This is a genomic window from Anoxybacillus sp. EFIL (genome assembly GCF_013096955.1).
In the GTDB taxonomy this organism is placed as follows: domain Bacteria; phylum Bacillota; class Bacilli; order Bacillales; family Anoxybacillaceae; genus Anoxybacillus; species Anoxybacillus ayderensis.
The window spans coordinates 1-50,025 of the sequence record NZ_SDLH01000013.1; the positions used below are offsets into that span (position 1 = coordinate 1).

The 50,025-nt window shown below is 40.1% G+C and carries 50 protein-coding genes, 2 tRNA genes, 3 rRNA genes and 1 pseudogene; 55 read left to right on the plus strand and 1 reads right to left on the minus strand.

All coding sequences use genetic code 11. The features are described from left to right. The 10 genes from ES017_RS14270 to rsmI form a co-directional block, all read left to right on the plus strand. Positions 1 to 234: ribosomal RNA gene (locus tag ES017_RS14270) — 23S ribosomal RNA — on the plus strand; the annotation flags it as partial. Between the two features lie 96 nt (positions 235 to 330). Continuing rightward, positions 331 to 447, plus strand: a 5S ribosomal RNA gene (gene rrf, locus ES017_RS14275). A 132-nt stretch (positions 448 to 579) separates the two neighbouring features. Then, the gene (locus ES017_RS14280; protein ID WP_035063639.1) at positions 580 to 762 is read left to right on the plus strand and encodes a sigma factor G inhibitor Gin; all 183 of its coding nucleotides are present in this window, start codon (positions 580 to 582) and stop codon (positions 760 to 762) included. Positions 763 to 842: 80 nt separating this feature from the next. Then, complete coding sequence (locus ES017_RS14285; protein ID WP_021095958.1) at positions 843 to 2,267, plus strand: aminotransferase class I/II-fold pyridoxal phosphate-dependent enzyme; 1,425 nt, start codon at positions 843 to 845, stop codon at positions 2,265 to 2,267. Between the two features lies 1 nt (position 2,268). Continuing rightward, complete coding sequence (gene tmk, locus ES017_RS14290) at positions 2,269 to 2,898, plus strand: dTMP kinase (protein WP_021095959.1); 630 nt, start codon at positions 2,269 to 2,271, stop codon at positions 2,896 to 2,898. A gap of 10 nt (positions 2,899 to 2,908) precedes the next feature. After that, a complete protein-coding gene (holB, locus tag ES017_RS14295) occupies positions 2,909 to 3,907 on the plus strand; it encodes a DNA polymerase III subunit delta' (RefSeq protein WP_021095960.1) in 999 nt (332 codons plus the stop codon). Then, complete coding sequence (locus tag ES017_RS14300) at positions 3,900 to 4,727, plus strand: PSP1 domain-containing protein (RefSeq protein WP_021095961.1); 828 nt, start codon at positions 3,900 to 3,902, stop codon at positions 4,725 to 4,727. The genes holB and ES017_RS14300 overlap by 8 nt, the downstream gene beginning before the upstream one ends. 15 nt (positions 4,728 to 4,742) lie before the next feature. Continuing rightward, the gene (gene yabA, locus ES017_RS14305) at positions 4,743 to 5,090 is read left to right on the plus strand and encodes a DNA replication initiation control protein YabA (RefSeq protein WP_021095962.1); all 348 of its coding nucleotides are present in this window, start codon (positions 4,743 to 4,745) and stop codon (positions 5,088 to 5,090) included. Positions 5,091 to 5,145: 55 nt separating this feature from the next. Further along, entirely contained in the window at positions 5,146 to 5,880 is a 735-nt protein-coding gene (locus ES017_RS14310; RefSeq protein ID WP_021095963.1) for a tRNA1(Val) (adenine(37)-N6)-methyltransferase, read from the plus strand. A 6-nt stretch (positions 5,881 to 5,886) separates the two neighbouring features. After that, positions 5,887 to 6,753, plus strand: coding sequence for a 16S rRNA (cytidine(1402)-2'-O)-methyltransferase (gene rsmI / locus ES017_RS14315; protein WP_021095964.1), 867 nt, complete (start codon positions 5,887 to 5,889; stop codon positions 6,751 to 6,753). Positions 6,754 to 6,787: 34 nt separating this feature from the next. Here the strand turns inward: rsmI and ES017_RS14320 are convergent, their stop codons facing one another. Further along, positions 6,788 to 7,078, minus strand: coding sequence for a transition state genes transcriptional regulator AbrB (locus tag ES017_RS14320; RefSeq protein ID WP_171335231.1), 291 nt, complete (start codon positions 7,076 to 7,078; stop codon positions 6,788 to 6,790). A gap of 480 nt (positions 7,079 to 7,558) precedes the next feature. Between ES017_RS14320 and metG the strand changes: the two genes are divergently transcribed. The 45 genes and pseudogenes from metG to ES017_RS14545 all read left to right on the plus strand — a co-directional run. Then, positions 7,559 to 9,508, plus strand: coding sequence for a methionine--tRNA ligase (metG, locus tag ES017_RS14325; RefSeq protein ID WP_042535908.1), 1,950 nt, complete (start codon positions 7,559 to 7,561; stop codon positions 9,506 to 9,508). 116 nt (positions 9,509 to 9,624) lie between these two features. After that, on the plus strand, positions 9,625 to 10,392 hold the full coding sequence (locus tag ES017_RS14330) for a TatD family hydrolase (RefSeq protein ID WP_021095764.1): 768 nt from the start codon (positions 9,625 to 9,627) through the stop codon (positions 10,390 to 10,392). Between the two features lie 204 nt (positions 10,393 to 10,596). Continuing rightward, a complete protein-coding gene (locus tag ES017_RS14335; protein WP_021095765.1) occupies positions 10,597 to 11,790 on the plus strand; it encodes a resuscitation-promoting factor in 1,194 nt (397 codons plus the stop codon). Positions 11,791 to 11,851: 61 nt separating this feature from the next. Further along, a complete protein-coding gene (rnmV, locus tag ES017_RS14340) occupies positions 11,852 to 12,424 on the plus strand; it encodes a ribonuclease M5 (protein WP_035063570.1) in 573 nt (190 codons plus the stop codon). Further along, entirely contained in the window at positions 12,417 to 13,304 is an 888-nt protein-coding gene (rsmA, locus tag ES017_RS14345) for a 16S rRNA (adenine(1518)-N(6)/adenine(1519)-N(6))-dimethyltransferase RsmA (protein ID WP_021095767.1), read from the plus strand. The genes rnmV and rsmA overlap by 8 nt, the downstream gene beginning before the upstream one ends. Positions 13,305 to 13,377: 73 nt before the next feature. After that, a complete protein-coding gene (gene yabG, locus ES017_RS14350; RefSeq protein ID WP_021095768.1) occupies positions 13,378 to 14,256 on the plus strand; it encodes a sporulation peptidase YabG in 879 nt (292 codons plus the stop codon). Positions 14,257 to 14,467: 211 nt separating this feature from the next. After that, positions 14,468 to 14,737, plus strand: coding sequence for a biofilm formation stimulator Veg (gene veg, locus ES017_RS14355; RefSeq protein ID WP_004888526.1), 270 nt, complete (start codon positions 14,468 to 14,470; stop codon positions 14,735 to 14,737). A gap of 127 nt (positions 14,738 to 14,864) precedes the next feature. Next, positions 14,865 to 15,731, plus strand: coding sequence for a 4-(cytidine 5'-diphospho)-2-C-methyl-D-erythritol kinase (gene ispE, locus ES017_RS14360; RefSeq protein ID WP_035063573.1), 867 nt, complete (start codon positions 14,865 to 14,867; stop codon positions 15,729 to 15,731). Between the two features lie 12 nt (positions 15,732 to 15,743). Then, complete coding sequence (purR, locus tag ES017_RS14365) at positions 15,744 to 16,568, plus strand: pur operon repressor (protein WP_021095770.1); 825 nt, start codon at positions 15,744 to 15,746, stop codon at positions 16,566 to 16,568. A 33-nt stretch (positions 16,569 to 16,601) separates the two neighbouring features. Continuing rightward, positions 16,602 to 16,982: a RidA family protein gene (locus ES017_RS14370; RefSeq protein WP_004888532.1), complete on the plus strand. Its 381-nt coding sequence runs from the start codon at positions 16,602 to 16,604 to the stop codon at positions 16,980 to 16,982. 89 nt (positions 16,983 to 17,071) lie between these two features. Continuing rightward, a complete protein-coding gene (gene spoVG, locus ES017_RS14375; RefSeq protein WP_003398210.1) occupies positions 17,072 to 17,362 on the plus strand; it encodes a septation regulator SpoVG in 291 nt (96 codons plus the stop codon). Positions 17,363 to 17,547: 185 nt separating this feature from the next. After that, positions 17,548 to 18,924, plus strand: coding sequence for a bifunctional UDP-N-acetylglucosamine diphosphorylase/glucosamine-1-phosphate N-acetyltransferase GlmU (gene glmU / locus ES017_RS14380; RefSeq protein WP_021095771.1), 1,377 nt, complete (start codon positions 17,548 to 17,550; stop codon positions 18,922 to 18,924). A gap of 17 nt (positions 18,925 to 18,941) precedes the next feature. After that, on the plus strand, positions 18,942 to 19,892 hold the full coding sequence (locus tag ES017_RS14385) for a ribose-phosphate diphosphokinase (protein WP_042535909.1): 951 nt from the start codon (positions 18,942 to 18,944) through the stop codon (positions 19,890 to 19,892). A 56-nt stretch (positions 19,893 to 19,948) separates the two neighbouring features. Next, positions 19,949 to 20,575 (plus strand): 50S ribosomal protein L25/general stress protein Ctc, encoded by a 627-nt coding sequence (locus tag ES017_RS14390; RefSeq protein ID WP_042535912.1) that lies wholly within the window; start codon positions 19,949 to 19,951, stop codon positions 20,573 to 20,575. 57 nt (positions 20,576 to 20,632) lie between these two features. Continuing rightward, positions 20,633 to 21,196 carry an aminoacyl-tRNA hydrolase gene (gene pth / locus ES017_RS14395; protein ID WP_042535914.1) on the plus strand — a complete coding sequence of 188 codons (564 nt, stop codon included), beginning with the start codon at positions 20,633 to 20,635 and terminating at the stop codon, positions 21,194 to 21,196. A gap of 69 nt (positions 21,197 to 21,265) precedes the next feature. Beyond that, complete coding sequence (fin, locus tag ES017_RS14400) at positions 21,266 to 21,496, plus strand: anti-sigma-F factor Fin (RefSeq protein ID WP_042535916.1); 231 nt, start codon at positions 21,266 to 21,268, stop codon at positions 21,494 to 21,496. Between the two features lie 56 nt (positions 21,497 to 21,552). After that, a complete protein-coding gene (gene mfd / locus ES017_RS14405; protein ID WP_042535918.1) occupies positions 21,553 to 25,065 on the plus strand; it encodes a transcription-repair coupling factor in 3,513 nt (1,170 codons plus the stop codon). 195 nt (positions 25,066 to 25,260) lie between these two features. After that, on the plus strand, positions 25,261 to 25,797 hold the full coding sequence (spoVT, locus tag ES017_RS14410; protein ID WP_009360768.1) for a stage V sporulation protein T: 537 nt from the start codon (positions 25,261 to 25,263) through the stop codon (positions 25,795 to 25,797). Positions 25,798 to 25,859: 62 nt separating this feature from the next. Beyond that, complete coding sequence (locus ES017_RS14415; RefSeq protein WP_042535920.1) at positions 25,860 to 27,416, plus strand: putative polysaccharide biosynthesis protein; 1,557 nt, start codon at positions 25,860 to 25,862, stop codon at positions 27,414 to 27,416. Positions 27,417 to 27,418: 2 nt separating this feature from the next. Further along, a complete protein-coding gene (gene yabN, locus ES017_RS14420) occupies positions 27,419 to 28,870 on the plus strand; it encodes a bifunctional methyltransferase/pyrophosphohydrolase YabN (protein ID WP_042535922.1) in 1,452 nt (483 codons plus the stop codon). A 1-nt stretch (position 28,871) separates the two neighbouring features. Next, complete coding sequence (locus ES017_RS14425; protein WP_042535924.1) at positions 28,872 to 29,129, plus strand: RNA-binding S4 domain-containing protein; 258 nt, start codon at positions 28,872 to 28,874, stop codon at positions 29,127 to 29,129. Between the two features lie 66 nt (positions 29,130 to 29,195). Next, a complete protein-coding gene (gene yabP, locus ES017_RS14430; protein WP_042535926.1) occupies positions 29,196 to 29,489 on the plus strand; it encodes a sporulation protein YabP in 294 nt (97 codons plus the stop codon). 8 nt (positions 29,490 to 29,497) lie between these two features. Then, entirely contained in the window at positions 29,498 to 30,094 is a 597-nt protein-coding gene (gene yabQ, locus ES017_RS14435; protein ID WP_235045459.1) for a spore cortex biosynthesis protein YabQ, read from the plus strand. Positions 30,095 to 30,116: 22 nt separating this feature from the next. After that, on the plus strand, positions 30,117 to 30,488 hold the full coding sequence (locus ES017_RS14440; RefSeq protein ID WP_021095781.1) for an FtsB family cell division protein: 372 nt from the start codon (positions 30,117 to 30,119) through the stop codon (positions 30,486 to 30,488). 94 nt (positions 30,489 to 30,582) lie between these two features. Continuing rightward, complete coding sequence (locus ES017_RS14445; protein ID WP_006323664.1) at positions 30,583 to 30,975, plus strand: S1 domain-containing RNA-binding protein; 393 nt, start codon at positions 30,583 to 30,585, stop codon at positions 30,973 to 30,975. 137 nt (positions 30,976 to 31,112) lie between these two features. After that, positions 31,113 to 31,189: transfer RNA gene (locus ES017_RS14450), tRNA-Met, on the plus strand. Positions 31,190 to 31,202: 13 nt separating this feature from the next. Beyond that, positions 31,203 to 31,274, plus strand: a tRNA-Glu gene (locus tag ES017_RS14455). Positions 31,275 to 31,453: 179 nt separating this feature from the next. Next, positions 31,454 to 33,919, plus strand: a complete 2,466-nt coding sequence (spoIIE, locus tag ES017_RS14460; RefSeq protein WP_021095782.1) for a stage II sporulation protein E — start codon at positions 31,454 to 31,456, stop codon at positions 33,917 to 33,919. Between the two features lie 54 nt (positions 33,920 to 33,973). Continuing rightward, positions 33,974 to 34,729, plus strand: a pseudogene (locus ES017_RS14465) (vWA domain-containing protein); the annotation flags it as partial. Continuing rightward, entirely contained in the window at positions 34,692 to 35,648 is a 957-nt protein-coding gene (locus ES017_RS14470; protein WP_021095784.1) for a serine/threonine protein kinase, read from the plus strand. The pseudogene ES017_RS14465 and the gene ES017_RS14470, both read left to right, overlap by 38 nt. Positions 35,649 to 35,726: 78 nt before the next feature. Next, positions 35,727 to 37,109, plus strand: a complete 1,383-nt coding sequence (gene tilS / locus ES017_RS14475) for a tRNA lysidine(34) synthetase TilS (RefSeq protein WP_021095785.1) — start codon at positions 35,727 to 35,729, stop codon at positions 37,107 to 37,109. Between the two features lie 21 nt (positions 37,110 to 37,130). Further along, positions 37,131 to 37,676: a hypoxanthine phosphoribosyltransferase gene (gene hpt, locus ES017_RS14480; RefSeq protein ID WP_021095786.1), complete on the plus strand. Its 546-nt coding sequence runs from the start codon at positions 37,131 to 37,133 to the stop codon at positions 37,674 to 37,676. Between the two features lie 86 nt (positions 37,677 to 37,762). Further along, positions 37,763 to 39,646 carry an ATP-dependent zinc metalloprotease FtsH gene (gene ftsH / locus ES017_RS14485; RefSeq protein ID WP_021095787.1) on the plus strand — a complete coding sequence of 628 codons (1,884 nt, stop codon included), beginning with the start codon at positions 37,763 to 37,765 and terminating at the stop codon, positions 39,644 to 39,646. A 99-nt stretch (positions 39,647 to 39,745) separates the two neighbouring features. Then, positions 39,746 to 40,519, plus strand: coding sequence for a type III pantothenate kinase (locus tag ES017_RS14490; RefSeq protein ID WP_021095788.1), 774 nt, complete (start codon positions 39,746 to 39,748; stop codon positions 40,517 to 40,519). A gap of 5 nt (positions 40,520 to 40,524) precedes the next feature. Next, a complete protein-coding gene (gene hslO, locus ES017_RS14495) occupies positions 40,525 to 41,412 on the plus strand; it encodes an Hsp33 family molecular chaperone HslO (RefSeq protein ID WP_021095789.1) in 888 nt (295 codons plus the stop codon). Positions 41,413 to 41,489: 77 nt separating this feature from the next. After that, on the plus strand, positions 41,490 to 42,416 hold the full coding sequence (gene cysK, locus ES017_RS14500) for a cysteine synthase A (RefSeq protein ID WP_021095790.1): 927 nt from the start codon (positions 41,490 to 41,492) through the stop codon (positions 42,414 to 42,416). A 120-nt stretch (positions 42,417 to 42,536) separates the two neighbouring features. Continuing rightward, positions 42,537 to 43,937, plus strand: coding sequence for an anthranilate synthase component I (trpE, locus tag ES017_RS14505; RefSeq protein WP_075039556.1), 1,401 nt, complete (start codon positions 42,537 to 42,539; stop codon positions 43,935 to 43,937). A 5-nt stretch (positions 43,938 to 43,942) separates the two neighbouring features. Further along, positions 43,943 to 44,518 (plus strand): aminodeoxychorismate/anthranilate synthase component II, encoded by a 576-nt coding sequence (pabA, locus tag ES017_RS14510; RefSeq protein ID WP_021095792.1) that lies wholly within the window; start codon positions 43,943 to 43,945, stop codon positions 44,516 to 44,518. 6 nt (positions 44,519 to 44,524) lie between these two features. After that, entirely contained in the window at positions 44,525 to 45,394 is an 870-nt protein-coding gene (gene pabC / locus ES017_RS14515) for an aminodeoxychorismate lyase (protein WP_021095793.1), read from the plus strand. Between the two features lie 56 nt (positions 45,395 to 45,450). Further along, entirely contained in the window at positions 45,451 to 46,212 is a 762-nt protein-coding gene (gene folP, locus ES017_RS14520; RefSeq protein ID WP_223249791.1) for a dihydropteroate synthase, read from the plus strand. A 4-nt stretch (positions 46,213 to 46,216) separates the two neighbouring features. After that, complete coding sequence (gene folB / locus ES017_RS14525; RefSeq protein ID WP_042535943.1) at positions 46,217 to 46,579, plus strand: dihydroneopterin aldolase; 363 nt, start codon at positions 46,217 to 46,219, stop codon at positions 46,577 to 46,579. A gap of 3 nt (positions 46,580 to 46,582) precedes the next feature. Next, positions 46,583 to 47,119: a 2-amino-4-hydroxy-6-hydroxymethyldihydropteridine diphosphokinase gene (gene folK / locus ES017_RS14530; RefSeq protein WP_021095796.1), complete on the plus strand. Its 537-nt coding sequence runs from the start codon at positions 46,583 to 46,585 to the stop codon at positions 47,117 to 47,119. Then, positions 47,119 to 48,120: a tRNA dihydrouridine synthase DusB gene (dusB, locus tag ES017_RS14535; protein ID WP_021095797.1), complete on the plus strand. Its 1,002-nt coding sequence runs from the start codon at positions 47,119 to 47,121 to the stop codon at positions 48,118 to 48,120. Before folK ends, dusB begins: the two co-directional genes overlap by 1 nt. Before the next feature lie 67 nt (positions 48,121 to 48,187). Continuing rightward, positions 48,188 to 49,672 (plus strand): lysine--tRNA ligase, encoded by a 1,485-nt coding sequence (gene lysS / locus ES017_RS14540; RefSeq protein ID WP_021095798.1) that lies wholly within the window; start codon positions 48,188 to 48,190, stop codon positions 49,670 to 49,672. A gap of 243 nt (positions 49,673 to 49,915) precedes the next feature. Then, a 16S ribosomal RNA gene (locus ES017_RS14545) occupies positions 49,916 to 50,025 on the plus strand; the annotation flags it as partial.

Genomic DNA, 50,025 nt, shown 5'->3' on the forward strand with positions numbered 1-50,025 from the left:
CGGGATGGACGCACCGCTGGTGTACCAGTTGTCCCGCCAGGGGCACAGCTGGGTAGCTATGTGCGGAAGGGATAAGCGCTGAAAGCATCTAAGCGTGAAGCCCCCCTCAAGATGAGATTTCCCATCGCGTCAAGCGAGTAAGATCCCTTGAAGATGACAAGGTAGATAGGTCCGAGGTGGAAGCGTGGCGACACGTGCAGCTGACGGATACTAATCGATCGAGGACTTAACTAAGCACATGAGAAAAGCGGAGAACGGTTCTTGACGTAGTCAAGAAAACATCTGAACTCCTGTTATCTAGTTTTGAAGGAATAATCCTTCATCATATTGCTCGGTGACGATGGCGGAGAGGTCACACCCGTTCCCATCCCGAACACGGAAGTTAAGCTCTCCAGCGCCGATGGTAGTTGGCGGGACACCGCCTGCGAGAGTAGGACGTTGCCGGGCAAAGAAAAGACCAAGACATTTAGTCTTGGTCTTTTTACTTTCGCTTTTGTTATACTCTCGCACCAAATGATCGTTTTCGAAGTATATTGTTATATGAAACTGGGAAAACTGTTAGCGGGAGGTGGAGAACAAATGTCTTATAAAGAAACTTGCATCGTATGTGATGGACAAAATAAAAAAGGGATTCATGTTTTTCAGCATTTTATATGCATGGATTGTCATAACGATCTCATTCAAACGGAAACAAATGATGAAAAATACAAATTTTACGTTGATCGGCTGAAAAAAATAAGAGAGAATAAAATATATTCATAACAAAAGGCCCCTACTATGATTAGGGCCTGTTTTATTTTAATATAAATATATAAAAAACGTGAGCGAGGAAACGAATAAAGATGGACCAAACGAAAACACCTCTATATACACTTTTATGTGAACATACCTCGAGACAACCGATTTCATTTCACGTACCAGGGCATAAATATGGAGCTGTTTTTTATGAAGAGGCTCTTTCTACTTTTGTACCGTTGTTACATTTAGATGTAACGGAACTTTCGCATTTAGATGACTTGCATCATCCAACGGGAGCGATTGAAGAGGCGCAACAATTAGCGGCAAAACTGTATGGGGTTAAACAGACATACTTTTTAGTTAACGGTTCTACTTCTGGTAATTTAGCAATGATTACAGCTGTATGTGAAAAAAATAAAAAAGTTATTGTACAACGTAATTGCCATAAATCCATTTTACATGCGCTACATCTTGTTGGGGCAACACCGATTTTTATTTCCCCGGAATTTGATGAAGATGTTCGAGTGATGTCTTTTGTATCGTTTGAAACAATCTATAATACATTGCGTGAGCATTCGGATGCCGCTGCGCTCATTTTAACAAATCCAAACTATTATGGGATGTCTATTGATTTAACAAAAATTATTCAATTGGCCCATTCTTATCGCATGCCTGTTTTAGTGGACGAGGCACATGGAGCTCATTTTGTGCTCGGGGAACCTTTTCCAAAATCGGCTGTTGAGTGTGGGGCAGACATTGTTGTACAATCAGCCCATAAAACACTTCCAGCTATGACAATGGGTTCTTTTTTGCACTTTAATAGTGATCTTATAGATGAACGTACGTTAAGATACTTTTTGCAAGTTTTTCAAACAAGCAGCCCATCTTATCCAATTATGGCTTCGCTTGATTTGGCTCGCGCTTATGTTGCGCAACAGACACGTGAAACGATTAATGAAATGGTTGAGCAAATTCAATTATTTAAGCAACAGTTGCGAGGAATTGAGGCAATTCATGTTGTAGAATCACAGCATCCACTCGTTCGAACAGACTTGTTAAAGATTACGCTACAAACACGCAGTGCACATTCAGGTTATGAGTTGCAACAGCTATTAGAAAGAAACGAAATTTTCACAGAAATGGCTGATCCATATAACGTATTACTTGTTTATCCGCTTGCGAAAATCAAACAATTTCAAATGATTACAGAGCGAATAAAACGCGCGCTACAATCTATCGGAAGCGAACGACAAAACGAACATGTACAAATTCAATTACCAAAGCATTGTCAAGCTGTAAGTTATGAATGGATTAAAGGTAAGCAAACAAAACAAGTGCAGCTTTATGATGCAGTCGGACGTGTTTGTGCTCAAATGGTTGTCCCTTATCCACCTGGGATTCCTATTTTACTTATTGGAGAAATTGTGACAAAGCAACATATTGAGCTTATTCAATATTTGAAGCAAATGGGGGCATATTTTCAAACAGATATAAATGGGGATTATATCGAAGTTTTTGAGGAGGCTTAAGATGAACTACTTATTTTTTTCATTTGAAGGTCCCGAGGGAGCAGGGAAAACAACGATCGTTCGCATGTTAACTGATTACTTAACGAAGCAACATGTTGACGTTATTGCGACGCGTGAGCCAGGGGGAATTGATATTGCCGAGCAAATTCGTTCCGTCATTTTGCATCCTAATAATAATCGAATGGATGCACGAACAGAAGCTTTACTTTATGCAGCCGCAAGACGACAACATTTAGTTGAAAAAGTGATTCCTGCGTTGGAGGAAGGAAAAATCGTTCTTTGTGATCGCTTTATTGACAGTTCTCTCGCTTACCAAGGGGTCGCGCGTGGTTTAGGAATAGATGAGATATTGGCTATTAATGCGTTTGCGATTGAAAATTGGATGCCGACATTAACGATTTACTTTGATATTGATCCAGCGCTTGGGTTAGCGCGTATTCGCGAAAATGGATTAAGAGAAGTGAATCGACTTGATTTAGAGGAACTAGCGTTTCATGAGCGAGTGCGTGATGGATATATGATGTTATTAGATCGTTTTCCAAATCGCATAAAAAAAGTAGACGCTACTCAGTCGATAATCAAAGTATTTGAAGACGTACGGGCATTGATTGAGCCTTTTTTAAGAAAGTGAGAGGATCGTTATGTCATGGAAAGCGCTCGAAACAAATCAACCACATGTAGCGAAAATGATTGTCAACAGTATAAGAAAAGGAAGAGTGGCTCATGCCTATTTATTTGAAGGACAAAAGGGGACAGGGAAAAAAGAAGCGGCTCTTTTATTCGCTAAGCGTTTGTTTTGTTTAACAAATGTACATGATGAACCTTGCGAAACATGTGTAAATTGTCGGCGGATTCAATCTGGTAATCACCCAGACGTTCATCTTGTTGTTCCTGATGGAAACTCAATTAAAAAACAACAAATTGAGCAGCTGCAAGAGGAGTTTACAAAAACGGCTGTTGAATCGAATCGCAAGCTATACATCATTGAGCATGCTGATCAGATGACCGTTCAAGCAGCGAATAGTTTATTAAAATTTTTAGAGGAACCGTCAGCAAAAACGGTGGCCATTTTATTAACAGAGCAATTACATCGCATACTCCCAACGATTGTTTCACGTTGTCAAGTTATTTCTTTCCATACATTACCGACGGAACAAATATACGCTTATTTACAACAACAAGGTGTACCACGGGAGCTAGCCATATTAGCTGCCAGATTAACAAATAATGTGCAAGAAGCTTTTCAGTTAAGTCAAGATGATTGGTTTGCACAAGCACGAAAAATAGTGATACAATTATATGAAGCATTAAACAAGCAATATGTCCAAGCGTTGCTCGTTATTCAACAACATTGGCTTAGTCATTTTACAAATAAAGAACAAATGAGCATGGGGTTAGACTTATTATTATATTTATATAAAGATTTGTTATATGTGTTACTAGGAGAAGAACAACAAATTGCATACGATGATTGCATAAATGAATTTCGGCGGTCGCGTTTTCTTTATTCTGAAAAGCAAATTGCTCAACATATGAAGGCCATTTTACAAGCAAAAGCGCGGTTGCATACGAATATGAATCCGCAGCTTTTAATGGAACAGTTAGTATTGCAGTTGCGGGAGGGATCTGCATTTGTATGAAGTTGTAGGCGTTCGTTTTAAGAAAGCAGGAAAGATTTATTATTTTGATCCTGGAGATTTACCGATTTCAAACGGTGATTATGTCATTGTTGAAACCGTTCGCGGCATTGAATTTGGAAAGGTTGTTGTCGCTAAAAAACAAGTTGATGAAAAAGATATTGTTTTGCCATTGAAAAAAGTGATTCGCATGGCTGATCAAAAAGATAAGCTTATTGTAGAGGAAAATAAAAAGGCAGCCGAAGAAGCATACGACATTTGCTTAAAAAAAGTAGAAGAACACGGGCTGGAAATGAAGCTTGTCGATGTCGAGTATACATTCGACCGCAATAAAATCATTTTTTATTTTACGGCTGATGGACGAGTCGATTTTCGCGAGCTTGTTAAAGATTTAGCAGCTATTTTTCGCACAAGAATTGAGTTGAGACAAATTGGTGTACGTGATGAAGCGAAAATGTTAGGTGGTATCGGACCATGCGGACGCATGCTTTGTTGTTCGACGTTTTTAGGTGACTTTGATCCTGTTTCTATAAAAATGGCGAAAGATCAAAATTTATCATTAAATCCGACAAAAATATCAGGATTATGTGGTCGATTAATGTGTTGTTTAAAATATGAAAACGACGAATACGAAACAGCGAAAGAACAGTTGCCGGATTTAGGGGAAATGATCGAAACGCCTCTTGGACTAGGGAAAGTTGTTGGTTTGAACATTTTAGAACGAGTGTTACAAGTGGAGTTAGTCGAAAAAGATCGGGTCGTTGAGTATACGATTGACGAATTATTAAAGGAAAAAGTTCTTCCTACTCAAGCCACAGAGTGATGGGGTGGATGGCGCGTGAATAAAAAAGAGATTTTCCAATCTGTAACGAGCATCGAGGAACAAATTGCTCATTTATATAAACAGCTAGGTGAGTTGAAAAGCTATCTTGGAGAGTTAATTGAAGAAAATCATCGCCTCCAAGTTGAAAATGATCATTTGCGCAGACGGCTCGAACAGTTGTCTGAGCGAAAAGTCGAACAAGGCAAAAAACAAACGAAAGAAAAATTAGTTGATATTGGTGAAGGATACGACAACTTAGCTCGTCTGTACCAAGAAGGCTTTCACATTTGCAATGTACATTACGGAAGTTTACGGACCGATGGGGATTGTTTATTTTGTTTGTCATTTTTAAATAAAAAATAGCCTTTCTGACGAATGGTCTGGAAAGGCTATTTTGTCGTAGAAAGAGGGATTGTATATGTTGCGTGAGGATGAAAGACTCGATTATTTGCTAGCAGAAGATATGAAAATTATTCAAAGTCCATCCGTATTTGCTTTTTCACTTGACGCGGTGTTGTTGGCCAATTTTGTATACGTTCCGATTCAAAAAGGAAATTTAGTTGACTTATGTACAGGGAATGGAGTCATTCCACTATTGTTAAGCAAACGAACGAAAGGGAAAATGATTGGGGTAGAAATTCAAGAAAAAATTTATGATATGGCGAAACGAAGCGTACAATACAACAAATTAGAGGAGCAAATTGAAATCATTCACGGTGACATTAAAGATATGCCTGCTCATCTTGGGTATAGTAAGTTTGATGTTGTGACGTGCAATCCTCCGTATTTCCCAACACCAAACGAAGAAGAAATGAATAAAAATGAACATTTCGCGATTGCGCGCCATGAAATTTACTGCACGTTAGAAGATGTCATTCGCGTAAGCAGTCAATTGCTCAAACAAGGTGGAAAGGCCGCTTTCGTTCACCGCCCTGAGCGGTTGTTAGATATCGTTACGTTTATGCGACAATATCGTTTAGAACCGAAACGGTTGCGTTTTGTTTATCCAAAACAGGGAAAGGAAGCGAACACCATTTTAATTGAAGGAACGAAAGACGGCAATAAAGGGTTGAAAATATTACCTCCTCTCTTTGTATACGAACAAAATGGAGAGTATACGAGCGAGTTAAAACATATTTTATACGGGGAATGAGATGAGATGAACGAACAAAAAAGTTTTATTGAAGAAGATGAAAAAGGAATTTTGTACATCGTCCCGACGCCGATCGGCAATTTAGAAGACATCACGTTGCGTGCGATTGAAACGTTACGAACAGTAGATTTCATTGCGGCTGAAGATACACGGCAAACGAAGAAATTGCTTAATCATTTCGATATTCATACGCCGCTTGTTAGTTACCATGAACATAATAAACAATCGCGAGGAGAGCATATTATTGCTTCTCTATTACAAGGGAAACATATCGCTTTAGTGAGTGATGCTGGAACGCCAACGATTTCCGACCCAGGCCATGAGCTTGTAGTTGAAGCGTTACGTGCACAATGTAAAGTTGTTCCTCTTCCTGGTGCGAATGCGGCCATTACCGCGTTAACAGCCTCTGGATTACCGACAAATCATTTTTATTTTTATGGTTTTTTATCGCGGCATAAGAAAGAAAAGAAAAAAGAGCTGGAGCAATTAAAACATATAAAAGATACGCTTATTTTTTACGAAGCGCCGCATCGTCTTCAAGAAACGTTAACGGTCATGTATCATATATTTGGCAATCGACAAATGGCTGTGGCGCGCGAGCTAACGAAAAAATTTGAACAGTTTATTCGCGGAACGATAGAAGAAGTGATGCATTGGGCAGAACATCATGAAGTTCGCGGAGAGTTTTGTCTTCTTGTTGAAGGAAATCACATATATGATGAAGAACCGATATGGTGGAATGATTTAACTATTGTTGAACATGTAAATTATTATATAGAAGCGAAGCAATATACATCGAAAGAAGCGATTAAACAAGTAGCAAAAGATCGCCAATTACCGAAGCGGGATGTGTATGAGGCGTATCATAAGTAAAAAAAGTTTCTCTAGAAAAGTCTAGAGAAACTTTTTATTTTGATTGTTGAAGAAGGTTTTGAATTTCTTGTAATAACGTTTCTGCGCCTTCTTTGCTTAAAATGATTTTTCCATCTGCAAGCTTAAAGTTGTCGTCAGATACTTCCCCAGTTACTACGCAAGTCATGTTTGGTTTGTATTTTTTCAAAATGATACGCTCATCATCTACATAAATTTCTAATGCATCTTTTTCTGCAATACCTAATGTGCGGCGCAATTCGATTGGAATAACTACACGACCTAACTCATCGACTTTACGAACAATACCTGTTGATTTCATCTTTATTCTCCTCTCCTTTTTTCGTCAATATTCGACAAAATCTCTATGGATTTATCATAACAACTTTTCCATTAAGCGTCAATCCTTTTATATGCAACAATAAAAAAAAATGTATGATTTACATGTAGCTGCATATAAAATTCGACAAAATTATAGTCGAAATGACAAAATCCAAGTCATTTGACAACAGATGCATACACAGTTTTTAACTGCTTTTCAAGACGATACAAAACTTATTATAAATATTATTCGACAAAATTCAACACAAATTCGACAATTTTTTCGTTATTTTTTCGACAAAATTCGACAAAAATATGCGATTTATCGACAATCCCATGTCGAATAGTTGACAGCGCTCTTTATTTTTATGTATATTTTGGTGAGATAAGAGGAATAGATGTACTGATCAAGAATAAGAAATATGCGATCGCTCTCGTCCTTTGGGCGAGAGCGTTTCTACTAAACGTGCAACAAGGAGGGGTACAAGTGACAAAAAAGACGTTTTATATTACCACACCCATTTATTATCCGAGCGATAAATTACATATCGGCCATGCTTATACGACGGTAGCTGGCGATGCGATGGCAAGATATAAGCGGATGCGCGGCTATGATGTGATGTACTTAACAGGAACAGATGAACACGGCCAAAAAATTCAGCGAAAAGCAGAGGAAAAAGGGGTTACTCCACAGCAATATGTGGATGACATTGTTGCTGGAATTAAAGAACTTTGGAAAAAACTCGACATTTCTTATAACGATTTTATTCGTACGACAGAACAGCGCCATAAGCAAGTTGTTGAAAAAATTTTCGCCCGTCTTTTAGAACAAGGGGATATTTATTTAGACGAATATGAAGGATGGTATTGTACTCCGTGTGAATCGTTTTATACTGAGCGACAACTAGTTGAAGGCAATTGTCCAGACTGTGGACGTTCTGTAGAAAAAGTAAAAGAACAATCATATTTTTTCCGCATGAGCAAATATGTCGATCGCTTATTAGCGTTTTATGAAGAAAATCCGCAATTTATTCAGCCGGAATCGCGCAAAAATGAGATGATTAATAACTTTATTAAGCCGGGCTTAGAGGACTTAGCTGTGTCACGGACAACGTTTGATTGGGGCATTCCTGTTCCAGGCGATCCAAAGCACATCATTTATGTATGGATTGATGCGCTGTCAAACTATATTACTGCGTTAGGGTATGGAACAGAAAATGATGAAAAATATAAAACGTATTGGCCGGCAGATGTTCATCTTGTTGGGAAGGAAATTGTACGTTTCCATACGATTTACTGGCCAATTATGTTAATGGCTTTAGATCTTCCGCTTCCGAAAAAAGTGTTTGCGCACGGCTGGTTGCTCATGAAAGACGGAAAAATGTCGAAGTCGAAAGGAAATGTCGTTGATCCAGTTACGTTAATTGATCGGTATGGCTTAGATGCGTTACGTTATTATTTACTTCGTGAAGTGCCGTTTGGTTCAGACGGTGTGTTTACACCAGAAGGTTTTGTTGAGCGTATAAACTATGATTTAGCGAACGATTTAGGTAATTTGCTTAACCGGACGGTAGCGATGATTGAAAAATATTTTGCAGGCCGTATTCCTGCGTATAGTGGCACGCACACCCCGTTTGATGAACAGCTTGTACAAACGGCGTATGATACCGTTAAACAATATGAAGAAGCGATGGAACAAATGCAATTTTCACAAGCTTTAACAGCTGTTTGGCAGCTTATTAGCCGCACGAACAAATATATTGATGAAACGCAACCATGGGTATTGGCGAAGGACGAAGGAGCGCGTGAACAGTTAGCTTCCGTCATGTCGCACTTAGCGGAGTCTCTTCGATATGTAGCTGTTTTATTGCAACCGTTTTTAACAGCAACGCCAAAACGAATGTTTGCTCAACTTGGCATTCAAGATGAGCAATTAATGGGCTGGGACAGCTTACAAACGTTTGGTTCTTCACAACATGAGCGAATGGTTGAAAAAGGGACCCCACTGTTCCCACGTTTAGACGTTCAAGAAGAAGTGCAATATATTCAAGCACAAATGAAAGGGACGTCAGCAAACGTAGAAGAAAAGCAGGAACAAAATGAAGAGAAAAGCGAAGAAATTACGATTGATGATTTTATGAAAGTGGACTTGCGCGTCGCACAAGTAATTCATGCTGAGCCAATTCCAAAAGCGGATCGCTTGCTTAAATTGCAACTTGATTTAGGCTATGAAAAGCGACAAGTCGTATCAGGTATTGCAAAACATTACAAACCGGAAGATTTAATTGGGAAAAAAGTCATTTGCGTGACGAATTTAAAGCCTGTGAAATTGCGCGGAGAGCTGTCGCAAGGGATGATTTTAGCTGGGGAAAAAGATGGGGTATTGTCATTGGCGACAGTGGACGAATCGCTTCCAAACGGAGCTAAAGTGAAGTAAAGAGGTGTTGCAAAAACACCTCTTTGTTTCTATTTTGTAATGTAATTGTTATATAGCTGTGATTTATGTAACGGGATTGTGTGGTAAACTGAACATCGGAAGAAAAGAGGGGTTATATGTTATTTGATACACATGCACATTTAAATGCGACACAATTTAACGAAGATGTTGAACAAGTAATTGAACGAGCGCGTGCAGAAAGTGTGTCACATATTGTTGTTGTCGGCTTTGATCGACCAACTATTCAACGGGCAATGGAGTTAGCAGAGCAATATTCTTTTATTTACGCAGCTGTCGGATGGCACCCTGTCGATGCGATTCATATGACTGATGAAGATCTCATCATGATTGAGCGTTTGGCTGCGCATCCGAAAGTTGTCGCGCTCGGTGAAATGGGGCTTGACTATTATTGGGATCAATCACCGAAAGACGTACAAAAGGAAGTATTTCGAAAACAAATTCGTTTAGCGAAAAAAGTAAAGTTGCCGATTATTATACATAATCGCGATGCGACAGCCGATATTGTTGATATTTTACGAGAAGAGCGCGCTGAGGAAGTCGGAGGCGTGATGCATTGTTTTAGCGGAAGCATAGAAGTGGCGCGTCAATGTATGGATATGAATTTTTATATTTCGTTTGGCGGTCCTGTGACGTTTAAAAATGCCAAAAAACCGAAAGAAGTGGCGAAAGAAATTCCGCTTGATCGGTTGCTTATTGAAACGGACTGTCCGTATTTAACGCCACATCCGTTTCGAGGAAAACGGAATGAACCGAGCTACGTCAAATATATTGCCGAAGCGATCGCCGAATTAAAAGGTTTATCTTTTGGAGAAGTCGCCCAAAAAACGTCCGACAATGCGAAGCGATTATTCGGCATCATTTGATAGAGAATCGTGTCGATAATTAGGAAGACTTGTCTAAAGAAAAGATGAAACGAGATTGTTCTACAACTTTTTTTGCAAGCATACAATAAGCTTGTCGACAAGTCTTCCTTCCCTTATGAAAGAATATTTTGAATAATAGATAATAAGCTTCATAGAAAGGGAGGGTCGTCGCGATCATCTATCGGAAAAGGAGGCGTTTTTATTTTGATTACGTATGTAAAAAAATTATTGCAATCAACATCAAAAAAGAAAATTGCGCTTGCTACAGGAGGGTTTTTAGCCTTATCTAGCATGACGGGATATGCCAGCTATGAATGGACAAAAGAGACGGTGACGTTGTATGCAAACGGAAAAGAACAAAAAGTACGTACGCATGCAAATACGGTTGCTGAGCTACTAAAAGAACAAAATATTCAGTTAAAACAAGAAGATTTTATCTCTCCTTCCCCACAAACTAAAATTGTTGATCATTTAACGGTGAAATGGGAAGAAAGTAAGCCGATTGTATTAGTCGTTGATGGGGTAGAAAAGAGATTAAGGACGACGGCGAAAACGGTGAAGGATGTATTGCATATTCAGCAAATCCAGCTTCGTGATTATGACGAAATATCACCAAACGTTGACGAAAAAGTAAAAGACAACATGAAAATAGTGATAAGTAAAGCGTTTCCGATTACGGTAAATGACGGCGGCAAACAGCAGCAAGTTTGGTCTACTTCGACTACGGTCGCTGACTTTTTAGCTAAACAACATATTACATTGCGAAAGCTGGATCGCGTTCAACCAAAATTGAATGACATGATTCAACCAAACACGAAAATAAACATTGTTCGAGTTGAAAAAGTCACCGATGTAGTGGAAGAACCAGTCAATTATACTGTTGTGAAAAAGAAAGATGCACGATTGGAAAAAGGGAAACAAAAAGTGATTAGCGAGGGAGAGAAAGGGCTTGTCGCGAAGCAATATGAAGTGATTTTAGAAAATGGAAAAGAAGTGTCGCGCAAGCTTATTAAAACAGAGACAATTAAGCCGAGCAAAAGTCGCATTGTTGCCATCGGCACAAAACAAGCTCCGAGAATATTAGCTTCCCGTGGAAGCGGTGAGGTAGCTGAAGAGCTTTATGTGATTGCCACAGCATATACAGCGTATTGTGGTGGCTGTTCTGGAACGACTGCAACAGGTGTGAATTTACGTTCAAACCCAAACGCCAAGGTGATCGCTGTCGATCCGCGTGTCATTCCACTTGGAACAAAAGTATACGTTGAGGGGTATGGATATGCTGTTGCTGCAGATACAGGCGCGAATGTGAGAGGGTATAAAATCGACGTATTTTTCCCCGATAAATCGACGGCATATCGTTGGGGAACGAAACGTGTGAAAATTAAAATTTTAAAATAACTGCAGAGGATTTCACGATCCTCTGTTTTTTTCGTTATAATGGGTGAAGAACAGTTAACAGATGGAGGTTTTTATGAAAATTAAGGAAATTATCGTTGTCGAAGGACGCGACGATACAGTGGCGATTCGCCGTGCGGTAGATGCAGATACGATTGAAACGAACGGAGCAGCGATTAATGAGGAAACGATTGAGCGCATTCGTTTAGCCCAGCAACAGCGAGGGGTGATTATTTTTACCGATCCTGATTACCCAGGGGAAAAAATTCGCAAAACAATTGCTGAGCGTGTACCGGGATGTAAACACGCATTTTTAACGCGTGAGGAAGCGAGAGGAAAACACGGAAAAGGTCTCGGTGTTGAGCATGCTTCCATTGAAGCGATTCGCACAGCGCTTTTAAGTGTGTACGAAGAAATGATCGATCCGCAAGAGGAGATTCCATTTCAGCAGCTTGTCGATGCAGGATTAATCGGAGGCCCGCTAGCGCGCGCCCGACGTGAAAAGTTAGGTAAATTATTAAAAATCGGATATACAAACGGAAAACAACTGCATAAGCGGTTACAAATGTTTCAAATTTCAAAAGAACAGTTTGTGGAAGCGATGAAGCAAGTGGTGCAGGAGGAAGAACATGTATAAAGATATTGCTACACCGACTCGTACGAAAGAAATTTTAGCGAAATACGGCTTTTCGTTTAAAAAAAGCCTTGGACAAAATTTTTTAATTGAACCGAATATTTTACATCGTATTGTTGATTTTGCTGAGCTTTCTGAACGGACAGGTGTCATCGAGATTGGACCGGGAATCGGTGCGCTTACAGAACAATTAGCGCGCCGAGCAAAAAAAGTGATTGCGTTTGAAATTGACCAGCGGCTTCTTCCTATTTTAGCGGATACGCTCTCCCCGTATTCAAACGTATCCGTTATTCACCAAGATATTTTAAAAGCTGACGTTCAACAAGTGATATCGGAACAGTTAGCGGATGTAGAAGATATTATGGTTGTTGCCAACTTACCATATTACGTCACGACACCGATCATTATGAAGTTGTTAACGGATCGTTTACCTATTCGTGGAATGGTCGTTATGTTGCAAAAAGAAGTAGCAGAGCGCATGGCGGCAAAGCCAGGAACGAAAGACTACGGTTCCTTAACGATTGCAGTTCAATATTATACACACGCGGAAACGGTCATGAATGTGCCACGAACGGTATTTGTACCGAAGCCGAATGTGGACTCTGCAGTCATTCGTTTATTGAAGCGAGAACAACCTGCTGTTGCTGTGTCGAATGAAGATTTTTTCTTTACTGTTGTTCGTGCGAGTTTTGGACAGCGGCGGAAAACGATTTTAAACAATTTAATGAGTCACTTGCCAAACGGCAAACAGAAAAAAGAACAAATTGAAAAGGCGCTTGAGGGTGCCCGTATTGATCCGAAACGAAGAGGAGAAACGCTTACTATCGCTGAATTTGCTATTTTGAGCGAGCGACTATACGACTTTTTTTCACAGGAGGCTTAAAGCCTCTTTTTTTACACGTTCGATCCTTTCGTTGCATATGTTACAAACAAAACAAACGAAAGGGCGGGCGTGTATGATTCAAATTGGGGATATTGTTGCACGGAAATCGTATGAATATGATATTTTGTTTCGAGTCATTGATATAAAAGAAAAAGAGGGGGAAAAAGAAGCGATTTTGTACGGAGAAGACGTTCGGCTCATCGCAGACGCTCCATTTTCTGATTTAGTTGTTATTGATGAGCGGGAAAAAAAGAAGCGAGAAGAAAAGGAGAAACAACATATTGAGCAATGTTATAAATTGCTGCGTCAAGATTATCGATTGTTGCGGGAAAAAAGCGAATATGAAGCGACCGGTGGATACGAAGTGAAAATGGATTTTTTCCAACTTCCAGGACGAGTGCTTCATATTGATGGAGACCCGCTTTATTTACGAAAATGTATGCAGTTGTATGAACGAATTGGGGTTCCGGTATATGGGGTTCATTGTCATGAAACAGATATGCCTGATCGTATTATTCCGCTGCTTGAACAAGTGCGTCCAGATATTTTAGTTGTCACTGGGCATGATGCATATTCAAAATCAAAAGGATCGATGGATGATTTAAAAGCGTATCGTCATTCGAAATATTTTGTGCAAACGGTGCGACAGGCACGCAAAAAAATTCCGAATCTCGATCAACTCGTCATTTTCGCTGGCGCTTGTCAATCTCATTTCGAATCGCTTATTCGGGCAGGTGCGAACTTTGCTAGCTCGCCTGCACGCGTCAATATTCATGCACTTGATCCTGTATATATCGTCTCGCGCATTAGTTTCACTCCTTTTATGGATCGTGTCAATGTATGGGATGTATTAAGAAATACGTTAACGGGGGAAAAAGGGCTTGGCGGTGTCGAGACGCGAGGTGTGTTGCGAACCGGAATGCCTTTTCGGACGATTGCTGAGCAAACATAAACAAATGCCTCTTGTCTTTTTGCCATTATGGTAAAAAGACAAGATGAGGCAATATCATTTTGTTTTTAACGCTTTTTATACATAATTTTTTTTATTATTGTCCATAATAAAGACAAAAGTATTGACATAAAATATTTTTTGTTGATATAATTCTTATTTTTTGACTTATTTATTTGTATTTGTTATACTACATAATAGTGAGGTGGATACGATGGGAAAAACATTGTCGGAAATTAAAAAAGTTCTGGATTCGAATCTAGGTAAAAGATTGACGTTAAAGGCGAACGGTGGGCGTCGAAAGACAATCGAGCGTTGCGGCGTGTTAGCCCAAACATATCCGTCCGTATTTGTCGTTGAACTTGATCAAGAAGAAAACGCTTTTGAACGTGTATCATATAGTTATGCAGACGTATTGACAGAGACGGTGCAACTTACATTTTTAGATGACGAACAAGTAGCGATGAGCAGCTCACATTCATAACGGTTAAGGAGGCGACCGATATCGGTAGTCTCTTTTTTTATGGCTATTGAAAAGGCACGTATTTGTTCACTATTTTTTGTGGTAAAATGTCGATAGAAGTTTGAAGTCGGAAAAGTAGGTGAACAAGTTGAGGTTGTTAGTGAAGGCACCAGCGAAAATTAATTTATCTCTCGATGTATTACATAAGCGTGCGGACGGTTACCATGAAGTCAAAATGGTGATGACGACAATTGACTTAGCTGACCGTGTAGAGTTAATGGATTTGTATTGTGATAAGATTCAAATTATCTCCCACAATCGTTTTGTGCCGGATGATGAACGAAATTTAGCGTATCAAGCCGCGAAATTGTTGAAAGAAAAGTTCGGCGTTCGTCGCGGTGTAGCCATTTCTATTACGAAATGTATCCCTGTTGCAGCAGGTCTTGCAGGTGGGAGTAGCGATGCGGCTGCAACGTTGCGTGGGTTAAATAAACTTTGGGGGTTAGGTTTAAGCTTAGATGAGCTTGCTGAAATTGGTGCAGAAATCGGTTCAGATGTTCCGTTTTGTGTATATGGAGGAACGGCAGTTGCCACAGGGCGAGGAGAAAAAATTGAACATATCCCTGCCCCTCCACCAAGTTGGGTCATTTTAGCGAAGCCAACAATCGGTGTATCAACGGCGGATGTGTATCGCAATTTGAATTTACAATCTGTTGATCATCCGAATGTAGACGGAATGGTTGCTGCCATTAAAGAAAAAGATTACGAAAAAATTTGTGCGCTCGCGGGGAACGTGCTAGAAAGTGTCACATTAAACATGCATCCCGAAGTAGCTCAAATTAAAGAACAAATGAAGCGTTTTGGAGCAGATGTATCGTTAATGAGTGGCAGTGGTCCAACCGTATTTGGCCTTGTTCAACACGATTCGCGTTTGCAACGTGTATATAACGGGTTGCGGGGCTTTTGTGAACACGTATATGCTGTTCGATTAATCGGGGAAAGGCACGAACAATAAGGAGGTTATCACATGAAATTAAGGCGAAGCAGTCGGCTTGTGGATATGACGCACTATTTGCTTTATCACCCACATCAACTTGTACCGCTGACTTTTTTTGCAGAGCGATATGGATCAGCAAAATCGTCCATTAGCGAAGATTTAGCTATTATTAAGCAAACGTTTGAGCAACAAGGAATCGGTTTGTTGCGCACGCTTCCTGGAGCTGCCGGAGGAGTGCAATATGTCCCGAAAATGTCAGAAGCAGAAGCAAAACAGTTTATTCAGCAATTATGTACAAGCTTAGCAGACCCTGATCGATTATTACCAGGGGGTTATTTGTACATGACGGATTTGCTCGGTGATACGCGCATCGTCAACCAAATTGGGCGTTTATATGCTTCTGCGTTTGCGCATGAACATATTGATTTTGTTGTAACGGTTGCTACAAAAGGAATTCCGCTAGCTTATGCGGTTGCAAGTTTTTTAAATGTACCTGTCGTCATTATTCGTCGTGATAGTAAAGTAACGGAAGGATCAATGGTCAGCATCAATTACGTGTCCGGTTCATCGAAACGCATTCAAACGATGGTTTTATCTAAGCGGAGTTTAAAAGAAGGAGCAAACGTCTTAATTGTTGATGATTTTATGAAAGCTGGCGGAACAATTAACGGCATGATTAGTTTGCTTTCAGAGTTTCGTGCAAACGTTGTTGGCATTGGTGTGCTCGTTGAGTCGGAAGAAGCAGAAGAGCGACTCGTTGATGAATATGTTTCCCTTGTGAAACTAACGTCTGTGAATGTCAAAGAAAAACAAATTACCGTAGAAGAAGGAAACTACTTTCATTTTGTCAAATAAAATAAATGATTTTTACATACAGGAGGAAGAGACATGAAAGTTGTGCACACAAATCAAGCTCCACAAGCGATTGGACCATACTCTCAAGGCATTATCGTTAACAATATGTTTTACAGCTCTGGGCAAATTGCTTTAACGCCGGAAGGAGAAATGGTACAAGGGGACATTCAAGCACAAACGCATCAAGTATTCAAAAACTTACAAGCCGTGCTTGAAGCGGCAGGGGCGTCTTTAGAAACAGTTGTAAAAACAACAGTATTTTTAAAAGATATGAATGATTTTGCAGCGATGAATGAAGTATACGGCCAATATTTTCGCGATCATAAACCAGCGCGTTCCGCTGTTGAAGTTGCCCGCTTGCCAAAAGATGCGTTAATTGAAATTGAAGTCGTTGCACTTGTCAAACAATCGTAAAAAAATTTTTTTCATGTTAGCAGGAAAATAAAAAACGACGTGGAATAAATTCACTTAAGTTCTTATATAGGGAAAAGGTGGTGAACAGAATGGAAGTGACTGACGTGAGATTACGCCGCGTGAATACCGAAGGACGTATGAGAGCGATTGCTTCGATTACGTTGGATCATGAATTTGTCGTTCATGATATCCGCGTGATTGAAGGCAATAACGGCTTGTTTGTCGCTATGCCAAGCAAGCGTACTCCTGACGGGGAATTCCGTGACATCGCTCATCCAATTAACTCAACAACCCGCGGGAAAATTCAAGAAGCTGTTTTAGCTGAATATCACCGTGCTGGTGAGTTGGAAAAAGAGCTTGAAGAAGCAGGTGCTTCGTAAATCATAAGAGAGGACCCTTTCGTTACAAGAGGGTCCTTTTCATATGCAAAATAATGTTCATCCTATTAATAAAGAACATATAGTGAAAATGATGAATTTTTTTGGTAGATGACAATGTTTCCTTGAAATACATACATAATTGATATATATTCAATATGGATAAAGAGAGGTATGGAGGCCTTACGATGAAACGATATGCGATCATTTTAGCGGCTGGACAGGGAACGCGTATGCGTTCAAAGCTGTATAAAGTGTTACACCCTGTCTGTGGGAAGCCGATGGTACAACATGTAGTGGATGCCATTTCTACGTTACATGTCGATCGATTAATTACAGTTGTTGGTTTTGGAGCAGAACGAGTGAAAGAACAACTTGGCAATCAAAGTGAGTACGTCATTCAAGAACAACAGCTTGGGACGGCGCATGCTGTCATGCAAGCAGCACCTCATTTAGCTGATAAAGATGGTGTAACTCTCGTCGTTTGTGGAGATACACCACTGATCACCTCAGAAACGATGGAAGCGCTTTTACAACATCATTTACAGACGAAAGCGAAAGCAACGATTTTAACCGCCCTTGCAGAAGATCCAACTGGATATGGTCGCATTGTCCGAAATCAAGATGGACATGTCGAAAAAATTGTAGAACATAAAGATGCAACAGAAGAAGAGCGAATGATTCGTGAAATTAATACAGGAACGTATTGTTTTGATAATCGTGCGCTATTTGAAGCGCTGACGAAAGTGTCGAACGATAATGCGCAAGGGGAATATTATTTACCAGATGTCATCGAAATTTTGAAAAAACAAGGCGAAATTATTTCAGCGTACGAAACACCAATGTTTGAAGAAACGTTAGGCGTGAATGACCGCATTGCACTTGCTCAAGCAGAAAAAATTATGCGTATGCGCATTCATCGTAAACATATGGCAAATGGCGTGACAATCATTGATCCTGAGCATACGTATATAGCACCTGATGTGCACATTGGACAGGATACGGTCATTTATCCTGGGACATGGATTGAAGGCGATACGGTAATTGGTGAAAATTGCATCATCGGACCGAATAGCGAAATTAAAAATAGTCGTATTGGTGACAATACATCGATTCGTCATTCTGTTGTACATGACAGCGAAGTAGGCAAAGATGTAACGATCGGTCCATTTGCCCACATTCGTCCGCTATCTAAAATTGGCGACGATGTGAGAATCGGAAACTTTGTCGAAATTAAAAAAGCGACGTTTGGAAATGGAAGTAAAGCATCGCACTTAAGCTATATCGGGGATGCTGAAGTAGGTGCTGATGTGAATATCGGTTGTGGTACGATTACGGTAAATTATGATGGGGTAAATAAATATGTGACAAAAATTGAAGATGGTGCGTTTATCGGCTGTAACTCAAACTTAATTGCCCCTGTCGTTGTAGGAAGCGGAGCATACGTAGCGGCCGGATCAACTATTACCGATGATGTACCTAACCGAGCTTTAGCTATTGCCCGTGCTCGGCAAACAAATAAAGAAAATTATGTTGAGCGTCTACAAGAAAAGAAAAAATCCTAATGGAGGTTTACTTACCCATGTCTCAGTATTTGAATTCTAATTTAAAGTTATTTTCGTTAAATTCGAATCCGATTTTAGCCCGAGAAATCGCAAAAGTCATTGGCGTTGAACTAGGAAAATGCTCCGTTTCTCGTTTTAGCGACGGGGAAATTCAAATTAACATTGAAGAAAGTATTCGTGGCTGCGATGTTTATGTTATTCAATCAACAAGCGCCCCTGTAAATGAACATTTGATGGAATTGCTTATTATGATTGACGCATTAAAGCGAGCGTCTGCCAAAACCATTAATATTGTTATACCGTACTACGGATATGCTCGCCAAGATCGGAAAGCCCGTTCTCGCGAGCCGATCACCGCAAAATTGGTTGCTAATTTATTAGAAACAGCGGGTGCCTCTCGCGTCATTACACTTGATTTGCACGCACCACAAATTCAAGGATTTTTTGATATTCCAATCGACCACTTAATGGGTGTGCCGATTTTAGCAGATTACTTTAAAGAAAAACAGCTTGATGACATTGTCATTGTTTCTCCAGACCACGGCGGTGTGACGCGCGCACGGAAAATGGCAGATCGCCTAAAAGCGCCTATTGCCATTATTGACAAACGCCGTCCAAGACCAAATGTGGCGGAAGTGATGAACATTATTGGTAATGTGCAAGGGAAAACGACAATTTTAGTGGACGATATTATTGATACAGCTGGAACAATTACTTTAGCAGCAAATGCGTTAGCTGAGCATGGGGCGAAAGAAGTGTATGCATGTTGTACGCACCCTGTTTTATCAGGTCCAGCGATTGAACGAATTCAAAACTCGAAAATTAAAGAGCTTGTTGTAACGAATACGATTGCTATTCCTGAAGAAAAGAAAACGAATAAAATTGTAGAGCTATCTGTTGCCCCGCTTATCGGTGAAGCAATTATTCGCGTACACGAAGAACAATCAATTAGCGCATTGTTCGATTAATGGCGTTTAGACCTTCCTATTTTAGGGGAAGCTATGAGCGATTCTAAAATAGGAAGGTGATTTCATTGTTACAACTTCAATTACGTACAGATCATCGACGCTCTTATGTTAAACAAATGCGAAAACATGGTCACATCCCAGCTGTTTTGTACGGAAAAAAAACGAATAGCCAATCGGTTTTTGTTGATGCGGCCGAGTTTTTGAAACAATGGCGGGCTGTTGGCGGGAGCGGTCTTTTAGACGCGAAACTAAATGGCGATCATATTCGCATCATCGTTCGTGATATGCAAAAGCATCCGATTCGCCACGATGTCATTCATATTGACTTTTTAGCGGTTGATGCAAAGACAGAAATTGATGTTCACGTTCCTATTCATTTGGTTGGTGAAGCAGCAGGTGTAAAAGACGGTGGTGTACTGCAGCAGGCGATGCATCAATTGTCCATTCGGGCGTTACCGTCAAATATTCCACCGTCCATCGATATAGACATAACAAATTTACAAGTAGGCGATGTTGTTACAGTTTCACATATTCAAACGAACGGTGTTTATGAAATCAATCATGATCCGACAGAAGTGATCGCGTCGATCTTGCCACCGAAGCAAGAAGAAGAAATTCATAGCGGTGAAGAACAAGAACCAGGGAAACCGGAATCGGAAGAAGGACGCGAAACAACGCCGTGACGGACGTAGCCATCATTGGTTACGTCTTTTGCAGTATGGAGAGAAGGAGCAGAAGAAATGGCAAAACTGTTTGTTGGTTTAGGCAACCCAGGAAAAGAGTACGAGCAAACGAGACATAATGTAGGTTTTATGGTCGTTGACGAGCTTGCTCATCGCTGGGGTTTTGCCCTTAATCAAACGAAGTTTCAAGGTATATTTGCAAGTGGTATCATTTCGGGGGAAAAAGTCATATTGTGCAAACCGCTTACATATATGAACTTATCGGGCGAATGTGTTCGTCCGTTGATGGATTATTATGACATTGATGTCGATGATGTGATTGTCATTTATGACGACTTAGACTTACCGACAGGGACGGTTCGCTTACGCCCGAAAGGAAGTGCAGGCGGGCATAATGGGATGAAATCACTTATTCATCATTTGAAGACAGAGCAATTTAAACGCATCCGTATCGGTATCGATCGCCCGAAAAATGGCATGAAAGTGAGCGACTACGTATTAGGTCGGTTTACAGCTGAAGAAAAAATAAATATCGATCAAGCGATTCAAAAGGCAGCTGATGCGTGCGAGCGATCGTTACACATTCCATTCGCTCAAGTGATGAATGAATTCAATAAATAATTGAATAATTTCCTCCTAAATGGTTCAAAATGTATTCGATTAAATCAACCATTTAGGAGGGGATGCGATATGGCATTACACTATTATTGCCGTCATTGCGGCATGAAAATGGGGACGCTTGATGTGCTCGATTTAGAAAGTGAGCAATTAGGTTTTCATCGCTTAACGGAAGAAGAAAAATTAGATATGATCCAGTATCTCCCTTCAGGAGAAATTTACGTAAAGTCCATTTGTGAACATTGCCAAGAAGCATTAGATCAGAATCCTGATCTTCATCAATATGAAAAGTTTATTCAATAATTGGCTTTGGGGATCCCAAAGCGTTTTTGTATTTATGTTGGAGAGGAGGGAATTTTTTGCGAGGTTTAAGACAATATTTTATGAATCATGCGGACATGCAATCGGTTGCAGAGGGCATTCGCAATGGGTTAAAAGAGCAGCTTGTGACAGGTTTATCTGGCTCGGCCCGTTCTGTTTTTATTTCTTCTTTGTATGAGGAGACAGAACGGCCTTTATGCATTGTAACGCACAATTTATTTCAAGCACAAAAAATATATGACGATCTGATTCAATTAGTGGATGAGGAGGAAGTATTTCTTTATCCCGTCAATGAATTAATTGCAGCTGAATTAGCTGTAGCTAGTCCGGAATTGAGAGCACAACGTTTAGAAGTATTAAACTATTGGTGTGAACGGAAAAAAGGAATCGTCATCGCTCCAATTGCCGCATTGCGACGACTACTTCCACCAAAAGATGTATGGGAACGTTATCAACTTCATTTTCGCGTTGGTGGGCAAGTGGACGTCGAACGTTGTTTAAAACAATTTGTTGCGATGGGATACGAGCGTGTATCAGTCGTTTCAACGCCAGGGGAGTTTAGCGTTCGAGGAGGCATTATTGATATTTATCCCCTTACTGCAGAGCTTCCTTATCGCATTGAGTTATTTGATATTGAAATTGAGTCGATTCGGACGTTTGCAGTTGACGATCAACGTTCGGTAGCTGAAATAGATGAGGTATTCATCGGTCCAGCGACGGAACTCATTATTGAACAACAACATATGGCTGAAGCTATTCAAAAGCTAGAAGTACAATTTCATGATACGTTGCAGCATATTCATGATGAAAAGACGAAAAATCGTTTATACGAACATATGTCGTTTGAATTGGAACAGCTGAAAAATGGAAAATCAATCGAAGAAATGTACAAGTATTTCTCGTTCTTTTACCCTTCGGCTGCGAGTTTGCTAGATTATATTCCAGACAACGGTGTAGTTGTCATTGATGAAATGAGTCGCATTCAAGAAGTAGCAGAAAAACTCGAGCAAGAAGAGGCAGAGTGGTATACGAACTTATTGGAAGAAGGAAAAATCGTACAAAACGTATCGATTTCTCATTCGTTTCCTGAAGTGTTACAAAAGCGGATGAGGCAAACGATTTATTTGTCTTTATTTTTACGTCATATCCCATATACACACCCGCAAAATATTGTCAATATATCTTGCAAGCAAATACAAGTGTTCTATAGTCAAATGCAATTGTTAAAGGTGGAAATTGAACGTTGGCAAAAGGGAAACTATGCGGTTGTGTTGCTAGCGGGGGACGAAGAACGAGCGAAAAAGCTGAAACGAACGTTGGAAGATTATGAGATTGATGCCATTCAAATCGGAAAAGACGATGCATTATTCCATGGGAAATGTCAAATCGTTCCGTCGGGGCTCGTCGCAGGATTTGAATTGTCAATGCAAAAGCTTGCCGTCATTACGGAAGAAGAGCTATTTAAAAAACGACTGAAACGTCCTATGCGACGTCAAAAATTGTCGAATGCGGAGCGTATTAAAAGTTATACGGACTTAAAAGTTGGTGACTATGTCGTTCACGTCAATCACGGAATCGGGAAATATTTAGGAATCGAAACGTTAGAAATTAACGGAATCCATAAAGATTACATTCATATTCAATATCAAGGGAATGATACGTTATACGTTCCTGTTGATCAAATGGATCTCGTCCAAAAATATGTTGGTTCAGAAGGAAAAGAACCGAAAATTTATAAACTAGGCGGAACAGAATGGAAGAAAGTAAAAAAGAAAGTAGAGTCTTCTGTTCAAGATATTGCCGAAGATTTAATGAAATTGTACGCGGAGCGAGAAGCGAGCAAAGGATATGCATTCTCACCTGATAATGAAATGCAACGGGAATTTGAAGCAGCGTTCCCATATCAAGAAACGGAAGATCAGCTTCGTTCGATTCGTGAAATTAAACGGGACATGGAAAGCGAGCGCCCGATGGATCGGCTATTATGTGGGGATGTTGGTTATGGGAAAACAGAAGTTGCGTTGCGTGCCGCATTTAAAGCAATTATGGACGGAAAACAAGTCGCATTTCTCGTTCCAACGACAATTTTAGCCCAGCAACATTATGAAACGGTCCGTGAACGTTTCCAAGGATATCCGATTAACGTCGGTTTATTAAGTCGTTTCCGTACAAAAAAACAACAAGCGGAAACGATCCAAGGCTTAAAAGACGGCACAATCGATATGGTGATTGGTACGCATCGGCTTTTATCAAAAGATGTATCGTTTAAAGATTTAGGTTTATTAATTATTGACGAGGAACAACGATTCGGTGTTGCTCATAAAGAAAAAATTAAACAATTAAAAACAAATATTGATGTATTAACATTAACCGCTACACCGATCCCGCGCACGTTGCATATGTCGCTTATCGGTGTCCGCGATTTATCTGTCATCGAAACACCTCCGGAAAATCGTTTCCCCGTACAAACGTATGTGATGGAATATAGTCCGATCATTGTGCGAGAAGCGATTGAGCGCGAAATGGCGCGCGGAGGACAAGTGTTTTTCCTTTATAATCGCATTGAAGATATCGATCGCAAAGCGGAAGAAATTTCGATGCTCGTGCCTGATGCGCGCGTCACGTATGCGCACGGAAGAATGTCCGAACATGAATTAGAGGCGGTCATGCTTGCGTTTTTAGAAGGACAGTACGATGTGTTAGTAAGTACGACGATTATCGAAACAGGCGTCGATATTCCAAATGTAAATACGTTAATTGTTTATGATGCCGACAAAATGGGTCTTTCCCAACTATATCAATTGCGTGGGCGAGTGGGGCGTTCCAATCGCATTGCGTATGCGTATTTTACGTATCGAAAAGATAAAGTGTTAAATGAAATAGCCGAAAAACGATTACAAGCGATTAAGGAGTTTACAGAGCTCGGATCTGGTTTTAAAATTGCGATGCGCGATTTGTCTATTCGAGGAGCTGGAAACTTATTAGGGGCACAGCAACACGGGTTTATTGATTCCGTCGGTTTTGAGCTTTATTCTCAAATGTTGAAAGAAGCTATTGAAGAACGACGAGGAATGAAGCAAGAAAAACCGTTTGAAGTAGAAATTGATGTAGAAGTTGATGCGTATATTCCGGAGCATTACATTTCAAATGAACAACAAAAAATCGAGATGTATAAACGATTCCGCGCACTTGACTCGTTAGAGGAACTCGAACAATTGCGAGAAGAAATGTTAGACCGTTTCGGTGAGTATCCAGATGAAGTGGCGTATTTATTCCAAATTGCAGAAATGAAAATATATGCAAAACAGCATCTCATTCAGTCCATTAAGCAAACGAAACAAGAAATTACGATTTTGTTCTCACAAGAAACGACAAAGCAAATCGATGTCAGCAAATTGTTTAAACTCGGTGAGCCGTATGGAAGAGACGTTGGGTTTGGCATGGACGGCGATCGATTTAAAATTGTCGTTCATACGAAAGGGATGAAACCACAACAATGGATGATGATCATTTATGAGTTGCTAAAAGGGTTAAAATATGCTAAAAAATAATTGAGTAATACATGTTTACTGTTTATAAATAAGTGGCAATGATGAAGATGGGGGATTTTCACTTTTTAAAAAAAATCCCCCTTCATTGTGTATATAACTTCGTTTGTTACGGATACTAATCACAACAATGGTGAATTATTCAACTGCTTCACCAGTGCCATTTTTAATAACTACATGAAAGTGAGGCATCGATAGATGAAAGCAACAGGTATTGTTCGACGAATTGATGATTTAGGACGAGTAGTCATTCCGAAAGAAATTCGCAGAACACTTCGCATTCGTGAAGGAGACCCGCTTGAAATATTTGTTGACCGTGATGGTGAGGTCATTTTGAAAAAGTATTCGCCGATTAGCGAACTAGGCGACTTTGCAAAAGAGTACGCTGAGGCTCTATTTGACAGCTTAGGACAACCTGTACTCATTTGTGATCGCGATGTATTTATCGCAGTAGCAGGTGGATCGAAAAAAGAGTATTTAAACAAAAGCGTAAGTGAACTTGTTGAAAAAGTGATGGAAGATCGCCAGTCCGTTTTGCATACGGAAGAAACAAACGTGTCATTTGCACAAGCCCATGAAGAGCATATGCAATCATACGTGATTGCACCGATTATTGCCGGAGGGGATCCAATCGGGGCAGTTATTATTTTCTCAAAAGATAAAACACTTGGTGAAGTGGAGCATAAAGCAGCAGAAACAGCCGCGAGCTTCCTCGCTCGTCAAATGGAACAATAAAGGTAGCATCTCGCTACCTTTTTTTGATGTATCATTATACGTGACTGAAAAGGTGAAAGGCTATGGGAAGAAAAGACTGGTTGCGCGGAGCGTTCATATTGACGCTTGCGGCCTTATTTACAAAAATATTGAGCGCTTTTTATCGCATTCCGTATCAAAATATTGCGGGTGATGTTGGATTTTATATTTACCAACAAGTTTATCCGTTTTATGGAATTTTCCTTGCTTTATCAACGTATGGATACCCTGTTGCGATTTCAAAACTGATTGCTCAAAATAAACAGCCAACATATGAGTTTGCGGTTGCGCGGCTTTCTTTTTATTTTTTATCATTCATCAGCGTTATCATGTTTTCCATTTTGTATTTTGGTGCCTCGTTTTTTGCGATCATGATGGGAGATGATCAATTAGCTCCCCTTATTCGTGTGATTTCGTTTGCCTTTTTGCTTCTCCCATTTACTTCTGTTTTGCGCGGATATTTTCAAGGGAGAGAGGAGATGATTCCGACAGCTGTTTCACAAGTCGTGGAGCAGTTCATACGTGTAGTAGCTATTTTGTTTCTATCTTTTCTTTTGCTTCATCGCGGATTTACCGTTTATGAAGCAGGGGCTGGTGCGATGTTTGGCTCGCTCATAGGAAGTTTTGCAGCGCTTTTCGTTCTCGTTGCGTATATGTTGCGAAGACGAATGAATGCCTATACGGGAATACAGTTGCCAAAACAGGAAAAAAGAAAAGTGCTGTCATTTTTAGCGATTCACGGAGTGACGATTTGCTTAGCAAACATGGTGCTCGTTTTAATGCAGCTCGTTGACTCATTTACTCTTTTACCTTTGCTGCGACAAGCAGGATTACATGAGCTAGCTAAAACGGCGAAAGGAATTTATGACCGTGGTCAACCGTTCATTCAACTTGGAACCGTAGCAGCTACTTCTTTTTCGTTAGCGCTTGTGCCGATGTTATCACGCAAACAAACACAACGTGAAGGGGTATATACAGCTGTTCGGGTAGCTTTTGTTATTGGGTTGGGGGCAGCAGTTGGTTTAGTTTGTATATTAAAACAAGCGAATATCATGTTGTTTAAAGATCATGCTGGTGCGATCGAGCTAACGATTTTGTCCATTTGTATTCTTTTTACTTCGTTAACGTTAACGTTTATTGCGATTTTACAAGGAATTGGGGATGTATTTCGCCCGCTTTCCATCGTATGTATAGGTATGGTAACGAAGTGGGTGTTAAATATATGGTTCGTTCCTTTATGGCATACGGTTGGGGCAGCAATGGCGACATTCTTTGCCTATGTTGTCATGTGTACAAGCGCTCTTTTTTATGTGCAAAAACAAATGTCTCGCCCGTTGCTTTCATTCGTTACAGTCATTCAGACGATGCAAGCGGCTACGGTGATGGCAATCATTTTAATTGGATACATCATGTTAACGAACGAGTTACCTGTTCATCAAGGAAGGCTATTTTCATCGCTTCAAGCAATTGTTGGCGTGTTTATAGGGGCGTTTGTTTATATTATAATGGTCGTTAAAAAGGGAGTTTTCGATGAGAAAGAATTACTTGCCATTCCACTTGGTCGTTATTTAACAAACATCAAACAAAGAAAGGCTGGATAGTCATGGGTACAATTACAATTGTCGGTCTTGGGGCAGGAGATATAGATCAACTGTCTTTAGGTGTGTACCGCACGTTAAAACAAGCGGAGCGCCTCTTTTTGCGGACAAAAGATCATCCTGTTGTTGCACAATTAGAAGCAGAAGGGATATACGCTCAATCATTTGACGATATATATGAAAAATATGATCAATTTGAACAAGTGTATGAACATATTGTTGCTTTTCTTTGTGAAGAAGTAAAAAAAGGGGATGTCGTATATGCTGTGCCAGGACATCCACTTGTTGCTGAGCGCACAGTAAAGTTATTGCTTGAAAAACGAGATCATATATCTGTTCGCATTGAAGGGGGGCAGAGCTTTCTTGATGCCCTATTTAACGCCGTTGGTCTCGATCCGATTGAGGGATTTCAATTGATTGATGCGACTTCATTTCAACCGGACGAAATTCAATTGAGAAATCATATCATTTTTTGTCAAGTATATGATTCGTTTATTGCATCCGATGTCAAACTAGCTCTATTAGAAAAATTACCGCACGATTATCCGGTTTTTATCGTTTATGCAGCAGGAAGTAAACAAGAGCGTATCGAAAAAGTTCCACTATACGAGCTTGATCGCGGGATGACGGTTAACAATTTAACGAGCGTTTATGTACCGAAAGTAGAAAATGATGAGCTTTTGTACCATGATTTCATTACTTTACGACGTGTCATTGCGACGTTGCGTGGGCCGAACGGTTGCCCTTGGGATCGGAAACAGACGCACGAGTCGCTGAAAAAATACTTGCTCGAAGAAGCATATGAGCTTCTTGATGCAATTGATCAGCAAGACGATGAAAACATGGTTGAAGAGCTCGGCGACGTATTATTACAAGTCATGCTTCATGCTCAAATTGGAGAAGATGAAGGAATGTTTTCGATTGATGACGTCATTCGCGCCGTTACAGAAAAAATGATTCGCCGTCATCCACACGTATTTGGGGATGTTCATGTCGAGCATGCTGAAGAGGTTGTACGTAACTGGCAAGCGATAAAGCAGGAGGAAAAAGCAAGGGAGTCTCTTTCATTGCTTGACGATGTGGCTAAGGCGTTACCAGGCACATCGCGAGCATATGAATATCAAAAAAAGGCAGCGGAAGTTGGATTTGATTGGTCTGAAGTAGAGTCGATGTGGCGTAAAGTGGAAGAAGAAATGAATGAAGTGAAACAAGAAGCCAATCGCATGGATGAACAAAAATTAAAAATGGAGTTTGGTGATTTATTGTTTGCGCTTATTAACGTATGTCGATACTATAAAGTCAATCCTGAAGAGGCATTAGCGATGGCGAACGAAAAGTTTTATCGTCGTTTTCAATACATCGAACAAAAAGTAAAACAAAGTAGAAAAGATTGGAGCTCATATTCGCTAGACCAACTAGATGAAATATGGGAAGAAGCAAAAAGGGAGGGGTTATAATATGCGACTCGATAAGTTTTTAAAAGTTTCTCGACTTATTAAAAGAAGAACGTTGGCGAAAGAAGTAGCTGAGCAAGGACGTGTATTTATTAACGGTCAACAAGCGAAAGCAAGTTCAACAGTAAAAATAGGCGATGAAATGATGATTCAATTTGGTCAAAAACATGTGACAGTAAAAGTGCTCGGATTGCAAGAGCATGCGAAAAAAGAAGAAGCGAGCGCCTTATACGAAATCGTAAAAGAAGAGCGAGTGGAATAGCTTGTTCTAAACCATTTCCCCCCCTCATACACTTGTACAAATGATCGTTGTGAGGGGGAGACAATGATGACACAAAATATCGGAAATAAAGGACCGATTCAAGAACACGACATTATGATGCGCGGTCGCCGCACGTTAGAAATTACAGGTGTGAAGCAAGTCGAAAGCTTTGATAATGAAGAATTTTTATTAGAAACGGTTATGGGTTTTTTGTCTATTAAAGGACAAAGTTTACAAATGAAAAACTTAGATGTAGATAAAGGAATTGTGTCAATTAAGGGAAAAATTTTCGAGATCGTTTATTTGGACGAACATCATACGGAGAAAGCTAAAGGATTCTTTAGCAAGTTGTTTAAATGAGTTTACATGTGCAATTTACGACTTTGCTTGCGATGATTGGAACAGGGATCGTCATCGGTGCATCTTTTGATACATACGCACATATATTCAATCGTTCCGAACGTCATCGGCTGATCGTATGGATTGCAGATATTCTTTTTTGGATTGTGCAAGCGTTATATGTATTTTACACGTTGTTGCTCGTGAATAATGGACAAATTCGTTTGTACATTTTTTTAGCTATTTTATGTGGGTACGCTGCTTATCAAGCGTTATTTCAAAATATGTATGTTCGCTTGTTGCAACACATCATTCGCATCGTTGTGACGTTATATCGTTTCCTTATGCGTTTATTTTATTACATCATCGTATTTCCACTCCGACTTCTTTACCGTTTTTTTGTTTTTTTATTGATCGCTACTTGTCATTTTGTTTTATCCATTGGTAAAATTTTATATAAAGTCGTATATGTATGTATACGCTTTTTATTGCAACCTTTTATATGGATTGGACGTTTCATTTGGCGAAAAACTCCGCTTCGCTTTCAAGCAGCAGTTGGACGTTTCTTTCATATTGGAAAAGGGTTTCTCGCCAAAATCACGAATATATTTAGGAAAAAAGGGTAATGAAGAAGGAGCGGTGAAAAACATGGGTGCCCCACAAAAAAGCAAAGTAAAAAAAATTCAAACGTCGTATGTTATTCAACAAGAAAAACAAGAACATAAAAAGGCGCGGCGTCGTAAAAAAATTGTTATTCGTTTTAGCTTTGTGGCAACGATAGCGTTAGCCGCTTCTTCGCTGTTTTTATATACGATGATGACACAATCTTCCGCAATCGATGAACAAATAAAAACGAAAGAGCAACTAGAGGAAAAGTTGCGCACGTTACAAAAAGATGAAAAAAGATTAAAAGAAGAGATCAAAAAATTAAATGATGATAAATATATTGCCGAATTGGCGCGAAAACAATATTTTTTGTCGAAAGAAGGAGAAATTATTTTCATCACTCCTGATGAGTAAAAGAGATAGGCAGAAGGCTTATTGACACTTGTTTTTTTCATTATGTATAATGAAAGAAACGATTTTTCAGATTTTAAGGAGGAGCACTTTTTTTATGTCAATTGAAGTAGGCAGCAAGTTACAGGGAAAAGTAACGGGCATTACAAAATTCGGAGCGTTTGTTGAGTTACCAGAAGGCGCGACAGGCTTAGTGCACATTAGTGAAGTAGCTGACAGCTATGTAAAAGACATTAACGAACATCTTAAAGTAGGCGATGTTGTCGAAGTTCGTGTCATTAATGTTGAGAAAGATGGAAAGATTGGCTTATCGATCAAAAAGGCAAAAGAACAAGCTTCACGTCCGCGCAATAAAGGAAATGATCGCGCTTCAAAAGAAAGTTTTGAGCAAAAAATTAGCCGTTTCTTGAAAGAAAGTGAAGATCGTTTAGCATCCCTTAAACGCCATACTGAATCGAAACGAGGAGGTCGTGGTGCTCGACGCGGTTAACTTGCTGCCGAACGAGACATGAGGCAGTTTATATAAGCATCCATTTCATGAGTGGATGCTTTTTCGTTTGAATTTCATAGTGAAAAAACTATTGACTTTGTTTAAAGAACATGTTAGCATAAAAAATGTCGTTGCATGGCGGCGTAGCTCAGCTGGCTAGAGCGTACGGTTCATACCCGTGAGGTCGGGGGTTCGATTCCCTCCGCCGCTACCAAATTACACATAGTGGCCCGTTGGTCAAGTGGTTAAGACACCGCCCTTTCACGGCGGTAACACGGGTTCGAATCCCGTACGGGTCATCAAAAAACACCAATTTCGTCACGAAATTGGTGTTTTTTTGTTTGTATAACCCGTTTTTTGTGGTATTCCGTCGAAAGATTTATATGATTCATCTTCTTTTTTTGACAAAATTTTGATAATTCAGTCTGTATAATACAAGTTAATAGACGAATATATGGAAAAAAGGGAGAGGATAAATATGGAGAGATTAGAACGGAAGTTAGTCAATCGAATGGCGGAAGTACCTTTAAGTGAGACAAGAACAACAGTTTCTCAGTGGTTTCAACGGTTTACGGTTCGTTTAAGCCATTTGTTATTCCAGCAAGGGTTTTTGTTTTTAATCATCGGTTTTTTGCTTGGACGAGCTCTCATTTTAACAAAAATGACACCGTTTGCTTTACCTTTTTTTGCAGCCATTTATTTACTTCGTCGTGATAAGTTAGGATTTGTGTTTATTGCTTTATTTGCGGGAGCGTTGACCATCTCTTTTTACACCTCTCTATTTATAGTTGCTTCGATCGTTATGTTTCTCGTTTTTTATCGTTTGTTGTACTGGATTGATGCTCCGCCGAAAAGATTGCCAGTTGTCGTGTTTTCTGCCTCTGTGTTTGCGAAGATGATCATGATTTATACGTGGAATGATGAATGGACGATATACGAAGGAATGACGATGTTTATTGAAGCAGGTCTTGCCTCCATTTTAACGCTCATTTTTTTACAAAGTGTTCCGTTATTTGACCATCAAAAATATAAACAAACGTTAAAGCCAGAAGAAGTCATTTCTTTTGTCATTCTTCTTGCTTCGATGATGACAGGGATGGTTGGTTGGTCGATTTATGATCTTTCACTAGAACATGTTGCGTCACGCTATTTATTGCTTTTGTTTGCTTTTGTTGCTGGTGCGACCGTCGGTTCAACTGTTGGTGTTGTGACAGGGCTCATTTTAAGTTTAGCGAATGTATCAAATTTATACCAAATGAGTCTACTAGCATTCGCTGGATTGCTCGGTGGGCTATTGAAAGAAGGGAGAAAGCTAGGTGTTTCGTTTGGGCTCGTCGTTGCAACATTGTTAATCACCCTTTATAGCGAAGGGGTAGCGAACATTGTGCCAAATGTCGTCGAGTCGGTATTTGCCGTTTTACTTTTCTTGATGACGCCACAATCGTTAACGAGCAAAATGGCGAAGTATGTGCCAGGAACGGTTGAGCATACGAATGAGCAACAACAATATGTAAGAAAAATTCGCGATGTTACAGCCCAGCGAGTCGAACAATTTTCTCATGTGTTTCAAGCGTTATCGAAAAGTTTCTCTTCATACGGTGTGCTTACGCATGAGGAAGAGGAAGAACGTGAAATTGATTACTTTTTAAGCGATGTTGCTGCTAAAACGTGTCAAACGTGTTTTAAGAAAGACCAATGTTGGATGACCCACTTTGATAAAACATATGATTATATGAAAAAGATTATGCAAGAAGCAGGCGAAAATGATCAAATGACGAATGCGAAGTTGTTACGCGAATGGAATAAACATTGTGTGAAAGCAAATAAAGTCGTTCAAATTATTGAAAAAGACGTGTCATTTTATAAAGCCAATAAAAAACTAAAGCAACAAATGAAAGAGAGCAGAAGACTTGTCGCAGAACAGTTATTAGGTGTATCGCAAGTCATGGAAGACTTCGCGAAAGAAATTCAAAAAGAACGTGAAAATTATTATGTGCAGGAAGAACAAATTTTACATGCCCTTCAACAGTTTGGGGTCGATGTAAACGATGTTGAAATTTATAGTTTAGACAAAGGAAGCGTTGACATTGAGATGGTCGTTCCGTATTGCGACGGAAGAGGAGAGTGCGAAAAGCTTATTGCACCGATGCTATCTGATATTTTAGGTGAGACGATCGTTGTGAAAAAAGAAGATTGTTCTATATATCCAAACGGAGATTGTCGGGTGACGTTCAGTTCTTCGAAAGCGTTTGTCATTGACACAGGTGTTGCGTATGTTGCAAAAGGGGGCGGATTCATTTCAGGTGATAGCTATGCAATGATGGAAATTGGCGGAGGAAAATATGCGTTAGCTATTAGCGACGGAATGGGGAATGGTGAACGAGCGCATTATGAAAGTAAAGAGACGCTCAAGCTACTACAAAAAATTTTACAATCAGGAATTGAAGAGCGAATTGCGATTAAATCCATTAACTCTATTTTAGCTTTACGGACGACAGAGGAAATTTTTTCGACGTTAGACTTAGCGATTGTCGATTTGCAAAATGCAACGACAAAATTTTTGAAAGTCGGGTCTTCACCAAGCTTTATTAAACGGGGAAACAACGTGATGAAAATTGAATCGAGCAATTTGCCAATTGGCATTATTACTGGAGTAGAGTTTGAAATGATTGAAGAACAATTAAAAGCAGGCGATTTGCTTATTATGATGAGCGACGGCATTTTAGATGGAGTGTCGCACATTGAAAATCATGATGTATGGATGAAACGAAAAATTAAAGAATTAAAAACGAATGATCCCCAAGAAGTATCAGAGTTGCTTTTAGAAGAGGTCATTCGTGTCAACGGCGGAGAAATTGAAGATGATATGACAATTGTTGTTGCGCGCATTAAGCATAATACACCGAAATGGGCGGTCATTCCCGCATATCAATATATGAAATAAAGGTATAAAATCCCCTCTGAACGTCGATGATGGGAGTATACTACTTTTTTCGGAGGGGATGAACGTATGCGGAAAGGGACGTTACGTCAAATTTTATTAATTACAGATGGTTGTTCTAACCACGGTGAAGATCCAATTGCTATGGCGGCATTAGCGAAAGAACAAGGAATTACAGTAAATGTGATCGGTGTTCTTGACCAAGACACTATTGATGAGCAAGGGTTGCGTGAAATTGAAGGTATTGCTCAATCGGGTGGTGGGATTAGTCAAGTCGTGTATGCTAAACAATTGTCACAGACGGTCCAAATGGTAACAAGAAAAGCGATGACACAGACGTTGCAAGGAGTCATTAATCGAGAGTTGAAACAAATTTTAGGATCGCAAGCTTCGATCGAGCAACTCCCACCAGAAAAAAGGGGAGAAGTGATGGAAGTTGTCGAAGAATTAGGGGAAACCGTTAACTTACAAGTTTTAATATTAGTAGATACAAGCGGGAGTATGAAGACGAAGTTGCAAACAGTGAAAGAAGCATTGTTAGATTTATCGATTAGTTTAAATGCTCGTTTGGGAAATAATGAGTTTTCTGTTTTCGTATTTCCCGGGAAAAAAGGAGAAGTGGACCGCATTTTAGATTGGACACCGAAAATGGAGTCGATTTCAAGTGTGTTTCCGAAGCTAACATCCGGAGGAATTACACCGACCGGTCCAGCCATCCGCGAGGCGCTACAACAATTCCAAAAAAGACGTTCATTAAAAAGCTTATTTACTCACGATGGTGATGACGATGTATACATCGAACAATCTATGTAACATCCGAACAGGAACGGTTATACAAGGAAAGTGGCATAAACATCGCTATGAAATTATTAAGCAGCTCGGTAAAGGAGCAAACGGAGTTGTTTATTTAGCGAAAGAAGGACGAACGTTTGTCGCGCTAAAAATAAGCAACCAAGCAACAGCTATGATGTCAGAAGTAAATGTACTGAAACGATTTTCAGAGGTCCAGGGAGTCGCCCTCGGACCTTGTTTATTAGATGTAGATGATTGGATTCATCCGCAAGAAAAAAAGATTTATTCATTTTATGTGATGGAGTATATTGAAGGGGATGATTTGTTAACTTTTATTCAAAAACGTGGGAAAGAATGGATTATTGTTATTATATTGCAGCTGCTAGGTGATTTGCATAAGTTACATGAAAAAGGATGGGTGTTTGGTGATTTAAAACCAGAAAATTTAATCGTTTCCGGGAAGGTTCCAAAGGTTCGGTTAATTGATGTGGGGGGGACGACGATTCGCGGGAGGGCGATTAAAGAATTTACAGAGTTTTTTGATCGAGGGTATTGGGGAATGGGAACAAGGAAAGCAGAGCCATCATATGATTTGTTTGCCGTAGCGATGATTATGATTAATATGTGCTATCCAAAGCGATTTGAAAGAAAAGAAAACGGACGAGAGCAGTTGCGTCTCATGATTTCTTCCCATCCGTACTTAAAAACATATGAAAAAATATTATGGCGTGCACTAGATGGAAAGTATACTTGCGCTTACGAAATGAGAAAAGAGTTATTGCAATGTATGCAACAACCGTCTATGCAGACAGAAAAAAAACAGGGAGAGAGAGTCGTGCACGTAAAAGAAAAGAAAAAATTTCGTTGGGTAGAGACGATGTTTTTATTTGTTTGTGTCTTGTTTATGTATGTCGTTTATTTGTATGTCCAAATTCTTTAATTTTTTCTGCGTTCGTTTTGAGTATGAGGAATGAGATATGGTACGATTGTAAAAAACGACGTTGTTAAGAGGGAGAGTATGTTAGACATTGTACATCAATTTATTGAAAAGCATCAATTGCTTGAACGTCATACGACCGTCGTTGTTGGTGTATCGGGTGGTTCCGATTCGTTAGCGTTGCTCCATTTTTTATGGAGCGAACGAGAGCGATATGACATTCAAATCGTTGTGGCACACGTTGATCATATGTTGCGAGGAAAACAGTCGGAAGAAGATATGCATTTTGTGAAACATTTTTGCGATCAACGTAGTATTATATGTGAAGCGAAACAGCTGAACGTCCAATTATATATGGAGCAAACGGGAAAAGGGGTGCAAGAAGCAGCTCGTGATTGCCGCTACACCTTTTTTGAACAAGTGATGCATAAGTACAAAGCGCATTGTGTCGCTTTAGCTCATCACGGTGATGATCAGATAGAAACGGTGCTTATGCGACTTGTGCGCGGAAGCACATCGAAAGGATATGCAGGCATACCAATCAAGCGGCCATTTGGCAACGGATATATTATTCGCCCTTTTTTGTGCATTGATCGACAGCAAATTGAACAGTATTGTCAGAATAATGGCTTGCGTGCTCGTCACGACCCAAGCAATGACAAAGATGATTACACGCGCAATCGTTTTCGTCGTTACGTTCTCCCTTTTTTAAAAAGTGAAAACAGTCGCGCTCATGAGCATGTTCAACAATTTAGCGAGACGATGAGCGAAGATGAAGCATTTTTAGAGCAATTAACGAAAGAAAAATTGAAAGATGTTGTTGACCAACAAAAAGGGCATGTCCGTGTCCATATTCCTTCGTTTATGCGCATGCCAAAACCTTTACAAAGGCGAGGGATTCAACTAATATTAAACTATCTTTATGGGAATGTTCCATCGTCGTTATCTTCTATACATATAAACCAAGCGCTACTTTTTTTAAAACGACAACATCCTTCAGGTATGCTTCATTTTCCAAATGGTTTAAAAGTCATTCGTCAATACGAGGTGTGTATATTTACGTTTCAACAGGAACAAACGAGTGAATATGAGCTTCTTTTCCGTGTTCCTGAGACGCTCGTATTACCAAACGGATGTCAACTCACTAGTCAGTTTGTTGATCGTTATCCTGTCATTGAAGACGATGAGCATGTAGTGATTGATGTTGATCAATTAGCGTTGCCGCTTCGGGTTCGAACGAGAAAGCGTGGAGACCGCATGAAAGTAAAAGGAATGGAGCATCCGAAAAAAGTAGCTCGCATTTTTATTGACGAAAAAATCCCAGCGAACGAGCGGGAACAATGGCCAATTGTTGAAGATGCAAACGGGAACATCATATGGATTCCTGGTGTAAAAAAATCAGTTTATACAGCAACAAATATTACAAAAAATCGCTATATTGTATTACACTATAAAAAGCAATGAATGATGGTAGGAGGAAAGAATATGGGTATGCATCAAGATATGGAAAAAATTTTAATTACTGAAGAACAAATTCAACAAAAAGTAAAAGAGTTAGGAGCATTATTGACGAAAGAATATGAAGGGCGCTTTCCGCTTGCGGTTGGTGTATTAAAAGGTGCTATGCCGTTTATGGCAGACTTAATTAAGCATATAGATACATATTTAGAAATTGATTTTATGGATGTATCAAGTTATGGAAACGCAACAGTATCGTCTGGAGAAGTGAAAATTTTGAAAGACTTAAACACATCCGTTGAAGGTCGTGACGTGCTCATTATTGAGGATATTATTGATAGTGGTTTAACACTCAGCTATTTAGCCGACTTATTCCGCTATCGCAAAGCAAAATCGATTAAAATCGTGACTTTGCTCGATAAACCGTCTGGTCGCAAAGCGAATATTGAAGCAGATTATATCGGTTTTATCGTTCCGGATGAATTCGTTGTCGGTTATGGGTTAGACTATTGTGAGAAATACAGAAATCTTCCGTACATCGGTGTGTTAAAGCCAGAAGTATACAGCAAATAATTTTTTCATGCACATCGTTTGTTTTGGAACGTTTTTCTATGATACTATTGACTATAGCGTGTTTTAAGTGTGGGAGGAGGTAGGAAATGAACCGCATTTTCCGTAATACAATCTTTTACTTGCTTATTTTCCTTGTCGTCATTGGCGTTGTCAGCTTTTTAAATGGCGGCAATCAACGGGCGGAACGGATGACGTACGATGCGTTCATTACCCATCTAGAAAATGGTGATGTAAAGTATGTCTCGTTGAAGCCGGAGCGAGGCGTTTATGAAATTCGTGGGCAATTAAAAACTTATGCTGAAGGGCAGTTTTTTACGACATACGTAGCAAACAGCCCACAAGTTCTTCAGCGAATCGATGAGGCAGCGAAGCAGGCGAAGGTAGAAGTGTTGCCTGCTGATGAAACGAGCGGATGGGTGACGTTTTTTACGTCCATTATTCCGTTTATCATCATTTTTATTTTGTTCTTCTTTTTATTAAATCAAGCGCAAGGCGGCGGCAGCCGAGTGATGAATTTTGGCAAAAGCCGTGCGAAACTGTATAACGAAGATAAGAAGCGCGTCCGCTTTAAAGACGTTGCCGGTGCGGATGAAGAAAAGCAAGAACTTGTTGAAATTGTTGAGTTTTTAAAAGATCCTCGCAAGTTTGTCGAGCTTGGCGCTCGCATTCCAAAAGGGGTTCTTCTCGTCGGACCACCAGGAACAGGGAAAACGTTATTGGCAAGAGCTGTTGCTGGAGAAGCAGGTGTCCCGTTTTTCTCTATTAGCGGTTCAGATTTCGTTGAAATGTTCGTCGGTGTCGGTGCTTCGCGTGTACGTGATTTATTTGAAACAGCGAAGAAAAATGCTCCTTGTATCATTTTCATTGACGAGATTGATGCGGTCGGGCGTCAACGTGGTGCTGGCTTAGGTGGAGGTCACGATGAAAGGGAGCAAACATTAAACCAATTGCTTGTTGAAATGGATGGATTTAGCGGAAATGAAGGCATTATTATTATCGCCGCAACAAACCGTCCAGACATTTTAGACCCTGCCCTTTTACGTCCAGGTCGTTTTGACCGTCAAATTACGGTTGACCGTCCAGATGTGAAAGGACGTGAAGCGGTTCTTCGTGTGCACGCGCGCAACAAGCCTCTTGATGAATCTGTTGATTTAAAAGCGATTGCGATGCGTACACCTGGTTTTTCTGGTGCAGATTTAGAAAACTTATTAAATGAGGCTGCACTTGTTGCTGCTCGACGTAACAAGAAAAAAATTGATATGAGCGATATTGATGAAGCAACGGATCGTGTCATTGCTGGTCCTGCTAAGAAAAGTCGCGTCATTTCTGAAAAGGAACGAAAAATTGTCGCTTATCACGAAGCAGGTCATACAGTCATTGGCATGGTGCTTGCTGATGCGGAAATGGTACATAAAGTAACGATTGTCCCGCGCGGTCAAGCAGGCGGCTATGCGGTCATGTTGCCAAAAGAAGATCGTTATTTTATGACAAAACCAGAATTGCTTGATAAAATTACAGGTCTTCTCGGTGGACGAGTGGCGGAGGAAATTGTGTTTGGCGAAGTGAGTACAGGAGCACATAACGATTTCCAACGTGCAACAAGCATCGCTCGTCGCATGGTTACGGAGTTTGGTATGAGCGATAAACTTGGACCGATGCAGTTTGGTCAATCTCACGGTCAAGTGTTTTTAGGTCGTGATTTGCATAACGAGCAAAACTACAGCGATCAAATTGCATACGAAATTGACCTTGAGATGCAACGCATTATTAAAGAATGTTATGAAAAAGCTAAGCGTGTATTAACAGAAAATCGCGATAAGCTAAACCTCATTGCGAATACGTTGCTTGAAGTTGAAACGCTTGATGCGGAGCAAATTAAGCATTTGTTCGAGCACGGTACGTTACCAAATCGAAATGGTGATAAACAAGAAGAGGTAAAAGTAAATATTCAAACGAAAAAAGAAGAATAAAGGTGTCTCTTTTTATAAGAGGCATCTTTTTTTACCGTCCGTTCAAACGAGTATGGTATGATGAAAAAAGGAACAAATTGCGAAAAGTGGGGATGAGTGATGATTTTTGTATTAGACGTTGGAAACACAAATACGGTACTAGGTGTATATGATGGTGACGAACTGAAGTTTCACTGGCGTATTGAAACGAGCCGAAGCAAAACAGAAGATGAATACGGGATGATTGTGAAAATGTTGTTGCAAGATGTCGGATTGCATTTTTCTGACATTGACGGCATCATTATTTCTTCCGTTGTTCCGCCAATTATGTTTGCGTTAGAACGAATGTGTACAAAATACTTTCATATTAAGCCCCTCATTGTCGGTCCAGGCATTAAAACAGGGCTGAACATTAAGTATGACAATCCGAAAGAAGTCGGAGCAGACCGAATTGTCAATGCTGTAGCGGGCATTCATTTGTACGGTGCACCGCTTATTATCGTTGATTTCGGTACAGCAACAACATACTGTTATATTAACGAGCATAGACAATATATGGGAGGAGCTATTGCGCCAGGTATTACGATTTCCACGGAAGCGCTTTATTCTCGAGCCGCTAAACTTCCGCGTATTGAAATTGCCCGTCCAGACGATATTATTGGGAAAAATACAGTAAGTGCGATGCAGGCTGGTATTTTATATGGATATGTCGGACAAGTAGAAGGAATTGTGTCACGGATGAAAGGAAAAAGCACTATTCCTCCAAAAGTAATTGCAACAGGTGGATTAGCATCACTAATTGCCCATGAATCGAATGTGATTGATATCGTCGATCCGTTTTTAACGTTAAAAGGATTGCAATTGTTATATGAGCGAAACAAGAAAGGTGAGTGACAGCAATGGCAGATTATTTAGTAAAAGCGTTGGCATACGATGGTCAAGTGCGAGCGTATGCAGCACGAACAACAGAAACGGTTCAGGAGGCACAAAGGCGACATGAAACGTGGCCAACAGCGTCTGCTGCTTTAGGTCGTGCCATGACGGCGGGTGTGATGATGGGGGCCATGTTAAAAGGAGATAGCCAAATTACAATTAAAATTGAAGGTGGTGGACCTATTGGACATATTCTTGTTGATAGTAACGCCAAAGGACATGTGCGTGGCTACGTATCCAATCCACATGTTCATTTTGAATTAAATGCGAATGGGAAGCTCGATGTCGCCCGGGCAGTTGGGACAAATGGGACATTAACAGTGGTGAAAGACTTAGGGTTACGCGATTATTTTACAGGACAAGTTCCGCTCGTATCTGGAGAACTTGGTGAAGACTTTACATACTATTTCGTTTCCTCTGAACAAACGCCATCGTCCGTTGGGGTTGGTGTGTTAGTTAACCCAGATTATACGATATTAGCGGCTGGTGGTTTTATTTTACAACTCATGCCGGGAACAGAAGAAAAAACAATTGCCGACATTGAAAAAAATTTAGCTACTATTCCGCCGATCTCCAAAATGATCGAAAGTGGTTTGACGCCGGAACAAATTTTATATGAACTGCTCGGTGGGGAACAAAATGTAAAAATTCTCGAAACGATGCCTGTGTCATTTGTTTGTCGTTGCTCGCGTGAACGAGTAGCAGATGCCATTATTAGCTTGGGAGCGGAAGAAATTCAGCAAATGATTGATGAGGAAGGGAAAGCGGAAGCATCTTGTCATTTTTGTAATGAAACGTACACATTTTCGGCCGAAGATCTTGAGGAGTTAAAAAAATTAGCAAAACAAAAATAAATGATTGACAATTTCGAAAATAACTGATAAATTGGTTACAAATTCTATAAAAATACTCGGGATTAGGGGTGGATGAAATGGCGCGTGTAGTACAATCCATTACAGAGTTAATTGGTCAAACACCGGTAGTAAAGTTAAATCGCATCGTTGATGAAAATAGCGCAGACGTATATTTGAAGTTAGAGTTTATGAATCCGGGAAGCAGCGTAAAAGACCGGATTGCGCTTGCGATGATTGAAGCAGCAGAAAAAGCCGGGAAAATTCAGCCTGGGGATACAATCATTGAACCGACAAGTGGAAATACGGGAATTGGTTTAGCGATGGTTGCTGCTGCAAAAGGATATAAAGCCATTTTTGTTATGCCTGATACGATGAGTTTAGAGCGTCGCAACTTACTTCGCGCTTATGGAGCGGAGCTTGTGTTAACCCCAGGGAGCGAAGGGATGCGAGGTGCTATTCAAAAAGCAGAGCAGCTTGCACAAGAGCACGGTTATTTTATGCCGCAACAATTTAAAAACGAAGCAAATCCGGAAGTGCATCGTTTAACGACAGGAAAAGAAATCGTTGAACAAATGGGCGATCAATTAGATGCGTTTGTAGCTGGCATTGGAACGGGTGGAACGATTACAGGAGCTGGAGAAGTGTTGCGCCAAGCATACCCAAACATTAAAATTTATGCTGTTGAACCAGCTGACTCTCCTGTGCTTTCAGGTGGAAAACCAGGTCCGCATAAAATACAAGGTATCGGTGCAGGATTCGTCCCAGATATTTTAAATACATCCATTTACGATGAAGTCGTCACTGTAAAGACAGAAGAAGCATTTGCAGCGGCTCGTCTAGCTGCTCGCCAAGAAGGTATTTTAGGAGGCATTTCATCTGGTGCAGCGATTCATGTAGCATTGCAAGTGGCGAAAAAATTAGGAAAAGGAAAGAAAGTGTTAGCAATTATTCCAAGTAACGGTGAACGTTATTTGAGCACACCACTATATCAGTTTGAAGAATAATTCGGCAAGGACATTCTTGCCGAATTTTTTTTCGTGATTGTTTCTATATGTTCGTTGTACAATAAGCGTATGGACTGATGGAGAGGAGTGACATCTTTGAGCCAGCAAAAGCGACGACCGATGATGAAAAAAATCTCATACGCACAACGTGACTGGTTTTCGCAATATAAAGCATTGTCGCGAAAACAGTTGCATCATGTTTTGCTTGAAAGCGGTCGGGACGGCCGATACAGTATTATCGGCTTACAACCATTTGCGGTTGTCATTGGAAAAGATGACAAGTTGACAGTGTGGCAGAAGCATCGCACAGAGACGTTTGAAGGGAATATATTGCAATCATTAAAAAAATGGTTGAATCAATGGAGGATAGACAAATTAGAGGAAGGTCCAGACTTTCAAGGTGGGGCGATCGGCTACATTAGTTACGATTGTGCCCGGTATATTGAAAAGCTCCCTTCGATCGCACGTGACGATTTAAACATGCCTGATTTATATTTTTTAGTATTTGACGATGTGTTTGTATATGACCATGATGAATCATCTCTTTATTTTATTACCCATTATGTAGATGGGGAAGAACGCCAAGCGCGTGAACGTCTTGAACGGTACGAGCAATTATGGACAACGGAATTTACCGATGCTTCTCGTCCGTTTATTCCGAACTATGAGAAGGAAGAAACGGTATCAATGAGCGAAGAGCAGTTTATGGAAGCTGTCGAAAAAGTGCGTGCGTATATTGCGCAAGGCGATGTTTTTCAAGTGAACTTGTCTGTGCGACAGTCGAAACGGTTACTTACTCATCCGTTTGCGATTTATGAAAAATTACGTACATTAAATCCATCACCATACATGGCGTATATGCATTTTCCTGAATTTCAACTCGTGAGCGGCTCCCCAGAGTTACTTGTGAAAAAGAAAGGGGAGTATGTGAGTACACGTCCAATTGCAGGAACGCGTTCACGTGGTAAAACGATTCAAGAAGATGAACAAATTGCTCAGTCATTATTAGCAAACGAAAAAGAGAGAGCGGAACATTTAATGCTTGTTGATCTGGAGCGTAATGATCTTGGACGTGTATGTGCATATGGAACGGTACACGTAGACGAGTTTATGGTAATTGAAAAATATTCTCATGTAATGCATCTCGTTTCCCATGTTTCTGGACGACTTGCAGAAGGGAAAGATGCGTTTGATGTGATATCAGCTGCGTTCCCAGGTGGAACGATTACAGGGGCACCGAAAGTACGAACGATGGAAATTATTGAAGAGCTAGAGCCTGTTCGACGTGGTGTTTACACAGGTTCCATTGGCTGGATCGGATTTAACGGCGATATGGAGCTAAACATTGCGATTCGAACGATGATTGCGAAAGATGGTCTTGCCTATGTACAGGCGGGGGCAGGGATCGTTATTGATTCTCAACCAGAACATGAATATAAAGAATGTTTAAAGAAAGCATTTGCCTTATGGAAAGCAAAAGAGCTGAGCGAAGAAGAGTATGTACAATTAAGCATGAGGTGAGCAAAATGATTTTAATGATTGATAATTATGATTCATTTACGTATAACTTAGTTCAATATTTAGGGCAATTAGGGGAAGAATTGATCGTTAAACGAAACGATGAAGTAACGGTTGCTCAAATTGAACAACTTCAGCCACATTTTTTAATGATTTCGCCTGGTCCTTGCAGTCCGAATGAAGCAGGCATCAGCATGGAGGCGATTCAATATTTCGCAGGGAAGGTCCCGATTTTTGGTGTATGTCTTGGTCACCAGTCGATTGCGCAAGTGTTTGGCGGGGAAGTTGTTCGGGCGGAACGTTTAATGCACGGGAAAACATCGCCCATTTTTCATGATGGAAAGACGATTTTTACTCAAATTCCGAATCCGTTTACCGCTACGCGTTATCATTCGTTAATTGTAAAAAGAGAAACATTGCCCGATTGCTTTGACATTTCCGCATGGACAGAAGAAGGAGAAATTATGGCCATTCGCCATAAAACATTGCCGATTGAAGGGGTGCAGTTTCATCCTGAGTCGATCATGACGGAATATGGTTTAGAGATGCTTAAAAATTTCATTACACTATATAGACGAAAGTGATGCCTTATGTTCGTTTATGTAAATGGACAAGTTGTAAAAAAGGAAGATGCTCGTATTTCTCCGTTTGATCATGGATTTATGTATGGGCTTGGGGTGTTTGAAACGTTTCGTGTATATGATGGACATCCATTTTTGCTTGATGATCATTTAGCTCGTCTTCATAACGGACTCGATATGCTCAACATTTCATGTTCTATCACTCGAAATGATGTTTTGCATATTCTTTCCCAATTGTTACAGGCTAACGGTTATCGCGATGCATATGTTCGTTTAAACGTTTCAGCTGGAATCGGAGATGTTGGGTTGCAAGTGGAACAATATACACATCCGACGATCATTATGTATATGAAACGTATTCCAGCCTTTGCGGAAGAGAAAGTATGTCAAACTTTACAAGTGAAACGAAATACGCCAGAAGGGTGTATTCGCTTAAAATCGCATCACTATTTAAACAATATTTTAGGTAAAAGGGAAATTGGTCATCATCCAAATGTAGAAGGCATTTTCCTTACAGAAGAAGGATGTGTAGCAGAAGGGATTGTTTCTAACATTTTTTGGGTGAAAGATGATGTTGTGTACACCCCTGCCGTACAAACGGGGATTTTAAACGGTGTGACCCGAATGTTTGTGATTGATTTACTACACTCATGGGGCATTCGTGTGGAAGAAGGTTTTTATTCGCTACAACAGCTAAAAAGCGCAGATGAAATCTTTTTAACAAATTCCATTCAAGAAGTTGTGCCGGTTTGTCGGCTAGATGAGAATATATATCCCGGGAAATGTGGGGAAATAACAAAACGTCTACAACGTGCGTACGCATCGTTTACAACGCATTTATGGACAAGGTACGACAGAAAGGATGGGTACGTCAATTGATTGATGTCATTTATTGCGGAAAGCATAAGTTAGATTTACGAAAACAAACGGTCATTATGGGCATTTTAAACGCAACTCCTGATTCTTTTTCTGATGGTGGGAAGTTCAATCACGTAGAGCAGGCAATTGAACGGGCAAAACAACTTGTAGCTGAGGGAGCGCACATCATTGATATCGGGGGGGAATCAACTCGCCCCGGGGCTGAAAAAGTACCGCTTGAAGAAGAATTGCGTCGCGTCATTCCCATTGTGGAAGCAGTAGCCAAAGCGGTGGATGTGCCAATTTCTATCGATACGTATAAAGCAGAAGTCGCAAAACAAGCCATTGAAGCAGGGGCTACGATGATTAACGATGTTTGGGGAGCAAAAGCCGATCCGAATATGGCTAAAGTAGCGGCTAATTACGGTGTTCCGATTGTATTAATGCATAATCGTCATGATCGCAATTATAAACATTTTATTTCAGATATGATCAATGATTTAAAAGAGAGTATACATCTTGTAAAGCAAGCGGGTGTGACGGACGAGCAAATTATTATCGATCCAGGTATTGGTTTTGCTAAAACAGTAGAGCATAATTTAGAAGTGATGCGTCGATTAGATGAGTTTGCAGTCCTTGATTATCCTATTTTGTTAGGAACATCACGAAAGTCATTTATTGGGCATGTGCTTGATTTACCCGTCCACGAACGAGTAGAAGGAACAGGAGCAACCGTTTGTCTCGGCATTGCGAAAGGCGTGCATATCGTTCGTGTACATGACGTTTTACCGATCGCTAGAATGGCTAAAATGATGGATGCGATGATCGGGAGAGGGTGAGAGTATGAGCGATAAAATTTACGTTCAGCAAATGGAGTTTTACGGTTATCACGGGGTGTTTCCTGAGGAAAATAAACTCGGTCAACGTTTTTACGTTGATGTTATGATTGAAACGGATTTAAGAAAAGCAGGTGTAACGGACGATTTAAGTGAAACGGTTAATTACGCACATATATATGACATATGTCAAAGTATCGTTGAAGGAAAGCCGTTTAAATTGATCGAGGCAGTAGCGGAACGTATTGCTGAGCAAATTTTATCTACGTATACAACGATTTCGTCGTGTACAGTCAAGGTGACGAAGCCAAATCCACCTATTAAAGGTCACTATGCGTATGTGGCAGTTGAAATGACGAGAGGGCGTTAACAAATGGAACATATTGCTTATATTGCATTAGGCTCAAATATAGGAGATCGTTTTGATTATTTACGTAAAGCGGTCACGGCTTTAAATAACCATTCATGTATTTCTGTTTTAGCGACATCTTCCGTTTATGAAACAGATCCGGTTGGATATGTCGAACAAGCTTGTTTTTTAAATATGGTTGTAAAGGTTGCTACGTCGCTATCTCCATTTGCTTTGTTAGAAGCAACGATGGACATTGAAAAACAGTTTGGTCGAAAACGAGAAGTTCATTGGGGGCCACGAACGTTAGACCTTGACATTTTGCTATATAATCACGAAAATATTGAAACAGAACAACTTATCATTCCGCATCCGCGCATGTATGAACGGGCGTTTGTATTAATCCCGTTGTTTGAAATAGATGAATCGCTAATTATTCCTTCCGTTCAACGTCCTTTACGTTCGTACGTTGAACAGTTATCGGACCAAGGTGTTCGTATATGGAAAAGTCGCAAAGCGGTGGAGGAACAATTTATGTTAGCAAGAAAGGAGGGAGTTTAATGTTTAAAATCGGAAATGTACAAATTAATAATCCTGTCGTGCTTGCTCCGATGGCGGGCGTATGTAATTCAGCTTTTCGTCTAACTGTAAAAGAGTTTGGTGCAGGACTTGTTTGTGCAGAGATGGTTAGCGATAAAGCGATTTTATTTAATAATCCAAAAACAATGGGCATGCTCTATATTGATGAGCGTGAAAAACCATTAAGCTTGCAAATTTTTGGTGGAGAAAAAGAAACGCTTGTACAAGCGGCCAAATATGTAGATAAGCATACGAATGCGGACATTATTGATATTAACATGGGATGCCCTGTTCCGAAAATTACAAAATGTGATGCGGGGGCAAAATGGCTATTAGATCCAAATAAAATTTACGACATGGTAGCGGCGGTTGTTGATGCCGTAGAAAAGCCTGTAACGGTAAAAATGCGGATTGGTTGGGATGAAAACCACATTTATGCTGTTGAAAATGCTCAGGCGGTGGAACGAGCAGGCGGACAAGCTGTTGCAGTCCATGGGCGAACACGCGTACAAATGTATGAAGGAAAAGCGGATTGGAACGTTATTAAACAAGTAAAAGAAGCCGTTCGCATTCCTGTTATCGGTAACGGCGATGTCCAGACTCCTCAAGATGCAAAACGAATGTTAGAGCAAACGGGCGTCGATGGTGTGATGATTGGCCGAGCTGCCCTTGGTAATCCGTGGATGATTTATCGTACAGTTCGTTATTTGGAAACAGGTGATCTCATTCCGGAACCATCTGTGCGTGAAAAAATCGAAGTATGCATTTTGCATTTAGATCGTTTAATCGCTTTGAAAAACGAGTATATCGCTGTAAAAGAAATGCGCAAACATGCTGCGTGGTACTTAAAAGGTATTCGTGGAAACGCCAAAGTGCGCAATGCGATTAACGAATGCCAGACGCGCGATGAGCTTGTGACGTTACTTATGAATTTTGTCGAAGAAGTTGAAGCAAAAGAAAGTGATGTTGTGATGGAAGTATAAAGCATACTGTCAGCTCATGCTGGCAGTATGGCTTAAAAAATAAAAGGTCATTGGAGTGAACTTTGTTATGTCACATGAAGAATTAAATGATCAACTGTTAGTTCGTCGTGAAAAGTTACATAAGTTACGTGAAAAAGGAATTGATCCATTCGGGAAACGATTCGAGCGCACACATAAGGCTGAAGAGTTGTTTGCGCTATACGGTCATTTATCGAAAGAGGAACTTGAGGAGAAACAAATTCATGTTTCTGTAGCCGGTCGCATTATGACAAAGCGTGGCAAAGGAAAAGCTGGATTTGCACATATTCAAGATTTAACAGGGCAAATTCAAATTTATGTGCGCAAAGACGATGTTGGCGAAGAGCAGTATGAAATTTTTGATACGTCAGATTTAGGGGATATTGTTGGTGTCCAAGGCACAGTATTTAAAACAAAAGTGGGCGAGCTATCTATTAAAGTGCATGCATATGAAATGTTAACAAAATCGTTGCGTCCACTCCCTGAAAAGTACCATGGGCTTAAAGACATTGAGCAACGTTACCGCCAACGTTATCTCGATCTAATTATGAATCCAGAAAGCAAAAAAACATTTATTACACGCAGCTTAATCATTCAGTCCATGCGTCGCTATTTAGATCAAAAGGGATATTTAGAAGTAGAGACCCCTATGATGCATTCGATTGCTGGAGGGGCTGCGGCTCGTCCGTTTATTACGCATCATAACGCTTTAGATATGACGTTGTATATGCGTATTGCGATCGAATTGCATTTAAAACGTTTAATTGTTGGTGGATTAGAAAAGGTATATGAAATCGGTCGTGTATTCCGAAACGAAGGTATTTCAACGCGCCATAATCCAGAGTTTACAATGCTTGAGCTTTATGAAGCTTATGCTGATTACACAGATATTATGAAATTGACAGAAGATATGATTGCGCATATTGCTCAAGAAGTGCTCGGAACTACAAAAATTCAATATGGAGAATATGAAGTAGATTTAACTCCTTCTTGGAAACGACTTCATATGGTTGATGCGATTAAAGAGTATGTTGGTGTTGACTTTTGGAAGCATATGAGCGATGAAGAAGCTCGTCAACTAGCGAAAGAACACGGAGTAGAAGTAGCTCCGCATATGACATTCGGTCATATTGTGAATGAATTTTTTGAACAAAAGGTAGAACAACACCTTATTCAGCCGACATTTATTTACGGTCATCCGGTTGAAATTTCGCCTTTAGCGAAGAAAAATCCAGAAGATCCTCGTTTTACAGATCGATTTGAACTATTTATCGTTGCCCGTGAGCATGCAAATGCATTCACAGAATTAAATGACCCAATCGATCAACGGGAACGATTTGAAGCGCAATTAAAAGAAAAAGAACAAGGAAATGACGAAGCGCATGAGATGGACGAAGATTTTATCGAAGCGCTAGAGTACGGTATGCCACCAACGGGTGGGTTAGGAATTGGTATTGATCGCCTTGTTATGTTGTTAACGAACTCACCATCGATTCGCGATGTGTTGCTGTTCCCTCAAATGCGTCATAAGTAATGATGAAAGTCCCGAGATGATCGGGACTTTTTTTGAAAAAAGTAAAAAAACATATTGCTAAAAGATAATCAAATATGATATATTACTAATCGTCCGTGTTGAAGATAACACGGAAAAAGATGAATAAAAAATGTTGACAAAGAAAACAGTAAATGTTATATTAAAAAAGTCGCTTCAAAAGCGACAAGATGTTCCTTGAAAACTGAACGAAGCGAAAAGCGTACAGAAGCTAAGGATAACTTTTCTATGGAGAGTTTGATCCTGGCTCAGGACGAACGCTGGCGGCGTGCCTAATACATGCAAGTCGAGCGGACGATTCAAAAGCTTGCTTTTGAATCGTTAGCGGCGGACGG

Coding starts and splice junctions, on each gene's coding strand:
- ES017_RS14385 (WP_042535909.1), top strand. CDS start 18,942: ATGTCTCAGTATTTGAATTCTAATTTAAAGTTATTTTCGTTAAATTCG.
- spoVT (WP_009360768.1), top strand. CDS start 25,261: ATGAAAGCAACAGGTATTGTTCGACGAATTGATGATTTAGGACGAGTA.
- ES017_RS14310 (WP_021095963.1), top strand. CDS start 5,146: ATGTTGCGTGAGGATGAAAGACTCGATTATTTGCTAGCAGAAGATATG.
- hpt (WP_021095786.1), top strand. CDS start 37,131: ATGGGTATGCATCAAGATATGGAAAAAATTTTAATTACTGAAGAACAA.
- glmU (WP_021095771.1), top strand. CDS start 17,548: ATGAAACGATATGCGATCATTTTAGCGGCTGGACAGGGAACGCGTATG.
- yabG (WP_021095768.1), top strand. CDS start 13,378: ATGATTCAAATTGGGGATATTGTTGCACGGAAATCGTATGAATATGAT.
- yabN (WP_042535922.1), top strand. CDS start 27,419: ATGGGTACAATTACAATTGTCGGTCTTGGGGCAGGAGATATAGATCAA.
- rsmA (WP_021095767.1), top strand. CDS start 12,417: ATGTATAAAGATATTGCTACACCGACTCGTACGAAAGAAATTTTAGCG.
- ES017_RS14490 (WP_021095788.1), top strand. CDS start 39,746: ATGATTTTTGTATTAGACGTTGGAAACACAAATACGGTACTAGGTGTA.
- folK (WP_021095796.1), top strand. CDS start 46,583: ATGGAACATATTGCTTATATTGCATTAGGCTCAAATATAGGAGATCGT.
- ES017_RS14285 (WP_021095958.1), top strand. CDS start 843: ATGGACCAAACGAAAACACCTCTATATACACTTTTATGTGAACATACC.
- ES017_RS14415 (WP_042535920.1), top strand. CDS start 25,860: ATGGGAAGAAAAGACTGGTTGCGCGGAGCGTTCATATTGACGCTTGCG.
- veg (WP_004888526.1), top strand. CDS start 14,468: ATGGGAAAAACATTGTCGGAAATTAAAAAAGTTCTGGATTCGAATCTA.
- ES017_RS14370 (WP_004888532.1), top strand. CDS start 16,602: ATGAAAGTTGTGCACACAAATCAAGCTCCACAAGCGATTGGACCATAC.
- pabC (WP_021095793.1), top strand. CDS start 44,525: ATGTTCGTTTATGTAAATGGACAAGTTGTAAAAAAGGAAGATGCTCGT.
- lysS (WP_021095798.1), top strand. CDS start 48,188: ATGTCACATGAAGAATTAAATGATCAACTGTTAGTTCGTCGTGAAAAG.
- pth (WP_042535914.1), top strand. CDS start 20,633: ATGGCAAAACTGTTTGTTGGTTTAGGCAACCCAGGAAAAGAGTACGAG.
- spoIIE (WP_021095782.1), top strand. CDS start 31,454: ATGGAGAGATTAGAACGGAAGTTAGTCAATCGAATGGCGGAAGTACCT.
- purR (WP_021095770.1), top strand. CDS start 15,744: ATGAAATTAAGGCGAAGCAGTCGGCTTGTGGATATGACGCACTATTTG.
- pabA (WP_021095792.1), top strand. CDS start 43,943: ATGATTTTAATGATTGATAATTATGATTCATTTACGTATAACTTAGTT.
- ftsH (WP_021095787.1), top strand. CDS start 37,763: ATGAACCGCATTTTCCGTAATACAATCTTTTACTTGCTTATTTTCCTT.
- rsmI (WP_021095964.1), top strand. CDS start 5,887: ATGAACGAACAAAAAAGTTTTATTGAAGAAGATGAAAAAGGAATTTTG.
- holB (WP_021095960.1), top strand. CDS start 2,909: ATGTCATGGAAAGCGCTCGAAACAAATCAACCACATGTAGCGAAAATG.
- ES017_RS14280 (WP_035063639.1), top strand. CDS start 580: ATGTCTTATAAAGAAACTTGCATCGTATGTGATGGACAAAATAAAAAA.
- tmk (WP_021095959.1), top strand. CDS start 2,269: ATGAACTACTTATTTTTTTCATTTGAAGGTCCCGAGGGAGCAGGGAAA.
- rnmV (WP_035063570.1), top strand. CDS start 11,852: ATGGAGGTTTTTATGAAAATTAAGGAAATTATCGTTGTCGAAGGACGC.
- folP (WP_223249791.1), top strand. CDS start 45,451: ATGGGCATTTTAAACGCAACTCCTGATTCTTTTTCTGATGGTGGGAAG.
- tilS (WP_021095785.1), top strand. CDS start 35,727: ATGTTAGACATTGTACATCAATTTATTGAAAAGCATCAATTGCTTGAA.
- ES017_RS14440 (WP_021095781.1), top strand. CDS start 30,117: ATGGGTGCCCCACAAAAAAGCAAAGTAAAAAAAATTCAAACGTCGTAT.
- ES017_RS14330 (WP_021095764.1), top strand. CDS start 9,625: ATGTTATTTGATACACATGCACATTTAAATGCGACACAATTTAACGAA.
- hslO (WP_021095789.1), top strand. CDS start 40,525: ATGGCAGATTATTTAGTAAAAGCGTTGGCATACGATGGTCAAGTGCGA.
- ES017_RS14470 (WP_021095784.1), top strand. CDS start 34,692: ATGGTGATGACGATGTATACATCGAACAATCTATGTAACATCCGAACA.
- spoVG (WP_003398210.1), top strand. CDS start 17,072: ATGGAAGTGACTGACGTGAGATTACGCCGCGTGAATACCGAAGGACGT.
- ES017_RS14425 (WP_042535924.1), top strand. CDS start 28,872: ATGCGACTCGATAAGTTTTTAAAAGTTTCTCGACTTATTAAAAGAAGA.
- folB (WP_042535943.1), top strand. CDS start 46,217: ATGAGCGATAAAATTTACGTTCAGCAAATGGAGTTTTACGGTTATCAC.
- yabP (WP_042535926.1), top strand. CDS start 29,196: ATGACACAAAATATCGGAAATAAAGGACCGATTCAAGAACACGACATT.
- fin (WP_042535916.1), top strand. CDS start 21,266: ATGGCATTACACTATTATTGCCGTCATTGCGGCATGAAAATGGGGACG.
- ES017_RS14445 (WP_006323664.1), top strand. CDS start 30,583: ATGTCAATTGAAGTAGGCAGCAAGTTACAGGGAAAAGTAACGGGCATT.
- dusB (WP_021095797.1), top strand. CDS start 47,119: ATGTTTAAAATCGGAAATGTACAAATTAATAATCCTGTCGTGCTTGCT.
- trpE (WP_075039556.1), top strand. CDS start 42,537: ATGATGAAAAAAATCTCATACGCACAACGTGACTGGTTTTCGCAATAT.
- cysK (WP_021095790.1), top strand. CDS start 41,490: ATGGCGCGTGTAGTACAATCCATTACAGAGTTAATTGGTCAAACACCG.